Annotated in this window: 40 protein-coding genes and 4 pseudogenes (1 of these 44 running past the window's edge); 27 read left to right on the top strand and 17 right to left on the bottom strand. The window is 68.9% G+C overall.

Going from position 1 to position 46,506, the window contains the following annotated elements:
• Window positions 1–135: 135 nt before the first annotated feature.
• A complete protein-coding gene (locus ABZ532_RS22430) occupies window positions 136–351 on the bottom strand; it encodes a CsbD family protein (RefSeq protein WP_361286343.1) in 216 nt (71 codons plus the stop codon).
• A 202-nt stretch (window positions 352–553) separates the two neighbouring features.
• Between ABZ532_RS22430 and ABZ532_RS22425 the strand changes: the two genes are divergently transcribed.
• The 6 genes and pseudogenes from ABZ532_RS22425 to ABZ532_RS22400 all read left to right on the top strand — a co-directional run bounded on the left by ABZ532_RS22425 (window position 554) and on the right by ABZ532_RS22400 (window position 5,128).
• Entirely contained in the window at window positions 554–922 is a 369-nt protein-coding gene (locus ABZ532_RS22425; RefSeq protein ID WP_361286340.1) for a DNA-formamidopyrimidine glycosylase family protein, read from the top strand.
• 222 nt (window positions 923–1,144) lie between these two features.
• On the top strand, window positions 1,145–2,251 hold the full coding sequence (locus tag ABZ532_RS22420) for a glutamate--cysteine ligase (RefSeq protein WP_361286337.1): 1,107 nt from the start codon (window positions 1,145–1,147) through the stop codon (window positions 2,249–2,251).
• Between the two features lie 98 nt (window positions 2,252–2,349).
• A pseudogene (locus ABZ532_RS22415) lies at window positions 2,350–3,866 on the top strand (MFS transporter).
• 285 nt (window positions 3,867–4,151) lie between these two features.
• Complete coding sequence (locus tag ABZ532_RS22410) at window positions 4,152–4,610, top strand: DUF2267 domain-containing protein (protein WP_361286334.1); 459 nt, start codon at window positions 4,152–4,154, stop codon at window positions 4,608–4,610.
• Between the two features lie 67 nt (window positions 4,611–4,677).
• Window positions 4,678–4,851: a hypothetical protein gene (locus tag ABZ532_RS22405; protein ID WP_361286401.1), complete on the top strand. Its 174-nt coding sequence runs from the start codon at window positions 4,678–4,680 to the stop codon at window positions 4,849–4,851.
• A 4-nt stretch (window positions 4,852–4,855) separates the two neighbouring features.
• On the top strand, window positions 4,856–5,128 hold the full coding sequence (locus ABZ532_RS22400; RefSeq protein WP_361286331.1) for a DUF4190 domain-containing protein: 273 nt from the start codon (window positions 4,856–4,858) through the stop codon (window positions 5,126–5,128).
• A gap of 387 nt (window positions 5,129–5,515) precedes the next feature.
• Here ABZ532_RS22400 and ABZ532_RS22395 read toward each other — a convergent pair whose 3' ends face one another.
• The 4 genes and pseudogenes from ABZ532_RS22395 to ABZ532_RS22380 all read right to left on the bottom strand — a co-directional run bounded on the left by ABZ532_RS22395 (window position 5,516) and on the right by ABZ532_RS22380 (window position 7,012).
• Complete coding sequence (locus tag ABZ532_RS22395) at window positions 5,516–5,923, bottom strand: FhaA domain-containing protein (protein WP_361286328.1); 408 nt, start codon at window positions 5,921–5,923, stop codon at window positions 5,516–5,518.
• Window positions 5,924–5,945: 22 nt separating this feature from the next.
• Window positions 5,946–6,092 (bottom strand): hypothetical protein, encoded by a 147-nt coding sequence (locus ABZ532_RS22390; protein ID WP_361286325.1) that lies wholly within the window; start codon window positions 6,090–6,092, stop codon window positions 5,946–5,948.
• A gap of 30 nt (window positions 6,093–6,122) precedes the next feature.
• Window positions 6,123–6,383, bottom strand: a pseudogene (locus ABZ532_RS22385) (DUF72 domain-containing protein); the annotation flags it as partial.
• Window positions 6,362–7,012 (bottom strand): hypothetical protein, encoded by a 651-nt coding sequence (locus ABZ532_RS22380; RefSeq protein WP_361286322.1) that lies wholly within the window; start codon window positions 7,010–7,012, stop codon window positions 6,362–6,364. The pseudogene ABZ532_RS22385 and the gene ABZ532_RS22380, both read right to left, overlap by 22 nt.
• 1,832 nt (window positions 7,013–8,844) lie before the next feature.
• On the opposite strand from ABZ532_RS22380, the gene ABZ532_RS22375 reads away from it, so the two are divergent.
• The 6 genes from ABZ532_RS22375 (at window position 8,845) to ABZ532_RS22350 (ending at window position 16,305) form a co-directional block, all read left to right on the top strand.
• Entirely contained in the window at window positions 8,845–10,515 is a 1,671-nt protein-coding gene (locus ABZ532_RS22375) for a SpoIIE family protein phosphatase (RefSeq protein ID WP_361286398.1), read from the top strand.
• A gap of 863 nt (window positions 10,516–11,378) precedes the next feature.
• Window positions 11,379–12,329 (top strand): GNAT family N-acetyltransferase, encoded by a 951-nt coding sequence (locus ABZ532_RS22370; RefSeq protein ID WP_361286319.1) that lies wholly within the window; start codon window positions 11,379–11,381, stop codon window positions 12,327–12,329.
• 87 nt (window positions 12,330–12,416) lie between these two features.
• Window positions 12,417–14,330, top strand: a complete 1,914-nt coding sequence (gene htpG / locus ABZ532_RS22365) for a molecular chaperone HtpG (RefSeq protein WP_361286316.1) — start codon at window positions 12,417–12,419, stop codon at window positions 14,328–14,330.
• 158 nt (window positions 14,331–14,488) lie between these two features.
• Window positions 14,489–14,938 carry a PPOX class F420-dependent oxidoreductase gene (locus ABZ532_RS22360; protein WP_361286313.1) on the top strand — a complete coding sequence of 150 codons (450 nt, stop codon included), beginning with the start codon at window positions 14,489–14,491 and terminating at the stop codon, window positions 14,936–14,938.
• Between the two features lie 293 nt (window positions 14,939–15,231).
• On the top strand, window positions 15,232–15,759 hold the full coding sequence (locus ABZ532_RS22355; RefSeq protein WP_361286395.1) for a DUF2238 domain-containing protein: 528 nt from the start codon (window positions 15,232–15,234) through the stop codon (window positions 15,757–15,759).
• Window positions 15,760–15,783: 24 nt separating this feature from the next.
• Window positions 15,784–16,305, top strand: a complete 522-nt coding sequence (locus tag ABZ532_RS22350; protein WP_361286310.1) for a GNAT family protein — start codon at window positions 15,784–15,786, stop codon at window positions 16,303–16,305.
• 24 nt (window positions 16,306–16,329) lie between these two features.
• Here ABZ532_RS22350 and ABZ532_RS22345 read toward each other — a convergent pair whose 3' ends face one another.
• Entirely contained in the window at window positions 16,330–17,205 is an 876-nt protein-coding gene (locus ABZ532_RS22345; RefSeq protein WP_361286307.1) for a DUF4190 domain-containing protein, read from the bottom strand.
• A gap of 216 nt (window positions 17,206–17,421) precedes the next feature.
• Here ABZ532_RS22345 and ABZ532_RS22340 point away from each other — a divergent pair, with 216 nt between their 5' ends.
• The 4 genes from ABZ532_RS22340 (at window position 17,422) to ABZ532_RS22325 (ending at window position 20,344) form a co-directional block, all read left to right on the top strand.
• The gene (locus ABZ532_RS22340) at window positions 17,422–18,432 is read left to right on the top strand and encodes a hypothetical protein (protein ID WP_361286304.1); all 1,011 of its coding nucleotides are present in this window, start codon (window positions 17,422–17,424) and stop codon (window positions 18,430–18,432) included.
• A gap of 119 nt (window positions 18,433–18,551) precedes the next feature.
• Window positions 18,552–19,166 carry a ParA family protein gene (locus tag ABZ532_RS22335; RefSeq protein WP_361286301.1) on the top strand — a complete coding sequence of 205 codons (615 nt, stop codon included), beginning with the start codon at window positions 18,552–18,554 and terminating at the stop codon, window positions 19,164–19,166.
• Window positions 19,163–19,423 carry a hypothetical protein gene (locus ABZ532_RS22330; RefSeq protein WP_361286298.1) on the top strand — a complete coding sequence of 87 codons (261 nt, stop codon included), beginning with the start codon at window positions 19,163–19,165 and terminating at the stop codon, window positions 19,421–19,423. Before ABZ532_RS22335 ends, ABZ532_RS22330 begins: the two co-directional genes overlap by 4 nt.
• Window positions 19,424–19,498: 75 nt before the next feature.
• Entirely contained in the window at window positions 19,499–20,344 is an 846-nt protein-coding gene (locus ABZ532_RS22325) for a dienelactone hydrolase family protein (protein ID WP_361286295.1), read from the top strand.
• A 12-nt stretch (window positions 20,345–20,356) separates the two neighbouring features.
• Here ABZ532_RS22325 and ABZ532_RS22320 read toward each other — a convergent pair whose 3' ends face one another.
• Window positions 20,357–21,157 carry a DUF1206 domain-containing protein gene (locus tag ABZ532_RS22320; protein ID WP_361286292.1) on the bottom strand — a complete coding sequence of 267 codons (801 nt, stop codon included), beginning with the start codon at window positions 21,155–21,157 and terminating at the stop codon, window positions 20,357–20,359.
• A gap of 207 nt (window positions 21,158–21,364) precedes the next feature.
• Between ABZ532_RS22320 and ABZ532_RS22315 the strand changes: the two genes are divergently transcribed.
• The 3 genes and pseudogenes from ABZ532_RS22315 to ABZ532_RS22305 all read left to right on the top strand — a co-directional run bounded on the left by ABZ532_RS22315 (window position 21,365) and on the right by ABZ532_RS22305 (window position 23,163).
• Window positions 21,365–21,730, top strand: coding sequence for a hypothetical protein (locus ABZ532_RS22315; RefSeq protein ID WP_361286289.1), 366 nt, complete (start codon window positions 21,365–21,367; stop codon window positions 21,728–21,730).
• Window positions 21,731–21,749: 19 nt separating this feature from the next.
• Window positions 21,750–22,553: pseudogene (locus ABZ532_RS22310) on the top strand (methyltransferase domain-containing protein).
• Window positions 22,554–22,563: 10 nt separating this feature from the next.
• Window positions 22,564–23,163, top strand: coding sequence for a GNAT family protein (locus ABZ532_RS22305; protein WP_361286286.1), 600 nt, complete (start codon window positions 22,564–22,566; stop codon window positions 23,161–23,163).
• Window positions 23,164–23,313: 150 nt separating this feature from the next.
• Here the strand turns inward: ABZ532_RS22305 and ABZ532_RS22300 are convergent, their stop codons facing one another.
• Window positions 23,314–23,652: a VOC family protein gene (locus tag ABZ532_RS22300; protein ID WP_361286283.1), complete on the bottom strand. Its 339-nt coding sequence runs from the start codon at window positions 23,650–23,652 to the stop codon at window positions 23,314–23,316.
• 217 nt (window positions 23,653–23,869) lie between these two features.
• On the opposite strand from ABZ532_RS22300, the gene ABZ532_RS22295 reads away from it, so the two are divergent.
• From ABZ532_RS22295 to ABZ532_RS22285, 3 genes are all read left to right on the top strand, one after another.
• Window positions 23,870–25,753, top strand: coding sequence for a propionyl-CoA synthetase (locus tag ABZ532_RS22295; RefSeq protein ID WP_361286392.1), 1,884 nt, complete (start codon window positions 23,870–23,872; stop codon window positions 25,751–25,753).
• A 177-nt stretch (window positions 25,754–25,930) separates the two neighbouring features.
• Complete coding sequence (locus ABZ532_RS22290; RefSeq protein WP_361286280.1) at window positions 25,931–26,488, top strand: DUF3592 domain-containing protein; 558 nt, start codon at window positions 25,931–25,933, stop codon at window positions 26,486–26,488.
• A 247-nt stretch (window positions 26,489–26,735) separates the two neighbouring features.
• Window positions 26,736–27,461, top strand: coding sequence for a uridine kinase (locus tag ABZ532_RS22285; RefSeq protein ID WP_361286278.1), 726 nt, complete (start codon window positions 26,736–26,738; stop codon window positions 27,459–27,461).
• A 280-nt stretch (window positions 27,462–27,741) separates the two neighbouring features.
• On the opposite strand, the gene ABZ532_RS22280 is transcribed toward ABZ532_RS22285, so the two are convergent.
• Complete coding sequence (locus ABZ532_RS22280) at window positions 27,742–28,380, bottom strand: CAP domain-containing protein (protein WP_361286276.1); 639 nt, start codon at window positions 28,378–28,380, stop codon at window positions 27,742–27,744.
• 272 nt (window positions 28,381–28,652) lie between these two features.
• On the opposite strand from ABZ532_RS22280, the gene ABZ532_RS22275 reads away from it, so the two are divergent.
• Together ABZ532_RS22275 and ABZ532_RS22270 are read left to right on the top strand one after the other, a co-directional pair.
• Entirely contained in the window at window positions 28,653–28,814 is a 162-nt protein-coding gene (locus ABZ532_RS22275; protein WP_361286273.1) for a hydrophobic protein, read from the top strand.
• A gap of 184 nt (window positions 28,815–28,998) precedes the next feature.
• On the top strand, window positions 28,999–29,370 hold the full coding sequence (locus tag ABZ532_RS22270) for a PRC-barrel domain-containing protein (protein WP_361286270.1): 372 nt from the start codon (window positions 28,999–29,001) through the stop codon (window positions 29,368–29,370).
• 192 nt (window positions 29,371–29,562) lie between these two features.
• Here ABZ532_RS22270 and ABZ532_RS22265 read toward each other — a convergent pair whose 3' ends face one another.
• From ABZ532_RS22265 to ABZ532_RS22240, 6 genes are all read right to left on the bottom strand, one after another.
• Window positions 29,563–30,003, bottom strand: a complete 441-nt coding sequence (locus ABZ532_RS22265; protein ID WP_361286267.1) for an ATP-binding protein — start codon at window positions 30,001–30,003, stop codon at window positions 29,563–29,565.
• 322 nt (window positions 30,004–30,325) lie between these two features.
• On the bottom strand, window positions 30,326–31,498 hold the full coding sequence (locus tag ABZ532_RS22260) for a glutathione-independent formaldehyde dehydrogenase (RefSeq protein ID WP_361286264.1): 1,173 nt from the start codon (window positions 31,496–31,498) through the stop codon (window positions 30,326–30,328).
• Between the two features lie 159 nt (window positions 31,499–31,657).
• On the bottom strand, window positions 31,658–32,605 hold the full coding sequence (locus ABZ532_RS22255; RefSeq protein ID WP_361286261.1) for a zinc-binding alcohol dehydrogenase family protein: 948 nt from the start codon (window positions 32,603–32,605) through the stop codon (window positions 31,658–31,660).
• 796 nt (window positions 32,606–33,401) lie between these two features.
• Window positions 33,402–35,567, bottom strand: a complete 2,166-nt coding sequence (gene katG, locus ABZ532_RS22250) for a catalase/peroxidase HPI (protein WP_361286389.1) — start codon at window positions 35,565–35,567, stop codon at window positions 33,402–33,404.
• 1,008 nt (window positions 35,568–36,575) lie between these two features.
• Window positions 36,576–38,147: a DUF4139 domain-containing protein gene (locus tag ABZ532_RS22245; RefSeq protein ID WP_361286258.1), complete on the bottom strand. Its 1,572-nt coding sequence runs from the start codon at window positions 38,145–38,147 to the stop codon at window positions 36,576–36,578.
• An 8-nt stretch (window positions 38,148–38,155) separates the two neighbouring features.
• Window positions 38,156–40,213, bottom strand: coding sequence for a DUF4139 domain-containing protein (locus tag ABZ532_RS22240; RefSeq protein ID WP_361286255.1), 2,058 nt, complete (start codon window positions 40,211–40,213; stop codon window positions 38,156–38,158).
• 217 nt (window positions 40,214–40,430) lie between these two features.
• Between ABZ532_RS22240 and ABZ532_RS22235 the strand changes: the two are divergent.
• Both ABZ532_RS22235 and ABZ532_RS22230 read left to right on the top strand, forming a co-directional pair.
• Window positions 40,431–40,607: pseudogene (locus ABZ532_RS22235) on the top strand (ATP-binding protein); the annotation flags it as partial.
• 355 nt (window positions 40,608–40,962) lie between these two features.
• Window positions 40,963–41,640, top strand: a complete 678-nt coding sequence (locus ABZ532_RS22230) for a restriction endonuclease (RefSeq protein ID WP_361286252.1) — start codon at window positions 40,963–40,965, stop codon at window positions 41,638–41,640.
• A 140-nt stretch (window positions 41,641–41,780) separates the two neighbouring features.
• Here ABZ532_RS22230 and ABZ532_RS22225 read toward each other — a convergent pair whose 3' ends face one another.
• Window positions 41,781–43,397, bottom strand: a complete 1,617-nt coding sequence (locus tag ABZ532_RS22225; protein ID WP_361286249.1) for a phospholipase D family protein — start codon at window positions 43,395–43,397, stop codon at window positions 41,781–41,783.
• Between the two features lie 177 nt (window positions 43,398–43,574).
• Window positions 43,575–44,969, bottom strand: a complete 1,395-nt coding sequence (locus ABZ532_RS22220) for an alkaline phosphatase PhoX (RefSeq protein WP_361286246.1) — start codon at window positions 44,967–44,969, stop codon at window positions 43,575–43,577.
• Between the two features lie 388 nt (window positions 44,970–45,357).
• Between ABZ532_RS22220 and ABZ532_RS22215 the strand changes: the two genes are divergently transcribed.
• On the top strand, window positions 45,358–46,506 hold the 5' portion of the coding sequence (locus ABZ532_RS22215) for a phospholipase D-like domain-containing protein (protein WP_361286243.1). Its footprint extends 48 nt past the window's final position; the window shows 1,149 of its 1,197 coding nt (coding positions 1–1,149); the start codon lies at window positions 45,358–45,360; its stop codon lies off the right edge, out of view.

Genomic DNA, 46,506 nt, shown 5'->3' with positions numbered 1-46,506 from the left:
TTCACTGCCATCGCCCACTTCCTGGCCGGCCCGCCCCCGCCTGGACCGATGACGCCCAGGTTCTGATGGTTGTTGGGAACGGGCGTGACGGAAGAGTCCGGGGGCCTCGTCCTGCCCGCCCGAATCCGCCACTACCTACATGTTCTTGCGGGCCTTGCCCTTCAGCTCCTCGGCCGTGCCGCGCACGGTCTGTTCCGTTTCGGCAGCGGCCTGCTTCGTCTTGCCCGCCACACGGTCGGCGGTGCCTTTTGTGCGTAGCTCTTCGTTTCCGACCGCCTCGCCGGCCTTCTGCTTGGCCTTGCCGGCGGTCTCCTGAGCCTTGCCGCGGATCTTCTTGCCCTGCGCAGCCACGTGAATCAGCTCCCTGCGGCGTTGACGATGCTTACGGCTATTAATGCGGCTACCTCGGACGGCCTCCGCCAAACCTCGCCTTCCTGGATATGGGTCAATTGCTCGACAGGGCTGCGACCAGGTCGCCAACCTTCGGATCAGGGAGAGCCCTGGCCACGTCTGCCTGTGCGATGCGTCTCGGAAATTCATGGCGTCACGGCAAATGGCTGTTCGTGCCGAAACGGAAGACGAGCCCACGATCGTCTGCCATTTCGGGATGACCGGTTCGCTTCGGTGCTGTTCCCCGGACACAGCGTTTCATGCGCACGATCGCATCGTTCTGACATTCGAGGGCAGTCGACGCCTCTGCTATCGCGACCAGCGAAAACTCCAGGGAATTCGGCTCGCGGACGCCGCCGCCGTCGGGCGGATCCTCGGTCGCCTGGGGCCGGACGCGCTCGACGTGAACTGGATGCAATTGCGACAAATCCTGCATGAACGGCGTGGAGCGGTCAAAAGCGTTCTCATGGACCAGTCCGTCGTCGCCGGGCTCGGAAACCTCCTGTGTGACGAGGTCCTCTGGCGGGCGTAGGTCGACCCGCGGACGCCGGCCGTGGCGGTCTGGATTCGAGCCGCGTTGCCGGACGGCGGACGGTCTGGTGCCAGCGCTGAACGCCGCTGAGCGAGGTCGTGTGCCGGCCCGGCTCTGAGATCGAGTGCAGACTGCTGGCTGGGGTATATGTGCGTTATGACCCTGGCGCAGCGGCTGGGAGCGAGCTCGTGGGGAGGGGCGGTCCCGCGCGCAATGGACCAGATGGTGCGCACAGTCGGCGTCGAGGAGGAGTTCCTGCTCGTCGACCGGCACACCGGGCAGCCCGTGCCCAGAGCCCCGGAAGTGCTCGCCCGGGCTCGGCCCTCCCTCGGCGATCTGGTCCAGAGCGAGTTCTACAGCTGCGTTGTGGAGACATGCACTCGCCCGACAGCCTCCCTCACGGAGCTCCGCGAGCAGCTGCTTCTTCTGCGGTCGCAGATGGCCGCGGCGGCACGGCAGGCGGACTGCCTGCTGCTGGCATCGGGAACGCCCGTCATTCCTCCCGCCCGTCCCATCCCGGTCACCGACAAGCCTCGTTACCTGCGTATGCAAGCCCACTGCCAAGGTGTAGTGGACGGGGTGGAAGGCATCGCCTGTGGCTGCCACGTGCACGTGGGCACGCACGACAAGTCCGAAGCGGTGGCATTGTCCGGGCATCTGCGCCCTTGGCTGCCCACGCTCCAGGCCCTCGCGGCGAACTCCCCATTCGGCGGCGCACAGGACAGCGGCTTTGCGAGTCGACGATCGGTGGAGTTCGAGCGCTGGCCTTCCGTAGGTCCGTCGCCCCTGCTCGACCGCACCGGGTACGAGGCGACGCTGGATGCCCTGATCCACTCGGGAGTTGTCCTCGACCGGCGCTCGCTCTACTGGTATGCCAGGCCGTCGGAGCACGTACCCACCCTGGAAATACGGGTCGCCGACGTCAACGCCGACCTGCAGAGCACCGTTCTGCTTGCCGCGATCGTCCGTGGGCTGTGCGCGGCGCTGCTGGCCGACATGCGCGAAGAACGCCCGCCGGCCCCGGTGACGGATTACCAACTGCGCACGGCTCACCGGTGTGCTGCCCGTGCCGGTGTGACCGGATTCCTACCCGACCCCTTGACCGACCGGCTGGTGCCCGCCAGGTGGCTCGTCGGGAGGCTCCTCGTCCGCGCGGCGCCGGGTCTCGCGGCGGCCGGCGATCTCCCGGCGGCACTCAGCCTCCTCGCTCGCCACCTCAGCCTCGGCACCGGAGCGGACCGCCAGCGCGCCTGGTACCGCCACACGGGGCAACTCCGGGATGTCGTCGACGCGACAGCTCGCTTGACCATCTCCCCGACAGGGGCGTGATCTGTCGGCGCGCCTCGCCTTGTCCGTCGTTTCCGGGTAGAGCGTTCGGGTAACCGCCGGCTGAGCGGCAACCGGACCGTCCTCAGGGGAGCGATGCGATGAGCGAGACGGGCACGGCCCGCACGGACACGGTCACCACGAAGGTCCCCGCCCGGCTCGACCGGCTCCCCTGGTCCCGTTGGCACTGGACGATCGTCATCGGGCTCGGCACCGTGTGGATCCTCGACGGCCTCGAGGTCACCGTCGTCGGAAACGTCGCAGGGCGGCTCGCCGAGGAGGGCAGCGGTCTCACCATCAGCCCCGCCCAGGTCACCGGGCTGGCAGCGGCGCTGTACGTGGCGGGAGCCTGCTCAGGGGCGCTGTTCTTCGGCTGGCTGACGGACCGTTACGGACGCAAGAGGCTCTTCCTCGTCACACTGAGCGTCTATCTCGCGGCGACCGCGATGACCGCCGTCTCGACCCACGCCTGGTGGTTCGTCCTGTTCCGCTTCCTTACCGGCTTCGGCATCGGAGGCGAGTACGCGGCCATCAACTCCGCCATCGACGAGCTCATCCCCAGCAGGTACCGGGGCCGCGTCGACCTGATCATCAACGGAAGCTTCTGGCTCGGCGCCATGGCAGGCTCGATGCTGTCGGTTCTCGCCCTCAACACCGGCATCTTCCCCAAGGACGTCGGCTGGCGGCTCACCTTCGCCCTCGGTGTCGTCCTGGGCCTCGTCATCCTGCTCGTTCGCCGCAACGTACCGGAAAGCCCGCGCTGGATGTTCATCCACGGACGCGACCGCGAGGCCGAAGACCTGGTGGCGGACGTCGAACGGGAAGTGGAAGGGGAGACCGGCAAGCCGCTGCCCGAGCCGGGGGACTCCATCACCATCACACAGCGGCAGAGCATCGGGTTCGGCCTGATCGCCCGCACCGTCTTCCGTCCTACCCCAAGCGCGCCGTGCTCGGGCTGTCGCTCTTCATCGGTCAGGCGTTTCTCTACAACGCGATCACCTTTGGCTTTGCCACGATCCTCATCGCCTTCTTCGAGGTCCCCACCGACGCGACGGGCTACTACTTCACGGTCATCGCCCTCGGCAACTTCCTAGGGCCGCTCATCCTCGGCCCGCTGTTCGACACCGTCGGCCGCAAGCCGATGATCGCCGGTACGTATCTCACCTCTGGCGTGTTGCTGTTCGTCACCGCATGGCTTTTCGACAGCGGGCGACTGGACGCCCTGACGATGACGGCGTGCTGGTGCGTCGTCCTCTTCTTCGCCTCTGCGGGAGCCAGCTCCGCCTATCTGACCGTGAGTGAGATCTTCCCGATGGAGACCCGGGCCATGGCCATCGCCTTCTTCTATGCCGTCGGCACAGCCGCGGGCGGGATCTCCGGACCGTTGCTGTTCGCGGAGCTCACTTCCAGCGGCGTCGTGGGTGATACCGTCCTCGCATTCTGCGTGGGCGCGGCACTGATGACCGCGGCAGGCATGGTCGCGCTGTTCCTTGCCGTCAACGCCGAGGGCAGGTCACTGGAGTCCATCGCCGCACCGCTGTCGGCCCAGGCCGCTCCCGATCCGGTCGCTGCTTCCCGGTCCGGAGGGCCGACAGCGTCCCTTCGTCCCCGCGATTGAGGCCCGCAGCGCAGGGCGGTAGGCCGCTCATGCGAGACCGGAGCGAAGGCCCACTCTGCCCAGAGCGACAGTCGTCCACCAGGTCAATCGGGCAGACCTACTGGCGGGCGGCCACGGAGTGGGCTCATTGCTCCGCCCATGCTGCTGGCGAGCGCACGATTACGACCTCCCGCTTGATCAGGAGGACCCTCTCGACCGGCACGGCAGGCATGACTCTGCAATCTCCGGTCACAAGCAACCCGTACAAAACAACTGAACCTTGAGCAGGAAGGTCACCACACCGCCATGACGGTCCAGCCCGGCTACGCTCCGACTGCTTCAGGCACGACGTTCAAGCACATGGTCGAGGCGGTCTGCCATGAAGGCATGTACCCGAGCCGTGAGCGAGCCGAGGAGGTCATCCACGCCGTGCTCGTCGGCCTGGGCACACAAATCAGCGGACGGGTAAGCGTCGAGCTCGCGGCGTACCTCCCTTTCGAGGCAGCCGTCGTCTTCACAGCGCCGGCTCCGGAGTCGAGCCCCCTGACCGGCTGGGAGTTCGTCAAGGATCTCGCGGGTCGCACCAGTGGCACACCGGGTACGGCACGCTGGGACGCCGGCTCCGTCCTGCGCGTGATGAACCGCCTGGTTCAACCAGATCTGATCGACCGGATCCTAGGAGAACTTCCCCCGGGGTACAGCCTTCTCTTCGGCCGTTCTGAACTGCTTCAAGCGGTGCCCCAGCAGGGCCGTCGTGTCCCGTGAGCGGTGTCGCGAAGATCCACCTGCGAAGTGAACTGGTCAGCCGCTGAGATGCAGAGGTATGGAAGGGATGACGCAAATGCTCTTTCTGGTCGTGGCCCTGCTTGTGATGGCCATGCTCTTGGGGACCGCGGCTTACGCTCCCTGGCCGGTCACGGTGACGGCCGCCGCCGTGATCGCCCTATGGCTAGCCGTTTTCGCCATGAAGGAACGGCGCCGTCGCAACAGCGCAGGAAGCGCCTGAGCGGATGCGATTGACGGCTCCACCCAGCCGGAACACCGGCCGACGGGACACGGAGGGCATGGCTGTAGCGTCCTTCGTGCTCGGTCTTGTAGGGCTACTCGTGCTCAACGTCGTGCTCGGCCCCGCCGCCATCACGCTCGCCCTCATATCGTTGCGTCGGAATACGCCGCGACGCTTCCGGGCATGGCTCGGTCTACTCCTCGGAACAACCGATCTCGTGGTCTTCGGTGTGCTCGTAGTCGTCAACGGCGCGACACCCTGGACCGTTGTCGGTTAGTACGGTGTGGGATGTGACAGGGCTTCGCGGAAATGCTTCCCTGCCGAGACCGACGAGCCGGCACCACGTACGCGTCCGCGGGGTTGCCGGAGCCCTCGGCGGTCCGGACGGAGCCGGTGAATCCCTCGCCAGGATGCGGCCGATCGACCTCAGGGCGAACAGCGCCGTGACCGCCGGACGGTGCCCCACCGGCTGGCTCACCCTACGAAAGCAGTGGGCCTCAAGGGCGGCCGGCGAACAAGGGGTCGCGGGCGGCCCTCAGCCTGGTCGTGGCGTTGGGTGGCGTCAGGATGTGGTTTTTCGGAGGCCGATGCGGGGCACGACGCGTATGTCTTCGGTCGTGTGTGGAAAGCACGACGGCTGTCGGACGAGCGCAGCTCCTGAGTGTCAGTCCGCCGCGCCGAAGGCGTCGGCGCGTATGTGGGGCATGGGGCTGCCTGCCACTCGGTATGGTTCGTCCGGGGGGCGCATGGCCGAGGTGACTCGCACGGCCAGCGGCCCCGCCCACTCGTACCCGTTCCGTTCGCCATGGCGGGTCAGATCCTCGGCGAGCGCCTCTCCAAGCGTGCCCCCGCGGTGGCGCATCAACTCCTCGTAGACCGGCTCGTCGAGCTCCACCTCGTAGGCGTTGGGCACGATGACCCTGTTCTCGCTGCACACCACAGCGTGCTCATCACACGTACGACGCAACGCATCGAGTAGTTCGACGGGTTCATGATGAAGGGCCTTGGAGACCAGCGCGTTCTGCCAGCGCTCCAAGGCGCGCTCCCACCGCGTCAGTGCTTCCCTGCTCATAGGCCGGCGCTCGCCCCCTTCGTCAGCGGCGTCCGCGCAGTCGGCTGAGCAGCCCGCGGGCCTGGGCACGCCTGCGCGGGTCGGAGGCGGCGCGCCTGACCGAGGCGATGGTGCGACGGCCCTGCGGGCTCCGAGTGAACTCCTTGATGCGAGTCATGAATCCGGACATTGGCCCTCCTTCGGATCGTGTCCCCTCCGCTTACCCGCTGCCGCTCGAACGATGTCCGCACACCGCCATCAGGTGCTGCATGGTTTCGGCGGCACGTACGGCGGCATCGCCGCAACAGGTGTTGAACAGCACATGGAGCTCCCCGACTCGCTCAGCCAGGGAACGCAGACGGGGCCGCCACTCCCTGAGCTCGCTCCCCACGTAGGTATGGCGGAAGCGTTCTTCCTTGCTGCCGGTCTCCCAGGCGTCGCTTCGACCATGGAAGCGGACTACCGCAAGTTCCCGGGAGGTGTGTTCTTCAGGCTCAGGTCGAAGGTGTCATCGTCGCCATCGAGGGCGAGAGCGAGACCGATGCCGCCGCCAGCAGTGGTTGCGGTGTTGCTGGTGATGCGGCTGTTGGTGGCGGTGATGCTGGCGCTGTTCACGGCTTTGATGGCGCCGCCGTCGGCGTCGGCCTGGTTGTTGGTGAAGGTGGTGCATTCGAGTGTCAAGCTGCGATCGACACCGACGAAGACCGCGCCGCCGTCTTCCGTGCCGCTGCCGCCGCGGATGGTCAGGCCCGGCCCGTCCTCGCAGGTCCGGTCGCGCTCATAGCGGTCCTTGAAGCTGCTGACGAGCGCGGTGGCGAGGCCCCAGCCGTCACCGCGGCCCGGGCGGTGGTTCCGGCCCGGGCGGTGGTTGCCGTCACCGCGGCCCGGGCGGTGACGGCCCGGATGGTGGCCCTTGCCCGGGCGGTACTCCAGTTCGCTGCCGGTGCCGTCGAGGGTGAGGTCTCCCGCCGGACCGGCGACCTCGAAGATGCGGAACTGCGGTGCGGCGTCGGACCGTTCGATGACGGTGTCCCCGCCACCGATGAGCGTGATGGGGGTGGTGATCAGCGGCAGGCCGTTGGGGTCGCCGCTGGGGCCGGTGTTGTCCACTGCCGTGAGCCTGTAGGTGCACCTGGGGGCCAGCCGGATGGTGCCGCCCCCAGCGGTGTTGGCGGTGTCGATGGCGTCCTTGAGGGCTTGGACATCACAGGCAATGGCCTCGGCCGACCCGATAAGGGTCCGCCTGCGCGGACGCGGTGGGAACAATGACGAGGCCCAGGGCCAAGAGGGCGCAGGCACCGCCCGCTCTCGAAACGACTCCCATGACATCTCCAGAGGCGAGGAAATCACGAGCACCGTAGGGACCGCCGAGCAGCCCCGCCCTCAACACGCCCCATGGACATGGCAGCGCCACGCAGATGCCTCACTATTAGCCCCATGGGCAGAAAAGCCGATCAGCGGCCTTATCGCATGCTCGGAGGGTCCCTGGTTCGTTCCATGCCCCCGACAACGCTCCTTCCCATGGTCCGAGGGAGGGTCCATGGGTCCGGTCCAGCCCGGATGAGGCTGCTCCTGATCCGGGAACTCCGGCTTGCGGGTACTCACTGACCGGATCCCGCTGCTCACGCGGCGAGCTCACGGGCCTACCTCCTGGGCCGACGGCTCCACAGCCCGACGCGATGGCGTCAGGCGCTGACTGTTTCTGACCACGCGGGCCCGACACGGCCCCGCACACCCCGCGCCGCCCCGGTCGCCGCCGGCGAAACGACGTCCATGCCGCCGAGGAGGCTGACGCAGCGTGCTCGCCGGAGTGGCCTTTCGAGCCGGTAAGCAACGCGCGACGCCATTCACCTGCGCAGTTCTGAGGGGGTGCGCCCGGAGCAACGGCTACTCTCCGCTGTCGCGGGCAGCACGTCACGTCCTTTGCGTCGAGCTCGCCCGCAGCCTCAAAGCTGGTAGGAAGCCCGCCGTCGCCGGGGCAGGAGCCCGGGCGGAGCGGGGCCAGGCGGCGGGAGCGGCCGCGTCCCTCACTCCGCGGTGAAACCGAAGCCGCGCTGCCTGAACGTTTTTCGGCCCCGGACTTCGACGGGCGTGTCTGTGTGTGGGTGACGGGTACACGCACCGAGGGTCGGCCTCCCCGTCCGGGCCCCGACCTCCCAGGCAGGGAGGTGCGTCGCTGGTGGTGCCTGTCAGTGGGGGACAGGCACCACCAGCGGGACGGGGGCGGAGCAGCAGGATCGGCACGTCATGTGCCAGTGTGGAGGCATACCTGCCGAGCCTGGACCCGCCATGCGGAGCGGACGTACCTTCGTTAGTGGTCCACCGGACGGCCGATGATCGATCGGTTGCGCGCTCACCGCCGCAGGTGATTCGCTTTTGTTCACTGCCATCGCCCACTTCCTGGCCGGCCCGCCCCCGCCTGGACCGATGACGCCCAGGTTCTGATGGTTGTTGGGAACGGGCGTGACGGAAGACGCAGGCGAGCTCCACGAAGCGGTGGCGGAAGGCGGCCCCTTATCGATGCAGGTCACTTGGGCCGCCGCCGCGGCTTTCAGGGACTGGATGCGGACGCACCTCTCGTCTTGCGCTCGTACGCTGCGTAGCCTGAATCGCCCGACCGCTGCCCCGTAGGACAACCGGCGGTCATCACATCATCGTGCCTCTGCCATCCTGTATGTATGGTCGTCACCTTGTGAGAACCGCCGCCCGGGTCTCTCGGCGACGCCAGCACGCGGACGCACGGAATCAGGTGCCCCGGGCCATTCGCCGCACAGCCGTTCCCCGGAACCCGCGCCCCAAACCTCGCGCTGCGCGGAAGACGGGACGTGCTTGTGTTACTGCGGCGGTGGTAAACCAAGGAGACGAAGCCGGAACGAGGAGGGGAAGTGGCCATCGCCGCACAGGGTGGCGGGGGAGCCCCGCTTGAGAAGTTTCGGCGTAGCCTGCCGGCCGAGATATTCGAGGAAATCACGGCGGCCGCCTTCGCCGTGGACGACAAGGGCATCATCGTCGCGGTCAACGGGCGAGCCGAGAAGCTGTTCCAGAGAACGGCGAACGAGTTCGTCGGCCAGGACGCGCACGACCTGCTGCACCGTGACAGTCACGGACATCCGCTGCCTCGCAGCCGCTGCGGACTGCGGATGGCTCTCCTCACGAACAGCACCAGGCACAGCGAGCTGGACTGGTTCACTCGCGGTGACGGTGCGGTGCTTGGCTTGTCCTGGCTCATCACTCCCTGCGAGTTCGGCGTCGGAACTCTCGGCGCCTTGGTCCTGCTCTACCAGCCGGAGCACCCGGCAGACGCCCGCCAGGCCGAGGTCGAGGCCTCCACGAGGCTGGCGGAACTGGATCGACTCGCACTCCTCGCGGAGACCACCACCCAGCTCACCTCCACACTGGACGTGGACGCAGCGCTGCGCCGTCTGGCAGCACTGACAGTGCCCCGGCTCGCGGACTGGGCGGTCTTCGACCTGATCACCGAGGTCGACGAGGTCAGACGCGCACTGGTCGTACAGCACGAGGAAGGCGTGCTGATCGAGCGCCCTGACCTGCAGGGCCCGATGCCGCCTGTGCCACAGGAATCGCCGATGCCCCTGTCGCGGGCCCTGCGCGGTGCCGCCTCGACGCTCGCGAGCCCGTCCATGTACCACGGGCCACCGGACTCCGGTATCGCCGTCGAGCAGCAACGGCTCTTCAGCGAGACGGGCATGCACTCGGCCGCCATCGCCCCGATCCGTGGGCTGCGAGAGGTGCTCGGTGCACTTACCCTCGGGCGCTCGCGCCGGGCCGAGCCCTTCACCGCCTCCGATCTGCCGCTGCTGGAGGACCTCACCCGGCGGGCGGGCCTGGCTCTGGACAACGCACGCCTCTACGAACGGCAGCGCAAGGTCGCCGAGACGATGCAGAGGCATTTGCTGCCGCAGATGCCCACGGTGCCTGGGCTGGAGATGACGGCCCGGTACGTGCCCGCTCCGCATGCGTCCCAGGTCGGGGGTGACTGGTACGACGCCTTCTCGCTCTCCGACGGTGCGACCGCCTTGGCGATCGGCGACGTCGTGGGCCACGACCTCGATGCCGCCGGTGGTATGGCACAGATCCGCAACATGCTGCGAGCGTTCGTCTGGATGCATCCTGAGTCGCCATCCGTCGCGGTCACCCATCTCGACCAAGCGGTCATGCACATCGCTCAGGAACCGATGGCCACCATGGTGGTGGCCCGGCTCGCCAGGGGTGACTACGGATGCTGGACGTTGCACTGGGCCAATGCAGGTCATCCGCCCCCGCTCCTGGTCTCCGACGACGGCCGGACACGCTTCCTGACGGGCGGGCACGGCATCCTGCTCGGCACCGGCGGCCAGAGTGCCCGGACGGATGCCGTACTCACTCTGCCGCCGAGGTCCACCCTCGTCCTCTATACCGACGGACTGATCGAGTCCCGCCGCCACACCCTCGACGACGGCATGGACAGGCTCCGAAGACACGCCGCGTCCCTGGCCCGCCGCCCGCTGGACTCCTTCAGCGACTCCTTGCTCAGTCAAGCGCGCCCGGACGACAACGACGACGACGTCGCATTCCTGGCCCTCCGCACGCCTGATCAGGGCCACGCAGGCTGAACGCCAACCCTCGGTTGGGTGCGCTTGGAGAGCCTCGGTCATATGCGCCGCCGGAGGAGAGGCGGTGTCGGGAAGCGCACGCGGTCGCCTCGTACAGGGGGCCAGAAGCGCACAGGCGGTAGTGCTTCAGGAGCCCTTCGTCTGTGTCTGCAGCCTGCCGCTTCGGGAGCGCCATCTCAGGCACGGTCGTCCGTACCTGGTTTGAACGGTGCCGGCCGGGTCAGGTGAGCCCAAGCCCGACGATTGGGGTGGGGGACGAGCAGGGGGTGCGGGTGTCCAGTGAACTGCCACCGCGAGAGGTGGCACTGTTCGATCAGCTCGAAGCCGCTCTGCGGGCCACTCCCGCCCCCGCTCGCGTTACCCGGAAGGACCGCGTGCTCTTGGTGGCGAGCGTGGCTGCCGCGGTGCTGTCCGGCCTGCTTCTCCTCGTGTCTGCCACAGCGCGGTCTTCGCCCACCGGATGCCTCGCGGTGGCCGTTTGGGTAACCGCGGTTCTACTCGTCTCCCGGCACCTGGGTCATGGGCCCACGTGGCGCCGCCGCACACCTGAACCACCCGACATCTCGTACTGGTGAAGCGGTGGTTGAGGACTGCGCATGCCGTGCTGCGTCACACCGCGAGGCGGGTGACTTGACGAGTAGAGCTGAGGCCCGGGAGAGAGACACTCGGAGAGCTCGTGGGAGGAGCGCTCGGTGTGTGGATCGACGCGCCGGTGCAGCGCGGGGCCGTAGCCGTGAGGGCTCGGTGACTCCCCTGAAAGCGGTGATCTCCAGTGCGCTCGCGGTCCCCACTTTGGAAGAATGGACACGGACGGCGGCATAAACGGTTTGCGGTGGCGCGGCGAGGCCACCGAGAGTGGCCTGATGCATGACAGACCCCTAGTGACCGTGCGCGCCGCCACGCTGGAAGACGCGCCGTTGATCTGCGACCTCCTCAACGCCATCGACACCATCGAGATCGGCCGCCCGGACACCGACCTGCACACCGTCGAAGCCGACCTCAGCCATGCCGAGGTGGACACCGAGCAGGACACCTGGCTCGCCTTCGAGGGCGACCGACTGGTCGCGTACGCGCTGGTGTGGGACGACTCGGGCACTGACCGCATCGACGCCGACCACTACGTGCTGCCGGAACACCAGGCCGAGGGGGAGCGGCTCCTGGAACTGGCAGAGGAGCGGGCGCAGGCGCGCGCACGCGCCAACGGAGCCACGCAGGCCGTCGTGCACCTGCACCTCAACCAGCAGCCGACGACGGACACCGGGCGGCTCGAAGCCCGCGGCTGGCAGCGGGTACGGCGCTACCACGTGATGGAGCGCCCCCTGTCCGCCCGGACCGACCCCGTGCCGCAGCCGCCGCCCGGTACCACCCTGCGGGACTGCACCGCGGAAGCCGACCGCAGGCGCGCCCACGCACTGGTCGAGGAAACCTTCGCCGCACACTTCGACCACCAGAGCCGCAGCTATGAGCAGTGGCTGGAGGACATCGACGGCTCCCGTCAGGACTGGTCCCTGGTGTGGATCGCCTCGACCGAGGACCTCGGCGACACCGCGGTGCTCATATCGCGCAACGACCGCGCCAGCATGGGCTGGGTCCGCAACATCGGAGTCCGCGAGGAAGCACGCGGCAGAGGCCTCGGCGGCTATCTGCTGCGCCACGCGTTCGGCGTGTACGCCCGACTCGGCCGGGAGACCATCGGCCTCGGGGTGGACACCCTCAACAAGAGCGGGGCGCTGCGTATCTACGAGGCACACGGCATGCGCAGGCACTATGCCGTCGACACATGGGAAGTGACCCTCCCGGCCAAGAACGGCTGACCCCCTTTCAGGCCGCCTTCCTGACGTGGTGTTTTACAGTAGAGGCCGCCCAGTTCTGACCATAGGACCTGTGAGGGATAAGCGAATATGCCGACGGAAACGTTTGAGTTTCAGGTGGAGGCCCGTCAGCTGCTCCAGCTGATGATCCACTCGGTCTACTCGAACAAGGACGTCTTTCTGCGGGAGCTGGTCTCCAACGCCTCCGACGCGCTGGACAAGCTGCGCCTTGAGAAGCTGTGGGACGACTCGCTCGACGCCGACGTGTCCGACCTGCACATCGACATCGACATCGACAAGGGCGCCCGCAGCCTCACCGTGCGGGACAACGGCGTCGGCATGTCGTACGACGAGGTCGGGCGGCTCATCGGCACGATCGCCAACTCCGGCACCGCGAAGTTCCTCCAGGAGCTCAAGGAAGCCAAGGACGCGGCTGGACAGGAAGGGCTCATCGGCCAGTTCGGCGTCGGGTTCTACGCGGGCTTCATGGTGGCGGACGAGGTCACCCTGGTCACCCGGCGCGCCGGCGAGAGTCAGGGCACCCGCTGGACCTCGCGTGGCGAGGGCACGTACACGCTGGAGACGGTCGACGACGCCCCGCAGGGCACGTCGGTCACCCTCCACCTCAAGCCCGCCGACCCGGAGAACCAGCTCCACGACTACTGCTCCCCGTGGAAGGTCCGGGAGATCATCAAGCGGTACTCGGACTTCATCACCTGGCCGATCCGGATGGTGCCCGAAGGCGGCAGCGCCGAAGCAGCCACCGGCGACGACGCCCCTGAACCCGAGACGCTCAACTCCATGAAGGCGCTGTGGGCGCGGTCGCGCGGCGAGGTGTCCGACGACGAGTACCACGAGCTCTACAAGCACATCGGCCACGACTGGCGGGATCCCCTGGAGACGATCCGCCTCCAGGCAGAGGGCACCTTCGAGTACCAGGCCCTGCTGTTTCTCCCCGCGCACGCCCCGCACGACCTTTTCACCCGGGACTTCAAGCGCGGTGTGCAGCTCTACGTCAAGCGCGTGTTCATCATGGACGACTGCGAGGCGCTGCTGCCGCCGTACCTGCGCTTCGTCAAGGGCGTGGTCGACGCGGCTGACCTCTCCCTCAACGTCTCCCGTGAGATCCTCCAGCAGGACCGCCACATCGAGATGATGCGGCGACGGCTGACGAAGAAGGTCCTGTCCACGGTCAAGGAGATGATGACCAGGGACGAGGACCGCTACGCCACGTTCTGGCGGGAGTTCGGCACCGTGCTGAAGGAGGGTCTCGTCACCGACCCGGAGAACCGCGAGGCCATCCTGGCCTTCGCGTCCTTCGCCGGCACCCACCACGCCACCGAGCCGACCACGCTCAAGCAGTACGTGGAGCGGATGAAGGACGGCCAGGAGGCCATCTACTATCTCACCGGCGAGTCCCGCCAGAGCATCGAGAACTCCCCGCACATGGAGGCGTTCCGGGACCGGGGCATCGAGGTGCTGCTGCTCACCGACCCCGTCGACGAGGTCTGGGCGGACGCCGTCGGCGAGTACGAGGGCAAGAAGCTCCGCTCTGTCGCCAAGGGCCAGATCGACCTCGACACCGAGGACGACGACACCCCCGACGCGGAGCGGGAGAAGCAGACGGAGGAGTACGCCGGGCTGCTCGCCTGGATGACGGAGAAGCTGGACGAGGACATCAAGGAAGTGCGCCTGTCCTCCCGCCTCACCGTCTCTGCCGCCTGCATCGTCTCCGACGCGCATGACCTGACCCCGGCTCTGGAGAACATGTACCGCGCGATGGGACAGGAGGTCCCCCGCGCCAAGCGGATCCTCGAGCTCAACCCGGACCACCAGCTTGTGAAGGGCCTCAACCAGGCCCACAAGGACCGCGAGGACCACACCGGACTCGCCGAGACAGCCGAACTCCTCCTTGGGCTGGCCACCCTCGCCGAGGGCGGCCAGCCCAAGGAACCGGCCCGGTTCGTCAAGCTGATGGCGGACCGCCTGGAACGCGCGCTGTAGGCGTCTTGCGAGCCGTCGGCGGCCTGCCACAGCAGACCGGCAGGCCGCCGACACGGGGCGAACGGAGTGTCGACGGGGCGCCTTCCACCGCCGCCGTGCGTCCCGGGAGTATCCTCGCGCCGAACGACCGTCCTGGTGTCGCGCGAGGAATGGTGCCCATGCGTGAGATGAGCGGGCGCGAGTGGCGTTCCTTCGTCCTGGAAGGCACGAGGACCGGAAAGCTGGCGACGAACCGAGCTGACGGCAGACCGCATGTGACGCCGGTTTGGTTCCTTCTCGACGACTCGGAGACCGACGGCGGAGGGTCACCCCAGCTCGTCTTCACGACATGGCACGAATCCCTCAAGTGCAAGTCCCTGCGCCGTGATCCCCGCTTCTCGCTCTGCGTCGACGACCAGCAACCACCGTTCGCGTACGTCATGTTCGAGTGCACGGCACGACTCGTCGACGAGCCGGGCGAACTGGCCCTGTGGGCAGCGCGGATCGGCGCGCGCTACATGGGCGAGACACGGGGGCGTGAGTACGGCGAGCGCAACGCCGTTCCCGGCGAGTACCTGGTGCGCGCACGCGTGGACCGGGTGATCGCCCGCCACGGAATCGCCGAGTAGCACTGCTCTCGCAGCATCGAGCAGCACGGCGGACGGCAACGGGACGTGCCGGGCGCGGGCTCGCCGAAGCACCTGTGCGCTGCCCGGGCATCTGAGTAGCCGTACTCAGGCTCCCGCGGACCCCTGCCGCCATGATGAAGCGGCCGAGGAGAAGGAGCGCCGCCATGTCCCTGACCGAGACCACCCGCAACCCCACTGCCGATACGCCCCCATCCCACGCGGTTCTCCCGCGTGTATGCGTCCTCGTCGTGGTCACCGGACTCGCCGTCTCCGCCTGGGCGCCGTACGACCGCATGACCTGGCTGCTGGAAGTGGTGTGGGTGCTGATCGGACTGCCCCTGGTCGTACTGACGTGGCGGCGCTTTCCGCTGACGGGCCTGCTGTGCTGCCTGCTCACGGCGCACGCCCTCGTGCTTGCGCTCGGCGGGCACTTCACCTACGCCAGGGTGCCACTCGGTGAATGGGTGCAGAGCGGCCTGGGGCTGGCCCGGAATCCGTACGACCGGTTCGGACACCTGATGCAGGGCTTCGTCCCCGCCATCCTGGTACGGGAGTTGCTGGCACGCACCTCACCACTGCGCGGCAGCCGCTGGCTGGCGCCACTCACGGTCTGCGCATGCCTGGCCTTCAGTGCGGTCTTCGAGATGTTCGAGTGGGCGGCTGCCGTCATCGGCGGGCACGCGGCGGACGACTTCCTGGCCACACAGGGCGATGTGTGGGACACCCAGTGGGACATGTTCTGCGCGCTGGCCGGGGCCGCACTCGCGCTGCTCGTGCTCAGCAGGTGGCATGACCGGCAGCTGACGCGGCGGTTCGCGTAACCGGGGGATGAAAGGCTCGTGGGTATGACTGTGCTCCATGGCGCCTCCGTCGTGCTCCGCCCCGCCGTCGGCGAGGACATCCCCGCTCTGGCGGCCATCCGGGCCACGCCCGAAGTGCGGGCGCGGTGGAGCGGCGGGGAGGCCCCGACGGATCTGGAGGCCGACATCGCGGAAGACCTCGGGGACCCGGCCACCCGGTGCCTGACCGTCGAGCACCGGCAGCGGATCATCGGCATGATCCAGTGGTACGCCGAGGAGGAACCCGACTACCGGCACGCCGGTATCGACCTCTTCCTCGATCCCGCGGTGCACGGCAAAGGCCTGGGCACGGACGCGGTGCGGACACTGGCCCGTCATCTCTTCGACGTCCACGGCCACCACCGTCTGGTCATCGACCCGGCCGCCGACAACGCCGCCGCGATCCGCTGCTACAGAAAGGCCGGGTTCCGGCCGGTCGGGATCATGCGTCAGTACGAGCGCGGCGCCGACGGCACCTGGCACGACGGGCTCCTGATGGACCTTCTGGCCACCGACCTGGTGCGCTGAACCCTTGCCGGCCGCCGCGCCCGATCAGTTGGGACCCGACCAGTAGGCGTCGGCCCACAGCTTCGCGTCGGGGGTGAACTCGACCTCGACACTGTCGGCCGCGTCCGGCGGAAGCGAGAACGCGTACTTGCCGATGGCCTGCCTGCCGGGCAGGACGTACCCGGTGATCACCTTCTGACGCCCGCTTCCGTCGATCACCAGCTCCGCGGACGCTCCGGCGGCGTCGTTGACGCTGGGCAGGCCCGTCTCGACCGGGATCCGCTTCTTGCTCGTGTTGACGACGGTCACCGTCACCTGAACGGCCTTGTTCCCCTTCGCGTGGCCGAGCACGAACTCGTCGGGGACGAACGGCTCCGGCTTGGCCACCGTGACCTTCAGCCCGTTCTCGAACGTGTACGACTCACCGAACGCGAGGTGCCTGGCCTTCTCCTTCGCCTCCGCCGCCTTCTCGGCGGCGGCCTCCGATGCCTCGGAGGCGCGGGCCTCGTCGGTGGCATCCTTCACCATCACCACGGCGAGCACCCCGCCGCCGACCGAGAACAGCAGACCGACCGCACCCAGGACCACTCCCGTGAGCGCCATCGCCTTGTTGGTCGCGAGTCCCTTGCGCGCATGGCTGAGCCCGACGAAGCCGAAGACCACAGCCAGCAGGGCGGGCAGCCAGGACATCCAGAACAGGACGACGACCAGGCCGAGGGCCACGCCGACTATGCCGAGCACCAGGGCTGTGACACCCATCGCGTTGCGGGGCTGCGGCGCCGGTGCCGGGTACGAGGGCCACTGCGTGGTGGTCGGGTACTGCGTGGTGGCCGGTGCCGTTGGCCGCGGCTCCCATGGATCACGAGCGGGGGATTGCTGGTCCTCGGGGTTCTGGTCGCCGGGCGGAGGAGGAGTGGTCACACGCGGTCCTTCGGACAGTCGGTTCGATTTTGACGAGTGAATGACATTACCAGTCGGTTTTTGTGGTTTCTGACTCTTCATGGCGGAGTGCAGAGGGGCAGGGGCGATCACCCACTTGACCGGATCGGCGTGCACGGCGTGCGTGTCTCCGGTGACAGTGAGGGGGTTGGCAGCGTGGCCGGTGGCGGCGCCCCGGCCCACAGCGGAGGAGTGCACGTGGTGAACCGCCGAGTCCCGAGGCGCCTCGCCGCCGCTGCCCTGTGCCTGCTCGCCGTGTCCGGCACCGGATGCGCCGCGACGCAACGGGCCGGAGGCGGCCCCCCGGCCGTCCCGAGCCCCGCAGCGGCCGGCGGCGAGCTGATCATCGATTTCCTCGACACACCCGGGCTGCCCCGTCACTTCCGCACCGCCACAAGCCCGCTGTCACCCGAACAGGGCCCGCGGCCCAGCCTGACCGGCCTCAGAGAACTGCGCCTGTCCGGCAGTGCTTCTCCGTCGCAGGACGGCTGGCAGGCCGTGCGGCGGACCCTCCCCGCCGTACCCGGTGGACGGCTGTTCGATGTGGACCTGCGCCAGGAGACCCATCTCTACGTCGACGGTGCGGTGGTCAGCTGGTACGGAAAGGACGACGACGCCAACATCGGGAAGTCACCCGAGCAGCTGCTCCGGCTGCAGACCACCCGCCTCGAGGAGCTGCGGGACTGGTCCGTCATCCCTTTCGCCTACCTGCCGAAGAAGTCGGCCGCTGCCGCTCTGCCCCCCAGTGAGGGACCCCGCACGGTCAGGACCGAGCAGGAGACCGTCTCCCCGTACGGATTCGCCTACCGCTACCTGCCGGTGCCCGACCGTCATATGCCCACACCGCAGACCGCGGACGACTTCGTCGCACTCGCCCGCACCCTGCCCGCGGACGGCTGGCTGCACCTCCACTGCCGGGAGGGCCACGGCCGCACCACCACCTTCATGGCGATGTACGACATGATCAAGAACGCCAGGCGGGTTCCGCTCGCCGACATCCTGCGGCGTCAGTACCTCCTCGGAGGCGCCGGGACGGACCTCGCGGCCGAGGCCTCGCGCGCCGCGTTCCTCCAGTCCTTCTACGACTACGCACGCCACAATGACGACGGCTTCCGCAGCTCGTTCACCGACTGGCTCGCCGCCCACCCGCACCCGACCCAGAACTACCCGCTCGTGATGCTTCCGCCCTGGCGGCCGGGCTCCAAGTAGACCGCGCACCGCTCCCCGCTGACTGCTTGCGAGTGAACGGCGGCACGTCGCGCTCGCGTCGGCACGTCAGGGACGGTCAGGCCGGTTAGCGTACTTCTGTGCCGCTGAGCTGTGCATTTGTGAACCTCAAGCCCGGAGTCGGCAAGACGACCAGTGCCGTATGGCTGGCACACGCCCTGCACGAGTCGGGCTTCTCGCCGCTCCTGGTCGACAGCGACCCGGCCTCCTCCGCGCTGCGCTGGAGCGAACTGGCGGACGGCTTCCCGTTTCCCGTCATCGCCCTGCCGGTCGGAGACGTCCACCGCCGGGTGAACGACTTCCTGGGCAACAGACGGGCCGTGGTGCTGGACGCGCCGCAGATGGAGGACCACGCCCGCATCACCCGCAGCGTGATGAGGTACGCGAGCGAGTGGATCATCCCTGTGACCCCGGCTCCCATCGAACTGGACCGGATGGCACCCATCCGTGCCGAGATGGACGAGGTGCAGTCCCTGCGCCCCGGGCCGGCCAGGGCCGTGGTGCTGCTGAATCGCACCAACCGCCCCGATGCCACACGGACCGGACCCGACGCGGATGCCCGGGACGCACTCACCGAGTGGGGCTTCACGGTGTTCGACACCCAGATCGCACGGCTCGACCTGTATTCCCAGTCCTTCGGCAGTCCCGTCCGGGCAAAGGGCTCGGCCTACATGGACCTCGCCGAGGAACTGATCCAACGTCAGGAAACGGCATGACGGAGCGCAAGGACAGATACCGCGCGGCACTCGAGCGCGCCGGGGACAGCACTGCCCGATCGTCGAAAGTCACCACACTGCACAGCAAATACGTCAGCGTGACGATCGAAGTGGACCCGGACCTGCGAGAAGGCCTGATGCGCTGGGCCGGTCCACCGCTGTCCCTGCTGGTGCTCGCCGGCGCCACCGTATTCCGTGCGGTCTCGGACGCCGCCGCCAGGCTTCCCCTGGTTCCCGACGGTGCCCGTCGTACCTGACGACCACGGGGAGCGTTCCCAAAGAGAAACAGCGCAAGGGGCCCGCGGCGGCCCGGCATGGGCGATGGTGTCCCCATGGCAGACCATGACCTGAACGGCTTCGCCCCCTCCACCTTCACCCACGAGGGCGTCACCCGCCAGATCCTGCGGCGCGGCACCGGACCCGCCGTGATCGTGCTGGCGGAGGTACCCGGGATCACGCCCAAAGTCGTGGAGTTCGCCGAACGGGTGTCGGCACTCGGCTGCACCGCCGTGCTCCCCGTGCTGTTCGGTCACCCCGGACGTGACCCCCACCCCAGCGCTCACGGGTGGGTCAGGTCCGGGCTCTACACCGCCGCGACACTGTGGAAGGTGTGCGTGAGCCGTGAGTTCACCCTGCTGGCCACCGGTAGGAGCTCACGCGTGGTGGACTGGCTGCGTGCACTGGCGGCGCATGAACACGAGCGCTGCGGCGGGCCCGGAGTGGGGGCCGTCGGGATGTGTCTCACCGGCGGCTTCGCCCTGGCCATGGCCGTGGACGACCGCCTGCTCGCCCCGGTCCTGTCCCAGCCCTCCCTGCCGGTCGCCCTGACACGCAACAGAGCCGCCGGCATCGACATCTCCGCCGCGGACCTCGCCACCGTCCGTGGGCGATGTGAGCGTGACGGGCTTCAGGTGCTGGGGCTGCGGTTCCGCGGGGACCGCCTCGTGCCGGGCGACCGGTTCGCGTTCCTGCGCCGGGAACTCGGCGACGCCTTCACCGCGGTCGAGCTTGACGACACGTCGGCGAACCCCGAAGCGGTCATGCCCCCGCACTCCGTCCTGACCGAGCACCTCGTCGACGAAGCGGGCCAGCCGACCCGCACGGCACTGGACCAGGTGCTCGACCTGCTGCGTACCCGACTGCTCCAGCAGGACAACGAGCCCACTGCGAATGCGTGACCGCGACAGTGGTCAGACCCTGCGCCACCGGGCCATGCAGAACGAGAACACACCGAAGAGCGCAAGGCCCACGGCAGTGACGGCCATCAGCCACGGGCCGGCGGCCGTGGTCGCGAACGCACGCAGTGTGTCGTCGAGCCCCTTGGCCTCACTGGGGTCGTACATGACCGCAGCCCGCACCGCGAAGCCGCCTGCCACCATGAACACCAGCCCACGGGCGACGCCTCCCACGACACCGCAGAAGTCGACGGCCCGCCGCGTCCGGCGGCCCATCTCACCTGTCTTCAGGTGCTTGTGGTACTTGCGCAAGGCCGCGCGCACCCCGATCCAGATGCCGGCGCACGCGATGCCCGCTCCTCCGATTCCCACTATCCACTGCCCACCCGGCAGCTCGAGCGTGCGCGCTGTCAGGTCCCGCGACTGCCGGTCGCCGGAGCCGGCACCCTTCTCGCCCACGGTGAAGGCGAGTACCGAATACGCGACGCTCGCGTAGAAGACGCAACGCACCGCCGACAAGGCCCGCTTGCGCGCCTTCCGCCCATCCGGACCGGCGGCGCCGAACAACGCCTCCGACAACCGCCAGAGCACCATGCCGACGAGCCCGATCCCGAGCGCCCACAGCACGGCGGCGCCGAACGGCTTGTCCGCCAGCGCTTCCAGCGCACCGGAACGGTCGGCCTCCTCGCTGGAGCCCGAGCCGACGGCCACCTGGAGCGCGAGGACACCGATGAGAAGGTAGATGACACCGCGTGCTGCCAGGCCCCAGCGTGCCCCGGTCTCCACAACCGAACTGCGAGCCGCCTGGTGGGCCATGGACCGGCCCCGAAGAGTCAATGCGCGTGCATTCATGCATCCCGGTTGCCCCCGAAACGCCTCGGCGAACATAGTCGGCGAGTGATCCCCGAGGCGGTCTTTCGGTCACGATCAGCTGCGTCCGATAACCGACTACTGCCGCATATGCAGGAACCGTAAGGATTGTGGAGTTCACGTGTGCTCGTTGATGAACCAGGAGGAACCACTGTGATCCGTCTCCGCACGGCGTCATTGGCCATGATGACCGCAGCCGCATGTGCTGCGCTCACCGCAGCACCGGCCACCGCCGCCCCGGGCGACACCACGACCATGTGCGGAAGCTCGCTGACACCGGCCGGCTGGGTCGATGTGCAGTGGTGGAACAGCTGGTCCTGCGGCACCACGTTCAACCCCAACATCAAGAAGATCCAGCAGGTCTCCGGCATGCCCGTCGGCTCCACCGTGAACGCCTGCGCGTCGACATGGCCCCCGGCGGGCTGGGAGCCGGTGCGCACCTACTACAGCGGTGCCTGCCAGTACGCGGCCGTGCCCAGCCATGAGCCCAACACCTGGACGATCAAACGAGTCTTCTGAGAGATGCCAGAATCGCCGTATGGCTGAGCACGGCACGGAACACGGCTACCTGCTGGACAACCGGCAGTCCGAGGCGCGTATCCGCTTCGGTGCGCTCAGCGAACTGTTCGATCCGGTGACCTTCCGGCACGTCGACCGACTGGGTGTCACATCCGGCACGCTGTGCTGGGAGGTCGGTGCCGGCGGCCCCTGCGTTCTTCTCGGGCTTGCCGAATGAGTCGGCCCCGAGGGGAAGGTGATCGCCACCGACATCGACGTCTCCTGGATCCACGACATCACCGGTGACGCGATCGAGGTGCTGCGCCACGATGTGACAGCCGAACCACCCCCTCCCGGGAGCTTCGACCTCGTCCACGCCAGGCTGGTTCTCGTGCACCTCTCCGACCGTGCCGAGGCACTACGGGGGATGGTCCAGGCCCTGCGGCCCGGCGGCTGGCTGCTCCTCGAAGACGCCGACCCGGCACTGCAGCCACTGCAGTGCCCGGACGAGACCGGGCCCGAGCAGGCACTCGCCAACCGTCTGCGCTCCGGCTTCCGCACGCTGATGGCGGCCCGCGGCGCCGACCTGGCATATGGGCGGACCCTGCCCGGGCTGCTGCGCGGAGCAGGTATGGAGGACGTCCGGGCCGACGCGTACTTCCCCGTCACCTCGCCGGCATGTGCGGTCCTCGAGTCCGCCGCGGTACGGCAGATCCGCCACTTTCTGGTGGCGGAAGGGCTCGCCACCGACGAGGAGACCGACCGTCACCTGGCGAACGTCGCAGCCGGACGCCTCGATCTGGCCACCGCTCCGATGATCTCCGCATGGGGGCGCCGCCCATGAGCGTGCCGCGATGCTCGAAACCCGGCTGCCGACCGGCCTGGAAACCGGGCAGGATGGGCCGATGAACCAGGCCCTGGACGTCCCCGTACTCGCCGCTGGTGATGGATTCACGCTTCGGCCGTGGCGCCTCTCGGACCTTCAACTGGTCCGTGAGGCATCGGTCGACGCATACATCCCGCTGATCACGACGGTGCCATCGCCCTATTCCGACGAGGCAGGCGTCGCCTTCGTCGAACGGCAGTGGTCCCGGGCGGCCACGAGGGCCGGGTACACGTTCGTCATCGCGACCTCCGACGACCGGCCGGTCGGCCAGGTGGGGTTGTGGCTGAAGGACCTGGAACAGGGCCGCGCGTCTCTGGGCTACTGGGTCGTCAAGTCGGCGCGCGGTCGAGGCGCCGCCGTGGCCGCCGTCGCCGCAGTGGCTGGCTGGGCCTCGCGTGATCTGCGGATTCCCCGCCTCGAACTGTGCGTGGAGCCGTGGAACACGGCCTCCGTACGCACTGCCGAGCGCGTGGGATTCCGACGTGAAGGGCTGCTGCGGGGATGGCAGCAGGTGGGGGACGAACGCAGGGACATGCTGATGTACGGGCTGGTGAACGAAGAGCGGTGAGCCGGCCACCCGGCCCGCACGCCCCGGCCTTCGCCCGCCTGTTTCACGTGGCGCGCCGCGCCGGCCACGGCGTGCGGGGGCTCGTACGGCGAAGAACCAGTTCGGACAGCCGTTTGCAGAGCAACTGCTGCCGGGTGGCCACGGGACCCCTCAGCCTGCCACGCAGAACTCGTTCCCCTCGGGGTCCTGCAGGACGGTCCAGGTCAGGGGGCCGATCGACTGCTCGTCGACGGCGGAGGCGCCCAGCGCCACCAGCCGGTCCACCTCGGCGTGCCGGTCCTGCGTGTGGAAGTCGACGTGGACCCGGTTCTTCACCTGCCGGGGTTCGGTGACCCGCTGGAAACCGAGCGACAGCGGTGTCGCCGCGACGATGACGAACTCGCCGCCGAAGTCCTGGGCGATCTCCGTGTCCAGGGCCTTGGCCCACCACGCGGCCAGGGTGCGGGGTTCGGCGCAGTCGATGGTGATCATCTTCGGATCAAGAGTCATGTGGTACACACTAGAACGCGGTTGGACAACGCTGGGATCTCGCCCGGCAGGACGTGCTTCCGGATTCCCGTTCAGCCGACGAGGGCGGCGTCCAGGGAACCTGCGGGGTGGCGGACCCGTGGGTGAGGCTGAGAAGAGGATCAAGCGGTACGCGTCACGGTGGTGGACCGTCGACGCGGGCCGGCTGACCGGCAGGCCCGATGATCAGGAGCACGACGTGCCACGCTACGAGGACGCATACCGCGGCAGTCTCGGCGACCCCGAGACGTTCTGGCTGCAGGCCGCGGAGGCGATCGACTGGGAGCGGCGGCCCACGCGGGCGCTGGACGACTCACAGCCGCCCTTCTACCGCTGGTTCGCCGACGGAGTCCTCAACACCTGCCACAACGCCCTCGACCGGCATATCGCCGCGGGCCACGGTGACCGTACCGCCCTGATCCACGACTCGGCATACAGCGGAGAGCGGTCCTCGTTCACGTACGCCGAACTCCGCGACGAGGTGGCCCGGTTCGCCGGAGCGCTGCGCGGCCTGGGAGTCGGTGCCGGCGACCGCGTGGTGGTCTACCTCCCGATGGTGCCCCAGGCCGTCATCGCGATGCTCGCGTGCGCCCGCCTCGGCGCCGTCCACTCCGTCGTCTTCGGGGGATTCGCCCCCAGGGAACTGGCTGCCCGCATCGACGACGCCCGCCCCAAGGTGGTCCTCTCGGCGTCCTGCGGGATCGAGCCCGGCCGCGTCGTGGAGTACAAGCCGATCGTCGACGAGGCGCTCCGGCTCTCCACCCACCGGCCCGAGTCCGTCGTGGTCCTCCAGCGCGAACAGGCACGCGCGAATCTCGGCGGGGGCGACCTGGACTGGGACGCACTTGTCGCCGACGCCGAACCGGCCGACTGCGTGCCGGTCGCCGCCAGCGATCCGCTCTACATCCTCTACACCTCGGGAACGACCGGCCGGCCCAAGGGAGTCGTACGTGACAACGGAGGCCACGCGGTCTCCCTGGCCTGGTCGATGTCCGCGATCTACGACATCGGCCCCGGCGACGTGTGGTGGACGGCCTCGGACGTCGGATGGGTCGTCGGCCACTCCTACATCGTCTACGCACCCCTGCTGGTCGGCGCCACCACGGTGCTGTACGAGGGCAAGCCCGTGGGCACACCGGACGCCGCGGCGTTCTGGCGGGTCATCGCCGAGCACGGGGTGAAGGCCCTGTTCACCGCCCCCACCGCACTGCGCGCGGTGAAGAAGGTGGACCCCCGGGCGGAGCTCCTCGCCGGCCACGACCTGAGCGGCTTCCGTACGCTCTTCCTGGCGGGCGAGCGCCTTGACCCCGAGACGTACCAGTGGGCCACCGACACACTCGGCGTCCCGGTCGTCGACCACTGGTGGCAGACCGAGACCGGCTGGCCGGTGGCCGCCAACCTCCGCGGACTGGACCCGATGCCGATCAAGCCGGGCTCCCCGACGGTTCCGGTTCCCGGCTACGACGTCCGGATCCTCGACGAGTCGGGCGCGGAGCTGCCGCACGGCAGCGAGGGCGCCATCTGCCTCAGGCTGCCGCTGCCGCCCGGGACGCTGCTCACCCTCTGGGGTGACGACCAGCGCTATGCCGACTCCTACCTCTCACGCTTCGACGGCTACTACCTCAGCGGGGACGGCGGATACATCGACGAGGACGGCTATCTCTTCGTCATGGGGCGCATGGACGACGTCATCAACGTCGCCGGGCACCGCCTGTCCACCGGCTCCATGGAAGCCGTCCTCGCCGCCCACCCGGCCGTGGCCGAGTGCGCCGTGATCGGAGTGGCGGACCGCCTCAAGGGCCAGGTGCCCCGCGGCCTCGTCGTACTCAAAGCCGGAGCCGACGTCGACCCGGCGCAACTGCGCACCGAACTCATCGCGGCGGTCAGGTCCGAGATCGGCCCGGTCGCCTCCTTCAAGGAGGTCGACATCGTCGCCGCACTGCCCAAGACCCGCTCCGGGAAAATCCTCCGGAAGTCCATGCGATGCATCGCGGAGGGCCTCGAAGAGCCGGTCCCGTCGACGATCGAGGACGCCTCCGTCCTGGATGCCCTGCAATCGGTGCTGCGACGCGAGAACGGGTGAGTCGGGGAGTCAGGGGGCACGCCGCCCGGTGACCCATGGCCTTCGCGCAAGTCGCCCAGCGCCCGGGGCTGGTGTGTCCGCCAGGCTGCCTCGGTCACGCCGACCTCACTAGCGTTTCCTGTGCGGCGGGAGGGTGTCCTTGACATTGCGTCCGGCCTCCGGCGGCGAGGGAAAAAGATGAAACGGTCTGGCCCGCGCAGCGTATCTTCACGGGCGTCGTCGCCCCTGGTCAGGGGGCGTGGTCCGGTTGTGAGTGAGGGATGCGGAGTGTTTGCTGCGAGTGGGGCCCTGGGCGGAGGATACGGGATGGTCCTGGTGGTGATCGGGTCCTCTTCGCCGCTGGGGGGGGTCAGGGCGCTGGTCTCCATGGTGCGCAAGGGTGGGGAGAACAGACGGATCTTGAGAGAAGGCCTGTTGGCAGAAGCCGTGTGTCTGGAGACGTACATGGTGCACCGCACTGTGGACGGGTACGGGAGCAGCGAGCGGCGTCTCATCCTGGGGTTCCAGACGTCCGACGGGCGCGATGTGCGGGCCGAGATGGCGTCTGTGGTGCTGTGCGCGGTGGGGGACAGGGTGCCGGTGCGCTACTTGCCGGAGCGGCCCGAGCAGGTCATCCATGCCGGGTCGAGGCCCGGGCTGGATCCCAACGCACGCCTCAAAGGCACGATGATGGTGGTCTTCATATGTCTGGGACTCTACTCCGTAGTGACCGGCATCGGTCTGGGCATGCGCTAGCCACGCGCACGCGGGCGGCCGTCCGGTAGTTGCGGCCCTCGCGGCACCCGGACCCTCGGGGTGAAGTGCGACAACTGCGGCCCGAAGCAAGCACCGCTGTGTTCACCGAACACAGCGGCATCACTCTCCCGTCCAACCTGACGTTACCCACCGCTGAGCAGCAGAGCTTCTTCAGACCCGCTCGCATGGCCGGAGTTGGCTGATGGGTGATCTTCCCGGCCGCTGGACCGGCCGGTAGGTTCGCTGCATGAGATCACCACAGGCGGACGTGTATCACTCGGCTTCGTCGTGGCGGCAGCCCTGCCCTCCGGCGGCTTCCGCCGAGCGCAGCACGCTGGTCGAGCGGACGGCCGAGCGCATCCTTGCGCTCGATCACGGCCGCCTGCTCGTGGGGATCGATGGTTTCACCGCCGCAGGGAAGACGAGCTTCGGGCATGAACTGGCCGAGTGGATCAGTGCTGCCGGGCGGCCGGTGCTCCGGGCGACCCTCGACGACTTCAAGAAGCCGTGGAAGGACCGGCACCTGTACGACCGGGAGTCCGGCGAGGGGTACTACCGCAACGCGTATGACTACGAGGCGGTCAAGAGCCTGCTGCTGGATCCCTGCCGGTCTCCGGAAGCCACGTCCTGTGTGCTGTGCAGCATCGACCCGCTGACCCAACGGGATCATTCATCGGAAGTGACGCCACTCGGGGCGGACGCGGTGCTGATCGTGGATGGCGTCTTCGCTTTCCGGCCCGAGATCAACACGTACTGGGACTTCCGGATCTGGTTGCAGGTGGATCCGGAGCTGTCCGTCCGGCGGGGTGCTGAACGTGATCAGGACTGGGCCGGATCCGATGCGGAGTCGATCCACCGCAACAGGTACCTGGTCGCCGAGCACATCTATCTGCGGGAAGCCGACCCGTTGCCGATGATGGACCTCGTCATCGACAACGCGGAGTTCACGCGCCCGCAGCTCGTGACGCCGTGACCTCGGCATGGGGCGAGCGCCCGTGTCTTCAGGCGGAAGACGGGTGGGCAGCGCTCCTCAACTCCGGCCCACCATCCGATCAAAGGTCACCAGGGCGCCGGCGGGCCCCAGCCCAGGGATGTCGGCGCTGTAGCCGTTGACCTGAGCGCACCGGGCTTCGAAGGCGGACGGGCGATGGACGCCAGCGGCCCGGTCACAAGTCACAACCCCCGATCACCGAAACGGACCGGTGCGCGCGCCTGACGCCCGCCGCCCGCGGAGGAGGTCCCGCGTCGGAACGTTACCGAGTGCCTCGTGCGAATACCGGGCCACCCCAGACCGCGGGTGCATCGGGGACGGATCGCATCGACAGTGCCCTCGTCGCGTGGGCCTTGAGGGTGCAACCGGCGGGGGCCCTGGTCACCAGTTTGCGGTGTGCACCAAGCAGGTTGACGTCCCAGTAGCCACGGTCGTATCCGATGCCGACGGCCACCATGCCGCGGTTCATGAGGACTTTGTACACCGCGTTCTTGGGGTCCGGGTCGGTCGCCTTGTCCGCGAAGTAGCCGTCGTGGGTGTATCCGAAGGCCATGAACTCGGAGATGAGGTTGGAGTACAGGCCGGCCTGGGACATCCGGGACCGCAGGTCGCGGCCGTCGCTGCTCTTTGAGGTGAGCCTCCCCATGGTCGCCATGTCCTTGGCGTGTGAACGTCCTGCCTCGCTGGCCCGGTCGGATACGCGCAGGGCGGGAAGGCCTTTGGCAAGGCGCTCTTTGTTGATCTCGCAGGCAATCCAGTCGACGTTCGGATAGTACGACTGCCGCAAGGCTTCCCTGCCCATTGAGGGCGGGCTGTCGGCCGTGTATGCGGGGACGGTGGTGGCTCCCCACACGACGGCGGCGGACAGAGTGACGGACACCGTTGCGGCCAAGGTCTTCACGATGATCTCCTCCGATGCACGCAGGCGAGCGAGCCTCACGTCGCTGTTGCCGCCACCGTGGCATGCTCCGGGCCATCTGAAGGCCGCAGACACGCCATGATCACCTGCATCGGCGAACGTTCGGTGTGTCCGGTCGATCAGGCCCCGAGCGGAGGACGACTTGCCTTCATCCCGGTGGCTTTCAGTCGCACGCCTCGACACCCAACCGAGTTCAGTAGCCGCAGGCGTGAACGTGGGGGTTGGGGGCACAAGGAATTTCGGAGGTGGTAATCATGGTTCCGTTGCTTCTCGTCCTGCTCCTGATCTTGATCCTTTTCGGAGCGGGATTCGCAGTGAAGATCCTGTGGTGGATCGCGATCGCCGTGCTGGTGCTGTGGCTGGTCGGATTCGTCGCTCGACCCAAGGGCGGCAGTGGCCGCTGGTACCGCTGGTAGCAGGAGCATCTGCGCGTCAGTGTTTCCGTGCGAAGCGGCGTGAGCACGGGAATGGAATTGTATGTGCCTCTTAATGGAGCGAAGAAGGCGGAACGTCAAGCGTGGGGTGTCGCCACCCGCGACGTTCAAATGCCTGAGCCCGGCGCAAGGTCGTCACCTTCGACGTTCCAGAAAGGAATTCAGCGTGACTGAGAATGTGTGGAGCTACCAGTCAACGGCGGGCCACTTGGCGGGTGCCGACCTCACGGGCTACAAGGTCGAGGCGGTCGACGGCAGCATCGGGAAGGTCGACAAGCACTCCGATGAGGTCGCCGATGCGTACCTGGTGGTGGACACCGGGCCGTGGATCTTCGGTAACGAAGTGCTGCTTCCGGCAGGCACCGTGAGCCGTATCGACGTGGATGAGCGGAAGATCTACGTCGACAGGAGCAAGGACCAGATCAAGGACGCTCCGGAGTTCCACAGCGATAAGCACCTTGGTGACGAAGGCTACCGCGAGCAGTTGGGCATCTACTACGGCATGGGCGGGCCCTTCGGTGGCGGCCGCATCGTCTGAGTCGACGGGACCCGCCCTCGAGGAGCGAGTACGCCGGGGCGTCAACGTCAACGAGGCGGAACCGCACCCATGAAGGAATGTCGAACGCATCTTCCGCCGGCTGGCTCAGCCACGAAAGCAGTGGGCCTCAAGGGCGGCCGGTGACCAAGGGGTCGTCGGCCGCCCTCGGGCCTGGTCGTGGCGTTGGGTGTGTCAGGGCGTGGTTTTTCGGAGGGGGATGCGGGTGGCGACGCGCTTGCCCACGGCCTGTCGCTGGATGTCGAGCATGTGGGTGATGGCCTTGACGATCTCGAGGCCGTGCTGGCCGATGCGGTCGGGGTCGAGGGCTCGCGCCGCTGGGACGTTCGGGTCGCTGTCCCATACGACGATTTCGATCTCGGTCGCTGTGATTACCAGCTCCATGAGCACTGGCCCGGGTGCGTACTTGCAGGCGTTGGTGACCAGTTCGCTCACGACGAGTTGGGCCAGTTCCGTAGTGCGAGGGGGCACGTCCAGGCCCTGCTCGGCTCGTGCCCGGGTGAGGAAGTCGCCCACGTGGTCACGGGCCTCGGCAATGCATCCGTTGCCCCCGCCGAAGGCGTAGCCGGCCCGTCGGAGCGTCGGACAGCCCTCGCTGTCAGCCTGCGGCTCCATCAGCATCGTCCTTCGGCTCTCAGCTACCCGCTTTTGGTGTGTACCCGCCACGCTGCCATGCATGTCACCGGGGTGTGGAGACACCGCAACTGTCGAGTGTGCCCGAGCGGGCATGGGCCCAGGCTTGCAGACGAATGCCGAAGGCGGGGCAGCTCGGCACTGTGAGGGAAGTGGCGGCACTCGCTTAGCTGGGCGCGGAGCTGGGAGGCGGGCCGGCCGGGTATGGGGAACAGGAGCCCGGGCCCACCCCCGGAGACTCTCCTCCTGCATCTGGGAGGACACCGTCACCGCGGCGCTTGTGGGCGAGCCCGGGAAGGCCGTATCACGGCCTCAGCACGACTTTGATGATACCGTTCGCCCTCTGGTCGAAGTCCTGGTAGAAGTCGGCCGCCTCATCGAGCTTCGCGTGGTGACTCACTACCCGCTGGGGCTCCGCCCTTCCGGCGATGATCAGGTCGCGCAGCAGGGCGGTGTATCGGCGGTCGTGCGTCCGGCCGAATCCGACGTGGATGCCTTTGTCGAAGAGTGTTGCCCACGGGACGCGGAGGGAGCCGTCCTCGTGGCCGGCCGCTGCCGGAGCGTGGTCCTTCGCGGCGTACACACCGGCGATGCCGATCCGACCCGTCGGATTCACCAGTGCCGCGAGGTCCTCGATGACCTGGCGGGGGTTCTCGCGCGAGGGATCGGACCGGTCCGCTGCCTGGAAACCGACCGCGTCGATCCCGCAGTCCACACCGTCCATGCCGCCTTCCCCGGGCGGCAACTGACCGGCACGCCGGTGGGCGCGGATCTGGTCCACCGGATCCCCGTCACGGAAATCGATGGGAACCGCCCCGTACGAACGCGCGACCGTCAGCCGCTCCGGTACCCGGTCCACGACGAACACCTCCCCCGCGCCCCGCAGGGAGGCGGAGTGGGCGGCAAGCAGCCCGATCGTGCCGGCACCGAAGACGGCCACGCTGGCGCCGGGGCGCACCCCGGCGAGCTCGGTCGCATGCCATCCCGTGACGAAGGCGTCGGCGAGCATGACGAAAGCGTTCTCGTTCGCGTCGCCGGGTTCACCGGGGAGGGGCACACAGTTCGCGTCGGCGAAGGGGACCCGGAGCAGTTCGGCCTGGGCTCCGCGATACGGCCCCATGCCAGCGTACCCGTATGCGGCACCGAAGCCACCCGGGCGGACCCGGCTGCACGCGGCGCTGAGGCCGCGGGAGCAGTTGAGGCAGGTGCCGCAGTACAGATGAGTGGGAATCACCACGCGGTCGCCCACGGACACCGCCTGGACGGCCGACCCGGTCTGTTCGACCACACCCAGTGGCTCGTGCCCGAGTACGAGTCCGGATTCGGCGCCCGTGCGGCCGTCGTACATGTGCAGATCGGTGCCGCAGATGGCACTTGATGTCACCCGCACGATCACGTCCGTGCTCTGCTCGATCCGTGGGTCCGGCACGTCCTGCACGGACACCTTGCGCGTTCCCTCGAAGACCACGGCCTTCATTACGCTCCTTTTCGGTTTCCACGGCACTGCACCAGACCGCACTCGCCGTACCCCCGGATTCCGCCGAACGGCTGGCAAGAGCCGCCACGGCTCGGCGCGCGCCTGCCCGTTCGGACCGGCACCGCACCGCCGCGTCGCGCGGTCGCGCACTGCCCTGCGTCACATCGTCACGGCGATGGTGCCGGCTGTGCCACCGCCTGTGAGGGCTCCGAGAGCGTCGTTCAGATCGGTGAAGGCGAAGCTTGTGGTGTTCAGCCTGAGAGTGCCATTGCTGAGTTCTGTGAGCAGGTTCCGGAAGACGGTGTCGGGAACCTGGCGGCTGACCATGTTCACGGGGAGCAGACGGACGTCCGCGGTGAGGAGCGTCGGCAGATCGATCGTGGGTGTCCTGCCCGCGACGTATCCGATCATGACAACGCGGCCCCCGGGGTTGATGACGGGCAGCAGGGTGGGGACGGTGTCGCCACCGACGGTGTCCAGGACGGCATCGACCCCGCCTCGCGCGCCCAGGCGTTCCATGTTCTCGGAGCTCCGGCCGACGAGGACTTCCGCGGCCGTCGCGGGAACCGCTGCGGCCTCTTTCTCATCACGTACCAGAGCGATGACACGTCCACCGGCGCGGGCTGCCATCTGCACGCACATGGATCCCACCGCCCCGGCCGGTCCGGTGACCAGCACCCTCTCGTCCGCCTTGATCCGTCCCACGGGTTCCGCGGCCGCCCAGCCGGTGACCATCGGCGAATAGCAGGTGGCCGCCAGAGCCGCGTCCGTGCTCTGTGGGACCACCCGTACCGCGTGCTTCGGCACGGTGATCCGCTCGGCCCAGGTGCCAGGCCGTTCAAGGCCGACGCCCGCGCCGCGTACCAGCACTCGCCGCCCCACCAGGTCCCGTTCGCCCGCGGTGACGGTACCGACTCCGGCGGTGCCGGGTGTGAACGGAAGCTCCGGCTTCGAGGCGAAGGTGCCGGACATGAGACCGAGGTCGAGGCGAGTGACCGCGGCGGCCTCGAGCTCGATCACGACGTCGTCGCCGGGTGGGTGAGCGGGCGGGTCTGCCTGTTCGAGTACCACGCTGGTACCCCAGTCGTACAAACGGGATACCAGCATGGCCGACGCTCCGATACATCTCGTGTTGCCAGGCGCACTCCCGGCGGAGCCGCCCTGGTGCCGCTGTCATTTCGGAGCAACGTAACAAGGCTTTCCCCCAGCGGCGGTGAAGGTGTCGCGCGTTGGCGACGGAGTCCCGCTGTGTTGGGCCCGACGGGTGACATCCCCGCCGCACCCCGACACGGGACCGGCGCGGGCGACGGCCCGTCAGGCGGACCCGGCCGGAGGTGGGGACAGCACGTGCCGGCGAGTACTCGCGGTCGGCGCCGCTGTGCCCCGGCCCGTCGTCTCACGTCCGGCGCCCGCGCAGGGAGCCGTCGCGCCTCGCCGGCCGTCAGCCGTCTTCGCCCTATTGGCTGATGGGTCTGAGGCCGAGGACGCTTCCGGGCTCGGCGGGGTTGGGACCCTTCACGTCGCCGACGTAGAGACGCGCGCCTGGTAGCGGTCGAGTGCGGTGCGGTCGTTCATGAAGTCGCGCAGCCCGAGCGGGTTCATGTTGGTGCAGTCGAAGACGCCCTTGCGTCCGGGCTGTCCGCCTGTCCCGGCTTGTCTCCGCCCGCGTAGACGGTCAGCGTGAAATCACGGGTCGGCCATGCGCCGCGGGCGTTGCCCAGTGCGCGCGTCACGCCCGCGGTACGGCGTTTCAGACGGGCGTGCCTGCGGCCCCGTATCCGGGACCGCAGGCACGCCGGGTACGGGGCCGTGGTGGCGAACGCACCCTCGTCCTGGTCGGTTCCCCGGATGCCCGGTGCCGGGTGCCGGGGCCCGGTCGGCCGACGAGCGGCCGACCGGGAGCTCAGGCTCGACGCAGTTCGAACCGATCGAGGTTCATCACCTTGTTCCACGCCGCGACGAAGTCACGGACGAACTTCTCTCCCGCGTCCCCGGCTGCGTAGACCTCCGAGATGGCCCGCAGCTGGGAATGCGAACCGAAGACGAGGTCGGCGGCGGTGGCGGTCCACTTGACATCGCCCGTGGCGCGGTCCCGGCCCTCGAACACGTTAGCGTCCGAGGTCGTCGCCTTCCACTCCGTCCCCATGTCGAGCAGGTTGACGAAGAAGTCGTTGGTCAACGCCTCCGGCCGGTGGGTGAAGGCGCCGTGTGGCGACCGCCCGAAGCCGGTGTTCAGGACCCGCATACCGCCGACCAGAACCGTCATCTCAGGGGCGGTGAGGGTCAGCAGGTTGGCCCGGTCCAGGAGGAGGGTCTCCGGCGACAGCTTCTCCTCGGCCCGGATGTAGTTGCGGAACCCGTCAGCCCTGGGCTCGAGTACGGCGAACGACTCCACGTCGGTCTGTTCCTGCGAAGCGTCCGTGCGTCCCGGTGCGAACGGGACTGTGATGTCGACCCCGGCGTTCCTCGCCGCCTGTTCGACGGCCGTGCAGCCGCCCAGGACGATCAGGTCGGCCAGGGAAACCCTCGTTCCACCGGCCTGTGAGCGGTTGAAGTCCTGCTGGATCTGCTCGAGGGCCCGGAGTACCTCAGCCACCTCGGGCTGGTTGTTCACCTCCCAGTCCTTCTGGGGCGCGAGACGGATCCGTGCCCCGTTGGCCCCTCCGCGCTTGTCGGTGCCGCGGAAGCTCGCAGCCGAGGCCCAGGCGGTGGTGGCCAGCTGGGACAGGGACAGTCCCGAAGCGAGGATCCTGTCCTTGAGGACCGCGGTGTCCTCGTCGGTGACGAGCTCGTGGTCGACCGCGGGGACGGGGTCCTGCCACAGCTGCGGCTCGGGCACCCATGGGCCCAGGTAGCGCGAGAGGGGCCCCATGTCGCGGTGCAGGAGCTTGTACCAGGCCTTGGCGAACGCTACCGCGAGCTTGTCCGGGTTCTCGTGGAAGCTCTTCGCGATCGGCCCGTAGACCGGGTCCAGCTTCAGCGCCAGGTCCGTCGTCAGCATCATGGGGGCGTGCCTCTTCGACGGATCATGCGCATCTGGCACAGTCCCCTGGGCGGAGGCGTCCGTGGGCGTCCACTGGTGCGCGCCGGCCGGGCTGGTCGTCAACTCCCAGTCGTACGTGAACAGATTGTCCAGGTAGCCGTGGTCCCACTTCGTCGGCTCGGTGGTCCACGCGCCCTCGAGTCCGCTGGTGAGCGCGTCCACGCCCTTGCCGCTGCCGTAGCTGTTCCGCCAGCCGATGGCCTGCTGCTCGATGGGGCTGGCCTCGGGTTCCGGTCCGATGTACTCGGGATCGACCGCACCGTGGCACTTGCCGAACGTGTGGCCGCCGACGATGAGCGCAACCGTCTCCTCGTCGTTCATCGCCATACGCGCGAATGTCTCGCGAATGTCTCTGGCGGCTGCCATCGGATCCGGGTTGCCGTTGGGCCCCTCCGGATTGACGTAGATCAGTCCCATCTGCACGGCGCCGAGAGGACCGGAGAGCTGTCTGTCGCCGCTGTAGCGCTCATCTCCGAGCCATGTGTCCTCGGGGCCCCAGAAGATTTCCTCGGGCTCCCAGATGTCCTCCCGCCCGAAACCGAACCCGAACGTCTTGAACCCCATGGATTCCATGGCGCAGTTACCGGCGAAGACCAAGAGGTCGGCCCAGGAGATCTTCCTGCCGTACTTCTGTTTGACGGGCCAGAGCAAGCGGCGTGACTTGTCGAGGCTCGCGTTGTCCGGCCAGCTGTTGAGGGGTGCGAAGCGTTGAGCGCCGGAGCCGCCGCCGCCCCGGCCGTCGGCGATTCGGTACGTCCCCGCGGCGTGCCAGCTCATCCGGATGAAGAGCGGCCCGTAGTGGCCGTAGTCGGCAGGCCACCAGTCCTGCGACGTCGTCATCACCTCGAACACGTCCTGCTTGAGTGCGTCGAGGTCGAGGGTCGCGAACTCCTCTGCGTAATGGAAATCCGCATCCATGGGATTCGACTGGGGGGTGTGCTGGTGGAGCACCTGGAGATCCAGCTGGTTCGGCCACCAGTCCTGGATCGTCTTCGGGTGCGTCCCCGTGGGTGTCGGGGGAGGGATGACTGGATTCTCGGATTCGCTGCCGGACACGTCCGCCCGCCTTCCTGTCTCGGTGTCTCCTGCGCTGGTTTCCTGCTCGTGAGGTGCTTCGGTTTCCGGGCCGAGGGCCGCGACCCGAGCCCGTGGCCCGCCTGTGCCGAACGCGGGTGAATATGCGGTCCGCGGCGTCCGTATGGTCGCGCACCGCGGACTGCACCGCTACGAGAACACGCGGAGCATCCCTGGCGACTGGAATTCACAAGCCGGAGATTTGTTCGGAGCATGGCGAATTCGCGCAACGGCAGCGCGTCCCTCGCCGGATCGTGTGAAAAACTGGAGGGCCATTGTCCAGCCCTCATCGTCCGGGTCAGGTCCGGCAGGCCACCCGTCCCGTATTCCCGGTGGAAGTCCCGCGCATTTACCGTCGAATTCCGCTGTCCGGTCAACCCTGAGCAGGTGAACCATATGAGCGGCTACGCTGTTCGGTGAGCCGGAGGCCGACGGGAAGCGTGACGTCCTGGAAGGACGGCTCCTGTCGCTTGCCCTGGAGGCGTTGAGGTTCGGAACCAACGTGATCCGGATCTCGGGTGCTGGTCTCGTGACGAGAGGTCCGCGACCCGCTGGCTGGTGGAGTCGGTGGGGGCGTACTGCCGCCTTGTGTATGCGCCGGTGGATCTCGAGACCCAGCGAGTCAGGACCGTCAACCGCCAGTCGCTCGCTCCGGATCAGACCTTCCCGATGAGCGAGGCGGACCTCTTGCGGTGGAGCGCGCTGTTCGAGGAGCCGGACGCAGCGGAAGTCGAGGGGCACGAGGTTGAGGGTCCGCCTCCTGAATGGCCGGGCTGGTCCGAGATGGCCGCCGATCGGTGGCCATCTTTCGTATGACGTGCGGTCACGGTCACGGTCACGGTCTCGGGATCACGGGAGTTCGTGGGAGAGCGGACTCTCGGCCGTTCTTCTCCCCGGTGGCGCAGTCGTTCCCGTGGAGGGGGCAGCGGCGCCCGACCGGGCCGCCGCCCCGTCCCGATATCAGAGTCCGGTGACCTTCCCGCTCGCCGACAGCTCATACACAAGGGTGACCGTGCGTCGGCTGCCGGGTGGCAGCATGACCTCCCAGCTGACGATGCCTTCGGCGTCCACCGTGTCGGGCGGTGGGGAGCAGGCTTCCTTGCTCAGGCGCACCTGCGCCGCCGAGACTTCGGAGACCGGGATCCGCTCCCGGAGGACGACCACCTGCTCACCGTGCTCCCCGGGTGCGGAGAACCGGGACACGTGCAGCCGGACGGTGCGGGTGACCACGGTCCGCTGCGTGATTCCGGACGTGTCGCGGGACTCCTCGGCCACCCTGACCACACGGTGGTCGTCCACGCTGCCGAAGGCCAGCTCGGCAGCGGCGCCGGCGGCGGTGAAGTCCAGGGTTCCGCGGCCGGTGAACCCGCTGTCACGGATCAGATCCACGGGCCCGGCGAGCAGTGCGTGGCCGGATCGGTTGTCGAACCGCACCACCTGTGTGACCAGTGGGGACAGCTCGGGTGAGCAGGCGTACTCACTGCGCGCGGACGTGGCGAATGCGGAGACCGGCACCCGGTGTGCTCGGCCGTCGCCTGGCACGGAGACCGGCTCCGGAGACTTCAGCACCCGCACCTCGCCGCCGTCGTCCACACCCGGCAGGCCGAGCACGGGGGATGGGCCGAGGTCCCCGATGTGCTCCTCGCGCAGCTCGACGTCGATCGTGCGGCGCTCCGCGGCAGTGCGATCCCTGAGTGTCAGGAGGTCCTCGCCCAGCCGCGGGGGATCGGTCGCCAGCGCCGACCTGGCCGTCGAAAACGTCAGCTGTACGTCCGACCAGTCCTCGCCGGTGCGCTGCCACACCATCGCATCGGTCTCCAGCGTGAGCGTGCTCCCGTCGAACACGGCCCGGTAGGCGGGCCGCCACAGCGCACACGCGGTGAGGTGACTCAGCCGCAGCCGGGCGGGACCGGCTGCCGTGGCCTGCACGGTCAGCTCGATGTGCCCGACGAGCTCGGCGGGCCGCTCCTCGGAGAGGTCCAGCCCCCGCTGGGCATCCGCGAGCTCATCCGCCACAGCCGTCAGCCGGCTGTCGACAGTGCGGAGTTCCTCGCCGCAGGTCTCTCGTTCGTTGTCCACCCGGTCCAGCTCGCGGGCCCAGCGCTCCGGATCCGCCTCGCCGAACCCCGCCCCTTCGCCGATCTCCCGCAGCAGGTCGGTCGCGAGCCGGCCGAGCACGTCGAGGCGTGCCCCGAGACGGTCCCGCCGCTGTCCGAGGGCACGCCGCTCCTCTTCGAGGCGGTGCACGTGGTGGTGCAGGGCTGAGTCCTCGTCGCTGGGCGGCAGCGGAGCCCGCGGCGTCCAGGTACGGACGATCCGCACGTCCAGCACTTTCGCCGGATGGCCCGGATGATCGGCCGTCAGCTCGGCGTGCAGCGTGCGGTCGACGGCGAGGGCGCTGACCGGTCCAAGGCGCAGCCGGTGGATGCCGGCCTCCAGCTCGAGCACTGCGTCGCGCTCGATGTGGGCCCGGTCCTCCAGGCAGGTGACGGCGGTGACGGGGAGGGGGGTCGGGGCCGGGATCGTGGTCATGGCGTGCGTCAGCTCCTCCGGTTGCCGCCGGCCAGGGCTTTGCCGGCCGGGATGCGGATCACATAGCCGCCGTCGAGGGCGGCGGTGCCGCCTGCGGGCAGATCAACCCGCCAGAGTCGGGTGCCCGGAGTGTGCTCGGGCCCTTCACCGCCGTTGGGGGCACTCCAGTCGGCCCGTTCCTCGATCCGGACGTCGGGTTCCGAGGTGACGGGAACGCGCTCGCGGACCTCCACGGTGACCGGCCTCCCGAGCCGGTTCGCCAGCTGCACATGGACGCGGTGGTCGAGCACGGTGGTGCTGCCGCGCAGCCCGGAGGTCGACTCGTGCAGCTCCGTGCGGCGCGTGACCCGGACGGACTCGGCCGGCCCGAGACCCACTCGGCGGACCCCGCCAGGGGCGAGCGTGGGCAGCGCGGCGGTCAGCACGAACTCGTCGTCGACGGTCACCTCCACCGGGCCTGCCAGCAGAGCCCGGTCAGTGGCGTTGGAGAGCACCAGTGTCGCGTACACCGTCGTTTCCACGGACGGCACGCAGACGTACTCGGTGCTCAGGCCGACTGGGATCTCGACGAGGGTGACGGTGTGCCAGGTGCCGTCAGAGGGGATGTCGGCACGTGCGGTGGCGTCGAAACGATGATCGAAGGAGCCGGCCGACTCGCGTGGCCGCACGGCGCAACCGGGCAGCGGCAGCGTGGCGACTTCCTCTGCCCGGCGGCGGTACTCGGCGGCCACCAGATCCTCGGCGGCGGCGGGGAACAGCCGGCCGCGGCGACTGCGCTGCTCGTCGGGCCCGCTCAGGACGAGTGCGGCATAGTCGAGTTCGGTGCCACTCGGCCGTGGCGGGCCGGTCACCGGTTCCGGTGGCGGAGGCGGCACCGGACCTCCGGGAGCAGCGGGCGCCATGGGAGGTGCCGCCGCGAACGGCGCGCTGCGCGGCAGTGGCCGACCACCGGGACGCGATGCGGGCCGGGGCATGGAGCCCGGCGGCCCGCCGACGGGAAGCCCCGCAGGCGGCGCGCCGTAGCCCTGAGGGGCGGGCGGCGGAGGCGGTACGGCAGCGGGCTGGGAGCCGATCGCGACGGCCAGGGGCGCTGAGCCGGCTCGGCCGGCGGTGACGGGGCGCGGGCCTGCCGCGTCGTAACCGGCGAACAGGTCGGCGAGCCCCGCAGGGGGCTCGCGCCAACCGGAAGGCCCCGGTGCGGGCTGACGGCGCCCGATCCGGATCGAGCGGAGCTTCGGCAGATCGGTGCGGCGCCGCAGGTCGGCGGTGGACAGACCGACGCGTACACCGGTCCAGTCCTCGCCGGTGCGCTGGGCGACCGAGGCACGCAGCACCAGAGAGCCGCTGTCATCGCCCTGACGGTGGGTGAGCCGGTAGGCGGGCACCCACACGGCGCCGGGAACCCTGTACTCCACCTCCACTTCGACTTCGATCTCCGGGGCCGCCGTATCCTCGGCCACTGCGTCACCGCCGAGCGTCAAGGCCGCGCACACCGTGGTCGCCACCTGCGCTGACACCATGTCGGTGGAGGCCCGTTCCAGCCTGTCGGCGGCGACTCGCAGGTCGTGCTCCAGTCTGCGCAGTTCCTCCTCCAGCTCGACGAGCCGGGCGTGGCTGCCGGTCAAACGCTCGTCGACGAAGTCGGCGAGCGCGAGCCACGAGTCGGTGGGCGTGCCGCGGTGCGGATCGTCGCGCCTGCGGGTCGGAGGAACCGGACGCAGACCCGCGACCTCTTCGACCAGACCCAGTTGCCGGTCCCGGCGCGCCTCCGCCGCCGAGCACGCGGCGCGCAACCGTTCTACCTCGCGCCGCAACCCGCCGGAGTCCTCGGAATTGGCCGGTCCGGCCTCCACCTCCACCCGGGCTTCGACGACCCGCACGGCGGAAGCGCCCAGAACCCGGACCCGCAGGGAACCCGTGTCGAGCGAGCGTGGCAGTCCCGTCACCCGCACCCGGCCGTCCTGCGGCACCCGGCCCCCGGCCAGTCGGCGGCAGACCGCGCCCTGCGCGTACACCACCACCGAATCGAGAGTCGACTCCCACCTCTGCGCCGCCTCAGCCGCCATCACTCCGCCCCCCCCAGTCCCAGGTAGCGAAGCCTACGCGAGAGGCCTGCGCGCCCGCCCCGGGTAACGGACCAGCGGGGAATCCCTGCCCGATGCCCGGGGCGGACCGACTTGTTGAACCGGTCGGGTGAGCCGGTCATTTGGCGAGGAACGCCTCGGCCACGCCGGCAGCAGCTGCGACCCTTTGTCTCGCCACCCGTTCTCCTGGAACAGGTGGCCCCATGTCTTCGACCGGTTCTGGCGGGCGGACGAGTCTCGCAACCGCCAGACCGGAGGCAGTGGCCTCGGCCTGGCCTTCACGCGCAAACTGACCGAGGCACACGGCGGGACCGTCTCCGTCGTCAGTACACCAGGACACGGCTCCGCCTTCACCGTCCGGCTCCCGCAGCAGTGAAGCCGCCCACACCGACGACTCCCGTTCAGTGAGACGACTCCCGTTCAGTGAGGCCGCGCTTTCCAGCCTCACTGCCCCCTACGGCGGGCCAAGGCCGCCCCACGTTTCCTGGACCCGGGCCGGCACCCGGCGCCTCGCCCCGCGAGGCATCTCCGTAGCCCACCAAGGTGTACCGGAGAGACGCATCAGCCCCCGTCACCAGGCACGTCCCCACGCCCTTCCGTCGGTGGAGGGCACCACGGACCTGCCGCCGCCGCGGTTCGACCGGCGTGGAAAAAGAGCTGTTAGAGCGCGCACGGACGGGGCAGAGGGGGCTCATGACGATCTTGGAATGCCGTGGAAGTGAGCGCTGCACATGACGATACCCGTCCGACGTCCGGGGCCCACCGGCCGAGTCGTCTTCAGCCTGAGACAGACGTTCCTCTGGTTCGCCCTCGCCGGCGCGCTGATCTGCGGCTGCGGGCTGATGCTCAAGTCGCTAGTCAAGGTGGCGGGCATGGAGGGGGCGCTCGCGGGTATCTGGCTGATCGGCATGTTCCTCGTCTTCCTGGGACTGCGGGGTGGGCGCCGCAGGAGAGCCCGGCGCCGGGTCCCGGCCGAGCCCGCCCCGGACCTGGCGCCGTCGGTCGAGACGCCGTACGACTTCGCGGGTATGGACCCCGACACCTTCGAGCACGCGATCGCCACCTTGTGTGAACGCGACGGCTGCACCGAGGTGCAGGTGGTGGGCGGTGCGGGGGACCTGGGCGCTGATGTGCTGGGCATCGCGCCCGACGGCCGGCGCGTCGTCATCCAGTGCAAGCGGTACGGCCCCGTCAACAAGGTCGGCTCGCAGGACATGCAGCGCTTCGGTGGCACGTGTTTTGCCGTGCACGACGCCCAGATCGCCGCCGTGGTGACCACGGGGGAATTCACCGGCCCGGCCGAGGAGTACGCCGAGCAGTGCGGCATCCTCTGCCTCGACCAGTCCGCCCTGACGGCCTGGGCCGAGGGTGCGTCCCGCCCGCCGTGGGCTGCGGACTCCCCCTACTGATACTGATGCGGCACGGGCGGGACCGATGACGGGGACGCGTAGGCGACGTACGGCGGCGGCATCCTCGAACGGGCAGCACGGGTCAGCCGGGCGAAGCTCCCTAGCAGTCCCACAGGGCGGCGCCTGCTGCGGCGGCTCCGTCAGAAGGTCTTGCGCAGCCGTAGCAGCAGTGGGCGTCCGTCCGGGTCGACGATGACGCGGTACAGCGGCTTCGCGAGCAGCCGACGCAGCCGCGAGAGCTCCGGCGCTCGGTAGGTGCGCAGGCGACCGGGTGGTCGGGCGCCGTCCCGGCCCCTTTCGTGCCAGGAATCCAGAGCGGCCGCGGCCGCGGCGAACGAGTCGAAGGCTCCTACGGGGTCGCACAGAGGGTCGGGGGCATGTGGGGTCCGCGGCTCCTCCTGGTCCAGGTGTTCGCGAGAGAGCATCAACCGGAGGTCTCTGGCGTAGCGGCGCGCGCCGTCGCCCAGCCCGCCGGGGTCATGTGGTTCCCGCCCGTCTTCCGTCTCGTCCAGGACGGCGCAGCTGAGTTCGGAATCGTGTGTCCAGGAGCGCAGGTTGACGTTGTCCGAGCCGACCGCGGCCCACACGTCGTCGATCACGCAGACCTTGGCGTGCACGTACACCGGCGTCCCCGCATGGTTCTCCACCCCGTACACGGCGACCCGATCACCGCCCGCCTGACTCAGGGCCTCCAGGGCGGTGATGCGGCCGATCAGGTTCATCGGCAGTGTGAGCGCTCCGTCCTGCTCGGGGACGGAGGGGATGACGGCGATGAGGCGCAGCCGGGGATTCGCTCGCAGCGCACGTGCGAAGTACTTCACCACGTCGGGGGACCACAGGTACTGGTCCTCCAGATAGATCAGCGCCCGGGCGCGCCCGAGAGCCTTGAGGTAGGCGCGTGCGATGCTGCGTTCCCCGTCGGGGGCGAAGTCGTAGCCTCGCAGGATCCGGTTGGGGTAGGTGCGCAGCACCTGAACCACGTGGCTTCCCTGGGGCGTGGGGTCGGGTTGCTGGGCGGGAAGCGGGTCCGCCTGGGTGTCTTCCCGGTGCAGCCGTTCGCGCAGCCGGGACAGCGGGCTGCGGGTGAGGGGCGCCGGATCCGTCCACCGCTCCCGGAAGACGGTCTCGATGTCCCCGACCGCCGGGCCCCGGATCGCGAGCTGGATGTCGTGCCAGGGCGGGTGTGGCCCGTACGCCTCGGCGATCGGCTCGGAGCGCTCGTCACCGTGGTGGTCGATGTCGTCGTTGCGGTTGCGGGACAGATCGATTCCACCGACGTAGGCGACGTCGAGCTCGGGGCGGCCCGGGTGACGCAGGACGACGCATTTCTGGTGGTGCGAGCCACCGGGGCGGACGCGCATGTCCAGCAGGTACTCGCCGCCCCCGGCCCGCACCTCCTTGCCGAGGTGGCGGTTCTCCTCCTCGCTGAACCGGAAGCTGTCCAGGTGGGAGTGCCACACGAGGCCCTTGACGACGACTCCTCGCTCGGCCGCCCCGCGCAGCACGGCACCGACCTCGGTGCCGGGGCCCGCGAGCCGCTCGTCGGGGTCACCGCGCCAGTCGGTGAACAGCAGTAGATCCCCGGCGCGCAGGGCGCGGATGCCAGCGAGCAGCTCGGCGAAGTACGTCGCGCCGTGCACCAGGGGGCGTACGTCGTTGCCGGCCGACCACGCCGTTCCGTCCTGACGCCGGCGGTCCAACCGCGTGGCGGGATTACCCCGCTCTTCGCCCGTCAGCAGCCAGTCGGTTGGTTCCATGGAAGGGCACCTCCGAGCTACGACCGCAGACGGGCACGTGTGCTTTCAGCGTCCACATTCGTACCACTGACAAGCCGGACCCGCAGCGCTCCCGCGCCCGGCGCCGCCAGTCGTGGCGGCGCCGGGCGCGGGAGCGCGCCGGCAGCGGCGACGTGTCGCGTGCCTGGCGCTTCGGTGTCAGTGCCAGGGCCCGGTGACTGCGAAGGTGGTGCCGGGCACGTAGCAGTTGACGTACATCGTGGATCCGTCCGGGGAGAAGGTGACTCCGGCGAACTCGCCCCATTCGGGCTCGTCCGCTTCGGCCGACGTGAGGACCTGGCGGTTGCGAGCCATCGGGTAGACCTCGCCGTGCCGGGTCAGCCCGAACACGTGCTGCGCACCGTCGCCGTCCTCCGAGACCATCAGGCCACCGCCGGGGGCCAGGCAGATGTTGTCGGGAGATTCGCCGGGCAGCTGGATGTCCGTGCTGGGGCCGAAGACGATCACCAGTGTGAGACGGCGCCGACGTGGCTCGTACTTCCAGACCTGGCCGAAGTGGTCGGCTGCGGAGCCCTCCGCGCTGTGGGCGAAACTGGACACGAAGTACACCGACGAACCGCCCCAGTAACAGCCCTCCAGCTTCTGCGCGTGGGTGATGCCTCGCGGCCCGAAATCCTGCAACCGGATGGGGGTGTGCGCTGCCTGGGGGTCCGGTACGGGTACCCACTCCACGCCTTCGAAGCGGGCGCCGGTCTCCTGGATCGCGGAGAGGTCGGGTACCCCCGGGACACGCATGGCCTCGAGCTCTCCGCCGGCGCGCAGTGAACCCGTGCCGCCCAGTGGCTTCTCGGGGAGAAACCGGTAGAAGAGGCCGAATGGTTCGTTGAAGGCATCCTCGGTCTCGTACACGACTCCGGTGTGCGGATCGACCGCGATCGCCTCGTGCTGGAAGCGGCCCATCGCGGTCAGCGGCACTGCCCCGGTACGGCGCGGATCCGCGCCGTCCACCTCGAAGATGAAACCGTGGTCCTTGGTGTACCCGTTGGTGCCGGCCTTGTCCTCGTTCTCCTCGCAGGTGAGCCACGTTCCCCAGGGAGTGGGGCCGCCCGCGCAGTTGACGGCGGTGCCGGCGATGGCGACCCGCTCATCCAGGACGTTGTTGCGGCCGTCGAGCGTGAGGGCCGTGCAGCCACCCTTGGCAGCCGGGTCGTAGGTGAGACCGGGCACCGTGGGAACGGGGATCTGCCCGTTGTGCCGGTTCTCGTGGTTGCGTACGAGATGCACTCGGCCCCGCCGGCCGGGAAGGGCAGCCATGCCGTCGTGATTGCTCGGTACGGGGCCTTCGCCGGAGCGGAGAGGTTCGCCCTGTCGGGAGAGCACCCGATAGCGGAAACCTTTCGGCAAGTCGAGCAGACCCGCCGGGTCGGTCTGCAAGGGGCCGTAGCCCCCGTGGCCGCGTGCCGCCGCCGTGCCCGCGAAGAGCTCGGTGAAGGCTCCCGCGAAGGTGATACCGGCGATGGCCGCGCCGGTGCCGCTCAGCACTTGGCGCCGTGTTGCGGACGGCCGCGGGGCGGAATCGTGTTCTGTCGTCATAGGGCGACTCCCTGTTGGGGGGACCACCTCCTGCGGTGGGAGCCACAGGAGGAAGACAGGAGAAGTGACCCGCACGTGTGTACCACGCGTGGCCTCGGCGCGTGAAGCACGCGGGTCACGGGCCGCCGCCGGACGAACGTCGCCGGGCGCCGCGAACACGGGACGGCCCGCCGGAACGGCGGGCAGCTCGATCGGAGCCCCGCACCGGGCGGTCCGTCCCCCGTGCGGGAGGCCGGCCGCCGGCTGCGGAATCGCGGCTCGCACCCCCGTTCGCTAAAGTGCGCTCGATGCCGTACCGCACGGGCCTCCCACCTCTGCGAACTGGCCAGACAGGTCGGCTGTCCCCTCGCGCCGGGGATGCGACACACCCCGTCCCCCGGAGGCGCCAGTGACTGCCGAAGACGTCGTACGTCCCGCCGCTGCCGAATCGGCCATCGCCGTACAGCGGTTGCGGCGAAGACTCGAGCGGCTGATCGGGGTCGCGGCGACCGAGGGGAACCAGCTCGTCCCTTTGCGTAACGGCGACAGGATATTCCCCGTCATGCTGGAGGCGATCCGCTCCGCGGAGCACACCATCGACATGATGACGTTCGTCTACTGGCGGGGGCAGATCGCCCGCGACTTCGCGGGTGCTCTCGCTGACCGGGCGCGCGCCGGGGTGCGCGTACGGCTCCTGCTCGACGGCTTCGGGGCGAAGGAGATCGAGCAGGACCTTCTGGATGCCATGGACGACGCGGGCGTGCAGGTCGCCTGGTTCCGCAAACCCGTCTGGCTGTCGCCCTTCAAGCAGAACCACCGCTGCCACCGCAAGGCCCTGATCGTGGACGAGCACACCGCGTTCACCGGGGGAGTGGGCATCGCCCAGGAGTGGTGCGGAGACGCCCGGAATCCCGGCGAATGGCGCGATACCCATGTCCAGGTCCGCGGCCCCGCCGTGGACGGTATCGCCGCAGCCTTCGCCCAGAACTGGGCGGAGTGCCACGACGAACTCTTCGACGAGCACGACCGGTTCTCCGAGCACAGTCAGCAGGGCGACTCCGTGGTGCAGGTGGTCCGCGGCTCGGCGAGCATCGGATGGCAGGACATGCAGACGCTCATCCGCGTCATGCTCGGCTCCGCCGAGAAGCGCTTCCGCCTGGCGACCGCGTACTTCGCGCCCGACGAGTTCTTCGTCGACCTGTTGTGCCGGACGGCACGCCGCGGTGTGCGGGTGGAGATCCTGCTGCCCGGACCGCACACCGACCAGCGAGCCTGCCAGCTCGCGGGCCAGCACCACTACACGGCGCTGCTCGAGGCGGGGGTGCACATCCGCCAGTACCAGCCGACGATGATGCACGCGAAGGTGATGACGGTGGACGCGGTGGCATCCCTGATCGGCTCCACCAACTTCAACCGCCGCTCGATGGACCACGACGAGGAGGTGATGCTCGCCATCCTCGACCCGGCCTTCACCGCCGTCCTCGACGCCGACTTCGACGAGGACATCGAACACAGCGTGGACATCGACCTCACCCGGTGGAAACGGCGCGCCGCCGTG

It is taken from the genome of Streptomyces sp. NPDC019396, from assembly GCF_040632375.1.
Lineage (GTDB): Bacteria > Actinomycetota > Actinomycetes > Streptomycetales > Streptomycetaceae > Streptomyces.
This window is presented reverse-complemented; position numbering and strand designations above follow the sequence as displayed.

Coding starts and splice junctions, on each gene's coding strand:
- ABZ532_RS22325 (WP_361286295.1), top strand. CDS start 19,499: ATGGCAGACCATGACCTGAACGGCTTCGCCCCCTCCACCTTCACCCAC.
- ABZ532_RS22225 (WP_361286249.1), bottom strand. CDS start 43,397: ATGGAACCAACCGACTGGCTGCTGACGGGCGAAGAGCGGGGTAATCCC.
- ABZ532_RS22300 (WP_361286283.1), bottom strand. CDS start 23,652: ATGACTCTTGATCCGAAGATGATCACCATCGACTGCGCCGAACCCCGC.
- ABZ532_RS22360 (WP_361286313.1), top strand. CDS start 14,489: ATGCGTGAGATGAGCGGGCGCGAGTGGCGTTCCTTCGTCCTGGAAGGC.
- ABZ532_RS22395 (WP_361286328.1), bottom strand. CDS start 5,923: ATGAGCAGGGAAGCACTGACGCGGTGGGAGCGCGCCTTGGAGCGCTGG.
- ABZ532_RS22390 (WP_361286325.1), bottom strand. CDS start 6,092: ATGTCCGGATTCATGACTCGCATCAAGGAGTTCACTCGGAGCCCGCAG.
- ABZ532_RS22275 (WP_361286273.1), top strand. CDS start 28,653: ATGGTTCCGTTGCTTCTCGTCCTGCTCCTGATCTTGATCCTTTTCGGA.
- ABZ532_RS22245 (WP_361286258.1), bottom strand. CDS start 38,147: ATGACCACGATCCCGGCCCCGACCCCCCTCCCCGTCACCGCCGTCACC.
- ABZ532_RS22255 (WP_361286261.1), bottom strand. CDS start 32,605: ATGCTGGTATCCCGTTTGTACGACTGGGGTACCAGCGTGGTACTCGAA.
- ABZ532_RS22330 (WP_361286298.1), top strand. CDS start 19,163: ATGACGGAGCGCAAGGACAGATACCGCGCGGCACTCGAGCGCGCCGGG.
- ABZ532_RS22285 (WP_361286278.1), top strand. CDS start 26,736: ATGAGATCACCACAGGCGGACGTGTATCACTCGGCTTCGTCGTGGCGG.
- ABZ532_RS22260 (WP_361286264.1), bottom strand. CDS start 31,498: ATGAAGGCCGTGGTCTTCGAGGGAACGCGCAAGGTGTCCGTGCAGGAC.
- ABZ532_RS22305 (WP_361286286.1), top strand. CDS start 22,564: ATGCTCGAAACCCGGCTGCCGACCGGCCTGGAAACCGGGCAGGATGGG.
- ABZ532_RS22230 (WP_361286252.1), top strand. CDS start 40,963: ATGACGATACCCGTCCGACGTCCGGGGCCCACCGGCCGAGTCGTCTTC.
- ABZ532_RS22290 (WP_361286280.1), top strand. CDS start 25,931: ATGAAACGGTCTGGCCCGCGCAGCGTATCTTCACGGGCGTCGTCGCCC.
- ABZ532_RS22240 (WP_361286255.1), bottom strand. CDS start 40,213: ATGGCGGCTGAGGCGGCGCAGAGGTGGGAGTCGACTCTCGATTCGGTG.
- ABZ532_RS22350 (WP_361286310.1), top strand. CDS start 15,784: ATGACTGTGCTCCATGGCGCCTCCGTCGTGCTCCGCCCCGCCGTCGGC.
- ABZ532_RS22355 (WP_361286395.1), top strand. CDS start 15,232: ATGACCTGGCTGCTGGAAGTGGTGTGGGTGCTGATCGGACTGCCCCTG.
- ABZ532_RS22420 (WP_361286337.1), top strand. CDS start 1,145: ATGGTGCGCACAGTCGGCGTCGAGGAGGAGTTCCTGCTCGTCGACCGG.
- ABZ532_RS22220 (WP_361286246.1), bottom strand. CDS start 44,969: ATGACGACAGAACACGATTCCGCCCCGCGGCCGTCCGCAACACGGCGC.
- ABZ532_RS22320 (WP_361286292.1), bottom strand. CDS start 21,157: ATGGCCCACCAGGCGGCTCGCAGTTCGGTTGTGGAGACCGGGGCACGC.
- ABZ532_RS22370 (WP_361286319.1), top strand. CDS start 11,379: ATGCATGACAGACCCCTAGTGACCGTGCGCGCCGCCACGCTGGAAGAC.
- ABZ532_RS22400 (WP_361286331.1), top strand. CDS start 4,856: ATGCGATTGACGGCTCCACCCAGCCGGAACACCGGCCGACGGGACACG.
- ABZ532_RS22265 (WP_361286267.1), bottom strand. CDS start 30,003: ATGGAGCCGCAGGCTGACAGCGAGGGCTGTCCGACGCTCCGACGGGCC.
- ABZ532_RS22405 (WP_361286401.1), top strand. CDS start 4,678: ATGACGCAAATGCTCTTTCTGGTCGTGGCCCTGCTTGTGATGGCCATG.
- ABZ532_RS22425 (WP_361286340.1), top strand. CDS start 554: ATGGCTGTTCGTGCCGAAACGGAAGACGAGCCCACGATCGTCTGCCAT.
- ABZ532_RS22410 (WP_361286334.1), top strand. CDS start 4,152: ATGACGGTCCAGCCCGGCTACGCTCCGACTGCTTCAGGCACGACGTTC.
- htpG (WP_361286316.1), top strand. CDS start 12,417: ATGCCGACGGAAACGTTTGAGTTTCAGGTGGAGGCCCGTCAGCTGCTC.